General features: G+C 64.8%; 60 protein-coding genes and 1 pseudogene (1 of these 61 running past the window's edge). 28 read left to right on the forward strand and 33 right to left on the reverse strand.

The window, feature by feature from the left end; all coding sequences use genetic code 11:
• Positions 1 to 203 (reverse strand): annotated as a pseudogene (locus SE91_RS37670) (DUF2155 domain-containing protein); the annotation flags it as partial.
• A gap of 192 nt (positions 204 to 395) precedes the next feature.
• Here SE91_RS37670 and lipP1 point away from each other — a divergent pair.
• Complete coding sequence (gene lipP1, locus SE91_RS16190) at positions 396 to 1,343, forward strand: LipP1 family hormone-sensitive lipase (protein ID WP_061848270.1); 948 nt, start codon at positions 396 to 398, stop codon at positions 1,341 to 1,343.
• An 11-nt stretch (positions 1,344 to 1,354) separates the two neighbouring features.
• On the forward strand, positions 1,355 to 2,362 hold the full coding sequence (locus SE91_RS16195) for a hypothetical protein (protein WP_061848271.1): 1,008 nt from the start codon (positions 1,355 to 1,357) through the stop codon (positions 2,360 to 2,362).
• A gap of 543 nt (positions 2,363 to 2,905) precedes the next feature.
• Here SE91_RS16195 and SE91_RS16205 read toward each other — a convergent pair.
• On the reverse strand, positions 2,906 to 3,844 hold the full coding sequence (locus SE91_RS16205; protein ID WP_061848272.1) for a GlxA family transcriptional regulator: 939 nt from the start codon (positions 3,842 to 3,844) through the stop codon (positions 2,906 to 2,908).
• Positions 3,845 to 3,954: 110 nt separating this feature from the next.
• Between SE91_RS16205 and SE91_RS16210 the strand changes: the two genes are divergently transcribed.
• On the forward strand, positions 3,955 to 4,641 hold the full coding sequence (locus SE91_RS16210; RefSeq protein ID WP_061848273.1) for a DJ-1/PfpI family protein: 687 nt from the start codon (positions 3,955 to 3,957) through the stop codon (positions 4,639 to 4,641).
• A gap of 490 nt (positions 4,642 to 5,131) precedes the next feature.
• Here the strand turns inward: SE91_RS16210 and SE91_RS16215 are convergent, their stop codons facing one another.
• Complete coding sequence (locus SE91_RS16215) at positions 5,132 to 5,542, reverse strand: NADH:ubiquinone oxidoreductase subunit NDUFA12 (protein WP_061848274.1); 411 nt, start codon at positions 5,540 to 5,542, stop codon at positions 5,132 to 5,134.
• A 244-nt stretch (positions 5,543 to 5,786) separates the two neighbouring features.
• Here SE91_RS16215 and SE91_RS16220 point away from each other — a divergent pair, with 244 nt between their 5' ends.
• Positions 5,787 to 6,539, forward strand: coding sequence for a BA14K family protein (locus tag SE91_RS16220; RefSeq protein ID WP_061848275.1), 753 nt, complete (start codon positions 5,787 to 5,789; stop codon positions 6,537 to 6,539).
• A gap of 252 nt (positions 6,540 to 6,791) precedes the next feature.
• Here SE91_RS16220 and SE91_RS16225 read toward each other — a convergent pair whose 3' ends face one another.
• Complete coding sequence (locus tag SE91_RS16225; RefSeq protein ID WP_197489473.1) at positions 6,792 to 7,070, reverse strand: helix-turn-helix transcriptional regulator; 279 nt, start codon at positions 7,068 to 7,070, stop codon at positions 6,792 to 6,794.
• Positions 7,071 to 7,441: 371 nt separating this feature from the next.
• On the opposite strand from SE91_RS16225, the gene SE91_RS16230 reads away from it, so the two are divergent.
• Positions 7,442 to 7,864, forward strand: coding sequence for a response regulator (locus tag SE91_RS16230; RefSeq protein WP_061848277.1), 423 nt, complete (start codon positions 7,442 to 7,444; stop codon positions 7,862 to 7,864).
• Complete coding sequence (locus SE91_RS16235; RefSeq protein ID WP_061848278.1) at positions 7,861 to 10,101, forward strand: CHASE3 domain-containing protein; 2,241 nt, start codon at positions 7,861 to 7,863, stop codon at positions 10,099 to 10,101. Before SE91_RS16230 ends, SE91_RS16235 begins: the two co-directional genes overlap by 4 nt.
• Here the strand turns inward: SE91_RS16235 and SE91_RS16240 are convergent.
• Positions 10,098 to 10,997 carry a DMT family transporter gene (locus SE91_RS16240; RefSeq protein WP_061848279.1) on the reverse strand — a complete coding sequence of 300 codons (900 nt, stop codon included), beginning with the start codon at positions 10,995 to 10,997 and terminating at the stop codon, positions 10,098 to 10,100. The genes SE91_RS16235 and SE91_RS16240 overlap by 4 nt on opposite strands.
• A gap of 770 nt (positions 10,998 to 11,767) precedes the next feature.
• Between SE91_RS16240 and SE91_RS16245 the strand changes: the two genes are divergently transcribed.
• The 4 genes from SE91_RS16245 (at position 11,768) to SE91_RS16265 (ending at position 18,071) form a co-directional block, all read left to right on the forward strand.
• Positions 11,768 to 15,538 (forward strand): vitamin B12-dependent ribonucleotide reductase, encoded by a 3,771-nt coding sequence (locus SE91_RS16245; protein WP_061848280.1) that lies wholly within the window; start codon positions 11,768 to 11,770, stop codon positions 15,536 to 15,538.
• Between the two features lie 81 nt (positions 15,539 to 15,619).
• The gene (locus tag SE91_RS16250) at positions 15,620 to 16,306 is read left to right on the forward strand and encodes a hypothetical protein (RefSeq protein WP_061848281.1); all 687 of its coding nucleotides are present in this window, start codon (positions 15,620 to 15,622) and stop codon (positions 16,304 to 16,306) included.
• 490 nt (positions 16,307 to 16,796) lie between these two features.
• Positions 16,797 to 17,312, forward strand: coding sequence for a ParB N-terminal domain-containing protein (locus SE91_RS16260; protein WP_061848283.1), 516 nt, complete (start codon positions 16,797 to 16,799; stop codon positions 17,310 to 17,312).
• Positions 17,313 to 17,414: 102 nt separating this feature from the next.
• A complete protein-coding gene (locus SE91_RS16265) occupies positions 17,415 to 18,071 on the forward strand; it encodes a phasin family protein (protein ID WP_082813737.1) in 657 nt (218 codons plus the stop codon).
• Between the two features lie 119 nt (positions 18,072 to 18,190).
• Here the strand turns inward: SE91_RS16265 and SE91_RS16270 are convergent, their stop codons facing one another.
• Positions 18,191 to 18,478 (reverse strand): hypothetical protein, encoded by a 288-nt coding sequence (locus tag SE91_RS16270; protein ID WP_063921353.1) that lies wholly within the window; start codon positions 18,476 to 18,478, stop codon positions 18,191 to 18,193.
• 240 nt (positions 18,479 to 18,718) lie between these two features.
• Positions 18,719 to 18,985: a DUF2312 domain-containing protein gene (locus tag SE91_RS16275; protein WP_061848285.1), complete on the reverse strand. Its 267-nt coding sequence runs from the start codon at positions 18,983 to 18,985 to the stop codon at positions 18,719 to 18,721.
• A 405-nt stretch (positions 18,986 to 19,390) separates the two neighbouring features.
• Between SE91_RS16275 and SE91_RS16280 the strand changes: the two genes are divergently transcribed.
• Entirely contained in the window at positions 19,391 to 20,410 is a 1,020-nt protein-coding gene (locus tag SE91_RS16280; protein ID WP_061848286.1) for a hypothetical protein, read from the forward strand.
• 103 nt (positions 20,411 to 20,513) lie between these two features.
• Here the strand turns inward: SE91_RS16280 and SE91_RS16285 are convergent, their stop codons facing one another.
• On the reverse strand, positions 20,514 to 21,536 hold the full coding sequence (locus tag SE91_RS16285; RefSeq protein WP_061848287.1) for an acyl-CoA desaturase: 1,023 nt from the start codon (positions 21,534 to 21,536) through the stop codon (positions 20,514 to 20,516).
• A 204-nt stretch (positions 21,537 to 21,740) separates the two neighbouring features.
• On the opposite strand from SE91_RS16285, the gene SE91_RS16290 reads away from it, so the two are divergent.
• Positions 21,741 to 22,538 carry a transglycosylase SLT domain-containing protein gene (locus tag SE91_RS16290; protein ID WP_061848288.1) on the forward strand — a complete coding sequence of 266 codons (798 nt, stop codon included), beginning with the start codon at positions 21,741 to 21,743 and terminating at the stop codon, positions 22,536 to 22,538.
• A 148-nt stretch (positions 22,539 to 22,686) separates the two neighbouring features.
• Here SE91_RS16290 and SE91_RS16295 read toward each other — a convergent pair whose 3' ends face one another.
• The 8 genes from SE91_RS16295 to SE91_RS16330 form a co-directional block, all read right to left on the reverse strand.
• Complete coding sequence (locus SE91_RS16295; RefSeq protein WP_008563144.1) at positions 22,687 to 23,193, reverse strand: hypothetical protein; 507 nt, start codon at positions 23,191 to 23,193, stop codon at positions 22,687 to 22,689.
• A 340-nt stretch (positions 23,194 to 23,533) separates the two neighbouring features.
• Positions 23,534 to 23,812: a hypothetical protein gene (locus tag SE91_RS16300; RefSeq protein WP_060737711.1), complete on the reverse strand. Its 279-nt coding sequence runs from the start codon at positions 23,810 to 23,812 to the stop codon at positions 23,534 to 23,536.
• 283 nt (positions 23,813 to 24,095) lie between these two features.
• Positions 24,096 to 24,389: a hypothetical protein gene (locus SE91_RS16305; protein ID WP_245318467.1), complete on the reverse strand. Its 294-nt coding sequence runs from the start codon at positions 24,387 to 24,389 to the stop codon at positions 24,096 to 24,098.
• Positions 24,390 to 24,534: 145 nt separating this feature from the next.
• Positions 24,535 to 25,179, reverse strand: coding sequence for a hypothetical protein (locus tag SE91_RS16310; protein WP_061848290.1), 645 nt, complete (start codon positions 25,177 to 25,179; stop codon positions 24,535 to 24,537).
• 225 nt (positions 25,180 to 25,404) lie between these two features.
• On the reverse strand, positions 25,405 to 25,815 hold the full coding sequence (locus SE91_RS16315; protein ID WP_061848291.1) for a VOC family protein: 411 nt from the start codon (positions 25,813 to 25,815) through the stop codon (positions 25,405 to 25,407).
• Between the two features lie 294 nt (positions 25,816 to 26,109).
• Complete coding sequence (locus tag SE91_RS16320; RefSeq protein ID WP_061848292.1) at positions 26,110 to 27,030, reverse strand: DMT family transporter; 921 nt, start codon at positions 27,028 to 27,030, stop codon at positions 26,110 to 26,112.
• 205 nt (positions 27,031 to 27,235) lie between these two features.
• Positions 27,236 to 27,490, reverse strand: a complete 255-nt coding sequence (locus SE91_RS16325) for a hypothetical protein (protein WP_061848293.1) — start codon at positions 27,488 to 27,490, stop codon at positions 27,236 to 27,238.
• Between the two features lie 169 nt (positions 27,491 to 27,659).
• Positions 27,660 to 27,866: a hypothetical protein gene (locus SE91_RS16330; RefSeq protein WP_061848294.1), complete on the reverse strand. Its 207-nt coding sequence runs from the start codon at positions 27,864 to 27,866 to the stop codon at positions 27,660 to 27,662.
• Positions 27,867 to 28,094: 228 nt separating this feature from the next.
• On the opposite strand from SE91_RS16330, the gene SE91_RS16335 reads away from it, so the two are divergent.
• Positions 28,095 to 29,396, forward strand: a complete 1,302-nt coding sequence (locus SE91_RS16335) for a hypothetical protein (protein ID WP_061848295.1) — start codon at positions 28,095 to 28,097, stop codon at positions 29,394 to 29,396.
• Between the two features lie 5 nt (positions 29,397 to 29,401).
• Here the strand turns inward: SE91_RS16335 and pdxY are convergent, their stop codons facing one another.
• Positions 29,402 to 30,214, reverse strand: coding sequence for a pyridoxal kinase (gene pdxY, locus SE91_RS16340; RefSeq protein ID WP_061848296.1), 813 nt, complete (start codon positions 30,212 to 30,214; stop codon positions 29,402 to 29,404).
• A gap of 40 nt (positions 30,215 to 30,254) precedes the next feature.
• Positions 30,255 to 30,896 carry an FMN-binding negative transcriptional regulator gene (locus SE91_RS16345; protein WP_061848297.1) on the reverse strand — a complete coding sequence of 214 codons (642 nt, stop codon included), beginning with the start codon at positions 30,894 to 30,896 and terminating at the stop codon, positions 30,255 to 30,257.
• A 299-nt stretch (positions 30,897 to 31,195) separates the two neighbouring features.
• Between SE91_RS16345 and SE91_RS16350 the strand changes: the two genes are divergently transcribed.
• Together SE91_RS16350 and SE91_RS16355 are read left to right on the forward strand one after the other, a co-directional pair.
• Positions 31,196 to 31,540 carry a DMT family transporter gene (locus tag SE91_RS16350; protein WP_061851156.1) on the forward strand — a complete coding sequence of 115 codons (345 nt, stop codon included), beginning with the start codon at positions 31,196 to 31,198 and terminating at the stop codon, positions 31,538 to 31,540.
• A complete protein-coding gene (locus SE91_RS16355) occupies positions 31,540 to 32,109 on the forward strand; it encodes a TetR/AcrR family transcriptional regulator (protein ID WP_061848298.1) in 570 nt (189 codons plus the stop codon). Before SE91_RS16350 ends, SE91_RS16355 begins: the two co-directional genes overlap by 1 nt.
• A gap of 105 nt (positions 32,110 to 32,214) precedes the next feature.
• Here the strand turns inward: SE91_RS16355 and SE91_RS36320 are convergent, their stop codons facing one another.
• The 4 genes from SE91_RS36320 to SE91_RS16370 form a co-directional block, all read right to left on the reverse strand.
• A complete protein-coding gene (locus SE91_RS36320; RefSeq protein ID WP_060735919.1) occupies positions 32,215 to 32,394 on the reverse strand; it encodes a hypothetical protein in 180 nt (59 codons plus the stop codon).
• Between the two features lie 210 nt (positions 32,395 to 32,604).
• Positions 32,605 to 32,832 carry a hypothetical protein gene (locus SE91_RS16360; RefSeq protein WP_231088380.1) on the reverse strand — a complete coding sequence of 76 codons (228 nt, stop codon included), beginning with the start codon at positions 32,830 to 32,832 and terminating at the stop codon, positions 32,605 to 32,607.
• Between the two features lie 208 nt (positions 32,833 to 33,040).
• The gene (locus SE91_RS16365) at positions 33,041 to 34,012 is read right to left on the reverse strand and encodes an SH3 domain-containing protein (RefSeq protein WP_061848299.1); all 972 of its coding nucleotides are present in this window, start codon (positions 34,010 to 34,012) and stop codon (positions 33,041 to 33,043) included.
• A 150-nt stretch (positions 34,013 to 34,162) separates the two neighbouring features.
• Positions 34,163 to 36,085, reverse strand: coding sequence for an FAD-binding monooxygenase (locus SE91_RS16370; protein WP_061848300.1), 1,923 nt, complete (start codon positions 36,083 to 36,085; stop codon positions 34,163 to 34,165).
• Positions 36,086 to 36,187: 102 nt separating this feature from the next.
• Here SE91_RS16370 and SE91_RS16375 point away from each other — a divergent pair, with 102 nt between their 5' ends.
• Positions 36,188 to 36,652: a MarR family winged helix-turn-helix transcriptional regulator gene (locus SE91_RS16375; protein WP_061851157.1), complete on the forward strand. Its 465-nt coding sequence runs from the start codon at positions 36,188 to 36,190 to the stop codon at positions 36,650 to 36,652.
• 116 nt (positions 36,653 to 36,768) lie between these two features.
• Positions 36,769 to 37,200 carry a COG4315 family predicted lipoprotein gene (locus tag SE91_RS16380; protein ID WP_061848301.1) on the forward strand — a complete coding sequence of 144 codons (432 nt, stop codon included), beginning with the start codon at positions 36,769 to 36,771 and terminating at the stop codon, positions 37,198 to 37,200.
• A 37-nt stretch (positions 37,201 to 37,237) separates the two neighbouring features.
• Here SE91_RS16380 and SE91_RS16385 read toward each other — a convergent pair whose 3' ends face one another.
• On the reverse strand, positions 37,238 to 37,834 hold the full coding sequence (locus SE91_RS16385; RefSeq protein ID WP_060737707.1) for a L,D-transpeptidase: 597 nt from the start codon (positions 37,832 to 37,834) through the stop codon (positions 37,238 to 37,240).
• A gap of 338 nt (positions 37,835 to 38,172) precedes the next feature.
• Between SE91_RS16385 and SE91_RS16390 the strand changes: the two genes are divergently transcribed.
• Together SE91_RS16390 and SE91_RS16395 are read left to right on the forward strand one after the other, a co-directional pair.
• Positions 38,173 to 39,192 carry a hypothetical protein gene (locus SE91_RS16390; protein WP_061848302.1) on the forward strand — a complete coding sequence of 340 codons (1,020 nt, stop codon included), beginning with the start codon at positions 38,173 to 38,175 and terminating at the stop codon, positions 39,190 to 39,192.
• A gap of 383 nt (positions 39,193 to 39,575) precedes the next feature.
• Positions 39,576 to 39,806 carry a DUF6894 family protein gene (locus SE91_RS16395; RefSeq protein WP_008563227.1) on the forward strand — a complete coding sequence of 77 codons (231 nt, stop codon included), beginning with the start codon at positions 39,576 to 39,578 and terminating at the stop codon, positions 39,804 to 39,806.
• Here the strand turns inward: SE91_RS16395 and SE91_RS16400 are convergent, their stop codons facing one another.
• The gene (locus SE91_RS16400; protein WP_061848303.1) at positions 39,807 to 40,592 is read right to left on the reverse strand and encodes an SDR family NAD(P)-dependent oxidoreductase; all 786 of its coding nucleotides are present in this window, start codon (positions 40,590 to 40,592) and stop codon (positions 39,807 to 39,809) included.
• Positions 40,593 to 40,723: 131 nt separating this feature from the next.
• Here SE91_RS16400 and SE91_RS16405 point away from each other — a divergent pair, with 131 nt between their 5' ends.
• A complete protein-coding gene (locus tag SE91_RS16405; protein ID WP_061848304.1) occupies positions 40,724 to 41,116 on the forward strand; it encodes a hypothetical protein in 393 nt (130 codons plus the stop codon).
• Positions 41,117 to 41,222: 106 nt separating this feature from the next.
• Positions 41,223 to 41,471: a hypothetical protein gene (locus SE91_RS16410; RefSeq protein WP_061848305.1), complete on the forward strand. Its 249-nt coding sequence runs from the start codon at positions 41,223 to 41,225 to the stop codon at positions 41,469 to 41,471.
• 21 nt (positions 41,472 to 41,492) lie between these two features.
• Here the strand turns inward: SE91_RS16410 and SE91_RS16415 are convergent, their stop codons facing one another.
• The 5 genes from SE91_RS16415 to SE91_RS16435 form a co-directional block, all read right to left on the reverse strand.
• A complete protein-coding gene (locus tag SE91_RS16415; protein ID WP_060735911.1) occupies positions 41,493 to 41,678 on the reverse strand; it encodes a hypothetical protein in 186 nt (61 codons plus the stop codon).
• A 211-nt stretch (positions 41,679 to 41,889) separates the two neighbouring features.
• The gene (gene minE, locus SE91_RS16420; RefSeq protein ID WP_060735910.1) at positions 41,890 to 42,171 is read right to left on the reverse strand and encodes a cell division topological specificity factor MinE; all 282 of its coding nucleotides are present in this window, start codon (positions 42,169 to 42,171) and stop codon (positions 41,890 to 41,892) included.
• Positions 42,168 to 42,983, reverse strand: a complete 816-nt coding sequence (gene minD / locus SE91_RS16425) for a septum site-determining protein MinD (RefSeq protein WP_061848306.1) — start codon at positions 42,981 to 42,983, stop codon at positions 42,168 to 42,170. The genes minE and minD overlap by 4 nt, the downstream gene beginning before the upstream one ends.
• A gap of 21 nt (positions 42,984 to 43,004) precedes the next feature.
• Positions 43,005 to 43,703: a septum site-determining protein MinC gene (gene minC / locus SE91_RS16430; RefSeq protein ID WP_061848307.1), complete on the reverse strand. Its 699-nt coding sequence runs from the start codon at positions 43,701 to 43,703 to the stop codon at positions 43,005 to 43,007.
• Positions 43,704 to 44,015: 312 nt separating this feature from the next.
• A complete protein-coding gene (locus SE91_RS16435; RefSeq protein WP_008563244.1) occupies positions 44,016 to 45,020 on the reverse strand; it encodes an ABC transporter substrate-binding protein in 1,005 nt (334 codons plus the stop codon).
• A gap of 100 nt (positions 45,021 to 45,120) precedes the next feature.
• Here SE91_RS16435 and SE91_RS16440 point away from each other — a divergent pair, with 100 nt between their 5' ends.
• From SE91_RS16440 to SE91_RS16465, 6 genes are all read left to right on the forward strand, one after another.
• Positions 45,121 to 45,768, forward strand: a complete 648-nt coding sequence (locus SE91_RS16440) for a TetR/AcrR family transcriptional regulator (RefSeq protein ID WP_061848308.1) — start codon at positions 45,121 to 45,123, stop codon at positions 45,766 to 45,768.
• Positions 45,769 to 45,850: 82 nt separating this feature from the next.
• A complete protein-coding gene (locus SE91_RS16445) occupies positions 45,851 to 46,621 on the forward strand; it encodes an ABC transporter permease (protein WP_060735907.1) in 771 nt (256 codons plus the stop codon).
• 17 nt (positions 46,622 to 46,638) lie between these two features.
• Entirely contained in the window at positions 46,639 to 47,676 is a 1,038-nt protein-coding gene (locus SE91_RS16450) for an NAD-dependent epimerase/dehydratase family protein (RefSeq protein ID WP_061848309.1), read from the forward strand.
• Complete coding sequence (locus tag SE91_RS16455; RefSeq protein WP_061848310.1) at positions 47,663 to 48,484, forward strand: GNAT family N-acetyltransferase; 822 nt, start codon at positions 47,663 to 47,665, stop codon at positions 48,482 to 48,484. The genes SE91_RS16450 and SE91_RS16455 overlap by 14 nt, the downstream gene beginning before the upstream one ends.
• A gap of 6 nt (positions 48,485 to 48,490) precedes the next feature.
• Entirely contained in the window at positions 48,491 to 49,546 is a 1,056-nt protein-coding gene (locus SE91_RS16460; protein WP_061848311.1) for a dihydrodipicolinate synthase family protein, read from the forward strand.
• A complete protein-coding gene (locus SE91_RS16465) occupies positions 49,534 to 50,316 on the forward strand; it encodes an ABC transporter ATP-binding protein (RefSeq protein ID WP_061848312.1) in 783 nt (260 codons plus the stop codon). Before SE91_RS16460 ends, SE91_RS16465 begins: the two co-directional genes overlap by 13 nt.
• Before the next feature lie 147 nt (positions 50,317 to 50,463).
• Here SE91_RS16465 and SE91_RS16470 read toward each other — a convergent pair whose 3' ends face one another.
• The 4 genes from SE91_RS16470 to SE91_RS16485 all read right to left on the reverse strand — a co-directional run bounded on the left by SE91_RS16470 (position 50,464) and on the right by SE91_RS16485 (position 53,597).
• On the reverse strand, positions 50,464 to 51,555 hold the full coding sequence (locus tag SE91_RS16470) for a TRAP transporter substrate-binding protein (protein ID WP_061848313.1): 1,092 nt from the start codon (positions 51,553 to 51,555) through the stop codon (positions 50,464 to 50,466).
• Between the two features lie 174 nt (positions 51,556 to 51,729).
• Entirely contained in the window at positions 51,730 to 52,227 is a 498-nt protein-coding gene (locus tag SE91_RS16475; protein WP_061848314.1) for an SMI1/KNR4 family protein, read from the reverse strand.
• A gap of 95 nt (positions 52,228 to 52,322) precedes the next feature.
• The gene (locus SE91_RS16480; protein ID WP_008563293.1) at positions 52,323 to 52,580 is read right to left on the reverse strand and encodes a hypothetical protein; all 258 of its coding nucleotides are present in this window, start codon (positions 52,578 to 52,580) and stop codon (positions 52,323 to 52,325) included.
• 66 nt (positions 52,581 to 52,646) lie between these two features.
• Positions 52,647 to 53,597, reverse strand: coding sequence for a DUF2778 domain-containing protein (locus tag SE91_RS16485; protein WP_060737706.1), 951 nt, complete (start codon positions 53,595 to 53,597; stop codon positions 52,647 to 52,649).
• 201 nt (positions 53,598 to 53,798) lie between these two features.
• On the opposite strand from SE91_RS16485, the gene SE91_RS16490 reads away from it, so the two are divergent.
• A protein-coding gene (locus SE91_RS16490) for a DUF1810 domain-containing protein (protein ID WP_061848315.1) crosses the window boundary here: on the forward strand, positions 53,799 to 54,201 show its 5' portion. 35 nt of this gene lie beyond the right edge of the window; the window shows 403 of its 438 coding nt (coding positions 1-403); its start codon is at positions 53,799 to 53,801; its stop codon lies off the right edge, out of view.

The following is a 54,201-nucleotide window of genomic DNA, read 5'->3' on the forward strand; positions in this document are numbered from 1 at the left end:
ATCTGCTGCGGCTGCGGCTGACCGCGTGGAATGTTTCCGGGCGGCCGCAGCGGTGGCGGATCGGAGAAGATCGTGCCGATCTGCGCCCGGGCCGGCGTCGCAACCGTCAGCGCGGTGGCGGCCAGCAATGCCGCAAGGCCTGTCAGGGAAAAGGTTTTGAACATCTCGCGCGGCTTCAACAGCGAATCGGGCTCGTTGGACATTCTATAGAGGATACCGCCGCTCGCAGGCCCTCCGGTTAACACGCCGAATACGGCGGGGGAAGGGCGGCATCCCTGCCCCGCCCGGCGCCGGCTGGCCAGACCGGCGCCCGGATGGGATAGTCCCAATGCCCTCCCGCGCCGAGTGGGCCTCGCCCGCAAACGACGTTCCAACCACCCCGGAATCCCCGCCTCATGCCCGTTGTGCTCGATCCCGATGCCGCCGCCGTCTACAAGGCCTTCCAGGAGGCTGGCCGCCCCGCCTACGAGACCCTGACCGCGCCGGAGGCGCGCGCCTATTATGCGCAGGCGCGCTTCGCCACCAATCCTGAGGCGCCGGAGCTCGCCCGCGTCGAAGAACTCGCCATCCCGGCGCCGCACGGGACGATCCCCGCCCGCCTCTGCGTTCCCAGGCAGCCGCGCCAGCACGACGGCCTGTCGCCGGCGCTGGTGTTCTTTCATGGCGGCGGCTGGGTGATCGGCGATCTCGACAGCCACGACGTCGTCTGCCGCCAGCTCGCGGTCGAAGGCGCGCTGATCGTGATCTCGGTCGATTATCGCCTCGCGCCCGAGCACAAATTTCCCGCCGCGACCGAGGACGCCATCGCCGCGACCAAATGGATCGCTGCGAACGCAAGCGAGCTCGGCATCGATGCCGCTCGCCTTGCCATCGGCGGTGACAGTGCCGGCGGCAATCTCGCGGCGGTCGTGGCTCTCGCCGCGCGCGACGCCGGCGGACCCGCGATCGCGGGTCAGCTGTTGATTTATCCCGCCACTGATTTCGCCATGACGCACGGCTCGCACAGCGAGCCTGAGACCAGCGTGCTCTTGACCCATTCGGTGATCCGCTGGTTCCGCGACCATTATCTCAATGGCACCACCGACATCCACGACTGGCGCGCCTCGCCGGCGCGCGCGACAAACTTCGTCGGGCTGCCCCCGGCCTATGTGCTCACCGCTGGCGCCGATCCGCTGCGCGACGAAGGCAACGAATATGCCGAGCGTTTGAAGCAGGCCGGTGTCCCCGTGACGACCAGGCACTATCCCGGCCAATTCCACGGTTTCTTCACGATGGGCAAGCTGTTGCAACAGGCCAATGTCGCCGTGGGCGAGATCGGCGCGTGGTTGAAGGGGCTGGGCTGACGGCGATCCGCATGTCGTCCGTTCTTCGAAACGCCCTTGCCCTCCTCCTGCGCGGACTGACATGGCTCGGCGGTCAGGGCACCCGCGCGGTGGCGGCCATCGCCTTCGTCGCGGTCGCGGTGCCGCCGCTCGGCGCGTTGCTGCGCCCCTATGTCACCGAGGCGATCTTCCTTCTGCTCTGCATCTCCTTCATGCGCGTCGATCTCGTGGCGCTTTACGGGCACTTGCGCCGGCCGCGGCTGATCGCGGCCGCCACGGCCTGGACCACGATCGGCGTGCCGCTGATCGTCGCCCTCGCCGCCTACGCGACGGGGCTGACCACGAGCTCACCGGGCCTTGCGCTTGCGCTGATGCTCCAGGGCATGGCCTCGCCGATGATGGCCACACCGACCCTTGCCGCGCTGATGGGCCTCGATGCAACGCTCGTGCTGGTCACGCTGGTCACCTCGACCGCGCTGGTGCCCTTCACGGCCTCGCTGTTCGCGAGCCTGTTTCTCGGCGGCATGCTCAGCATCTCGCCGGCCACGCTCGGCCTCAAGCTGCTCGGCATCCTCGCCGCGTCGCTGCTGACCGCGACCGTCATCCGCCGCATGTTCGGCACTGCGGCGATCCAGCGCCACAAGCAGCCGATCGACGGCCTCAACATCATCATCCTTCTGGTGTTCGCCTCCGCGGTGATGGGCGACGTCGCAACCAACTTCATCGCCGCTCCCCTGTTCGCGATCGCCGTCGCATTGCTCGCCTTTGCGGTCTACTTCGTGCTGCTCGCGGTCACGACGCTGCTGTTCCGCCGCATCGGCACCGAGCGCGCCTTCGCGCTCGGCCTGATGGTGTCACAGCGCAATCTGGGCCTGATGCTGGCGGCAACCGCGGGCGCGTTGCCTCAGGCGACCTGGCTCTATTTCGCGCTGACGCAGTTCCCGATTCACCTCGCGCCCTATCTGCTGATGCCGATCGCGCGGCGGCTGATTGCGCAGGCGGATACGTCGCGCGGGGCGGCGGCAAATAGCACCACCTGAGCTAGTCCTGATGAACCGGATATCTCGTTTGGAAGGAAAATCGGACAGGCGGTCCCCTAGCAATGCCGCTGACCGCCAATTTCGTGTCTGCCCCGCCTAAAAAGGGTAGAGTGCCCCAGTTCTCGGCGCAGCAACCTATCGGCGTTCGCGGCTAGAGGAGGTCAGCATGGCTCTCATATGGCTAGGTGTGCTCCTTGTTTTTGTCGGCGTACTCCAAATGGCGTTCCAGCCCATCTGGCGAAGCCGATTCAGCGGTGGAAAGTGGCTTCGCTCCGGGCGTGACACTCTGGAGCCTGAAAGGCCAGGCAGCGGCTTCGACATCAAATCGAACTGGCCTGGTCTTGTGATGGTCGCGCTCGGGGGCGCTTTCTTGCTGGCCGGAGCTGCCATCTGAGTTGAAACGCATGTCTCGGGCGTTGCCCGTTATCTGCGGCGCGCCTCCTTTGTCTGCTGCGCAATTTGTCTGCGCCAATGTACCAGGGCCCTGTCCCTTCCAGTGGCAACGCGGCTTGCTCTCGCGCTCCGGATTGACGAGCACACGCCCTACCCCGCCCGCGCCGCGCGCCGTAGCGCCTGCGGCGGCTGGCCGAAGGCGCGGATGAAGGCGCGCCGCATTCGCTCGGGATCGCCGAAGCCCGTCACCTCCGCAACGCGCTCGATTGCCTCGCGCGAGGACTGCACACGCTCGCGCGCGACCTCGATCCGCAGGCGCTCGATCGCCTTGGACGGCGTCGTGCCGGTCTCGGCGGCAAAGGCGCGGGCAAAGTGCCGAGCGCTCATGCCGGCGCGATCGGCGAGGTCCTCCACCGTCAGCGGTGCATCGAGATGTTCGCGTGCCCAGGACAACAGCGCGCCGAAGCGCCCGTTCGGCGTCTTCAGCTCCAGCAGCGAGGAGAATTGCGACTGGCCACCGCTGCGGCGGTGATAGAGCACGAGATGGCGCGCGGTCTGTCGCGCGATCTCCTCACCGTGATCCTCGGTGACCATCGCGAGCGCGAGATCGATGCCAGCCGTGATGCCCGCCGAGGTCCAGACATTGCCGTCGCGGGTGAAGATCTGGTCCGGCTCGAACCTCACCTTCGGATAGCGCGCGACGAAATCGCGCGTGCGGCCCCAATGCGTGGTGGCGCGGCGGCCGTCGAGCAGGCCGGCTTCAGCCAGCACATAGGCGCCCGAGCAGACGCTCGCGACCCGCACGCCCCGCTTTGCCAGCCGCTGCACGAAGGCGCGCGTGACCTCGCAGCGCGCCGCATCCGCGACCCCCGCGCCGCCGGCCACGACCAGCGTCGTGATCGCGTTCGCCGACTTGAAATCGCGCGCCATCATCTCGACGCCAGACGAGCTGCGAACCGATCCCGCCTTCGCCGCAAGCACGCGGATGTTGGGCGGTTTGCCGAGGCAGCGGGCCGCGACCTCGAACGCCGAGATCGGCCCCGCCGCGTCGAGCAATTGAAAATCCGGGAAGATCAGGATGCCGATCATGGGTCATGTCCGAAAGGTGACTTATGTCCGAAAGTGAGGGAATTATGCCATTTCTGACAGAAGGCCACCATGCCATCCTGCTCCCGTCAAGCTCATTCTCGGAGGCTCCCATGTCGTCACCGCTCCAGATCGGAATCCTGGTGTTTCCGCGCGTCACCCAGCTCGACTTCACCGGCCCCTTGCAGGTGTTCGCCATGCTTCCGGGCGCGAAGCTGCACCTGATCTGGAAGCGGATCGAACCGGTGCCGAGCGATTCCGTGATGACGCTGACGCCGACCACGACCTTTGCGGATTGCCCCCAGCTCGACGTGATCTGCGTGCCCGGCGGCCAAGGCACCAACGACCTGCTCAACGACGCGGAGGTGCTCGATTTCCTGCGCAGGCAGGCCGAAGGCGCCAGATATGTCACGTCGGTCTGCACGGGATCGCTGGCGCTCGGCGCCGCCGGACTCTTGAAGGGCTACCGTGCTGCCACGCACTGGAGCGCGATGGAGATGCTCGCCCAGTTCGGCGCGATGCCGACCAAGACGCGCGTCTGCGTCGACCGCAACCGCATCACCGGCGGCGGCGTCACCGCCGGCATCGACTTCGCGCTGACGCTGGTGTCGATCATGGCCGATCGCACCACGGCGGAAGCGATCCAGCTCCAGATGGAATACAACCCCGCCCCGCCGTTCAATTCGGGCTCACCCGACACGGCGCCCGCTGAGGTGTTGGCCCTGCTGAAGGAGCGCGGCGCGCAGAACCACGCCCGCCGCCTCGAGGCGGTGAAGCGCGCAGCGGCGCGAGTGACGTAGGTCCGCTCTCGTGTCCCGGACGCGCGGCAGCGCGTAGCGCTGCTGCGCAGAGCCGGGACCCGGGAAGCCAAACGGGTCGCTACGAATTTTTGGGCCCCGGCTCTGCAGCGCACCGTCGAAGAGACGCTGCGCCGCGTCCGGGGCACGCGACCTTCCCAAAGAAAAAGGCCGCTCGGTTCCCAAGCGGCCTTTCCTGTCTTACGGCGGCTGCACATTCCATCGGGCGATTTCGGAGCTTTCAGACCGGGGGCCTATCTCCCGATCGAGTCCTTCCTCGGCAGCTGCTGCATTTCGGGACAGTCGCGAACTGTTGCCCGAACCGAACGCGATGGTCTCCCATCTCCGTAAGATGGGATGATTGAGCCGCATCGCTCGTGTGAGCGCAACGGCCGCGCAGGCGGCATCCCCGCTGTTCCCGTTGTCCACAGCGTTACGAGACGGATGCGCGTGCATCCAGTGGCGCGACGACGATTCGCGTCCGGGCAGATGCTTAGTTGGCGGGAGTCCAGGGCTGATAATCGCCGGTCGCCTTCGGCCGTCGGCCACTGGCGAGCGTCGAACCGGAAGGACGGTAGGCCTTCGCCGTGCCGGTGAGATTCGGCTGGTGCGGCTTTTCCCACTCGCGCGGCTGGTAGTTGGCCTCGGTCGGCGGCACGTCGACGACGTGGTGGATCCAACCGTGCCAGGACGGCGGGATGCGGCTCGCTTCGGCATAGCCGTTATAGACCACCCAGCGCCGCTCGAAGCCGAGCGTCGGATCGATCGCCCCGCCGCGGGTGCGATAGTAGAGGTTGCCCTGCTCGTCCTGACCAACCAGCTCCCCGTACCGCCTGGTCCAGAGTTGCGTGCCAAACGTCTGGCCATTCCACCAGGTGAAGAACTTGAGGAAGAACTGTTTCATGCGGCAAGGGCCCTGCTTCGTGGGGTCCTGATGCCATCCGGGGACCGAAATGTCCAGTTCGGCGGCGCGGCCTTTCCGTTCGCAAATCGGGCATCTGGGCACGGAAAGCTGCCGCAAAACCGGCGCGATCCGTTCATGCAAGATACAGCGGTCGGGTGCGACGTTCCTGTTGTACGCAAACTGGCGTGATCCAAGGAACCACCGGCTTTTCGTAGGGTTGGCTTGCGGGAAAAGGAGTTTGATCATGAACAGTCTGAAAGTTTTGAGTGCCGTCGCGGCCGTGGCGCTGGTCCTTCCGCTGGCGAGCCAGAGCTTTGCTCAAGGTCGTCCTGGCATTGGCGGCGGCGCCCATGTCGGCGGCGGAGGCGGCGGTGCTAATTTCGGCGGAGGCGGCGCCCGCATGGGCGGCGGCGGTTTCGGTGGCGGGATGGGCGGCGGCGCCGCGTTCCGTGGAGGTGGTGGCAATTTCGGAGGCGGCGCAGCGGTTCGTCCGAGCGGCGGTGGTTTTGCAGCCGGCGCTGCAGTCCGTCCGAGCGGCGGTGGATTCGCAGCGGCGTCGGCCCGTCCGGGCGTCGGCAGTTTCGCAGCACGCCCGACCGGTGGCAGTTTCGTAGGAGCAGCGGCTGCCCGTCCTGGCATTTCGCCGTCCTTCAGCGGGACGCGCGGCGTCGCAACCGCGGGCAACTGGCAGACCGGCAGCAACTGGGGCGGCCGCCACTGGCATCACCATCATCGTCGCGGCGGCTTCTGGCCTGGTTTCGCAACGGGTGTGGCATTCGGGGGTCTCGGCTCGTACGCCTATTACGGCGGCGGCTATGGCTATGGCGGCTATTACGACGATCCCTACTACTACGGCAGCTACTATGACGAGCCGTCGGTGGCGGTGGTGCAGGACGGCGGCGGTGACTCCGCCTATTGCGCGCAGCGCTACAAGTCCTACGACCCGGCTTCGGGCACCTATCTTGGCTACGACGGCCGGCGTCATCCCTGCCCGTAGCGCGGTCTGACGGATTGATGCACAAACAATTCGTGAGCGGCGCCGGCGACTCCCGGCGCCGCTCACGCGTTTTGGCGAACCGCGAGCGATTTTGCAGCTTGCGAGAACTCCAGCCTAAAATGCTCGCACGCCGTCAGCGGCCTCCCCTCGACGAGCATGCCGGACACCTTCTTTGAGCGGTGCAATAGCCTCCAACCTGTCGAACTCCACGAGTTCGTCCCGCGTCCCGCATGATCGCTGTCTCGTGATGCATTAGTCTCGCGGACCCGCGTCTCCGATCCGAACGCTGCCGAGGGCGGCGATGAGCCCGGCGAGTTCGGCTTGGCGTCCGGTCGCTGTCTTCGCGAAGACGCGGCGCGGATGAGTCTTGATGGTGTTGGGCGAGAGTCCGAGCGACTGCGCCGTCTCAATGATCGTGTTGCCGGGCGACGAGGCGAGCGCGACTCGCGCCTCGGCGTGGGTCAGACCGTAGGCATCCATGATCTGCTCGAGCGGGATCGATCGCTGGTTGGAGGGATCGACGACGAACAACAGCACCGCCGCAACCTTCACGCCGGCATCAGTCGGGTGAGACCGTGCGCATTGATCACGGACTCAGATCTCACGCCTGAGCGCGTTCTGGACGCGCGCCGAGCGACATGGAGGCCGTGAGTTTTCACCGGGCGCCGGACCGCAGCGGGTTCGCCCCGGTCGGCGACTTCGGAGCGCGGATCGCTCGGTCTGCCTCGATTTTTCATCGAAATGTCGCGATTGATGGGCGTTCGTACCAGGCTCGAGGAACCCGCAGGTCGGCCTCCTATGCACCACGCCGTGCATATCCTCATTGATCCAATCCAAAATTGACCGGGCATGCGATTCGCGGATATCACCCTTTCGGGGACTTCGATTTGCTGGGAAGAGTCATGCCGCGTATCCTCGTGGTTGATGACGATCCGATGGTCGGCGCGACCATCGAGGTCCTCCTCCAACGTCAGGGCTTCGACGTCACGTTGACCGACGGCGGAGAAACGGGACTGGCTGCGCTCGAAACACAGGTTTTCGACGTGTTGCTGGTCGACATCTTCATGCCGCACATGCGCGGCTTCGAATCCATCCGCATCTTTCACGAGCGCGCGCCGGCCACGCCACTGATCGCGATGTCCGGCTACGCCTTCGCTTCGTCGGCATCGCCCTCGCCCGACTTTCTCCGCATGGCGCTGGAGCTCGGCGCGACCCGGTGCTTGCGCAAGCCGTTCACCCCGGACGCGCTGCTGACCACGATCCGAGAATGCCTCACCGGTATGGGCGAGAGCGCACAGCCGAAGGACAAGAAAGAAGCCCCTTGATCCCCACGCAGCGCGTCATTCTCGGAGCTGGACTCGCCATCCTCCTGATCATCACCGCAGCCTCGATCGCCCTCGACGTGAAGTCGCGGTCCGATGCGGCATGGGTCAATCACGCCGTGCAGGTGCAGAAGAAGATCTCCGACCTGCGGGTGCTGATGCGCCGCGCCGAGAGCGCCGCGCGCGGCTATGAGCTCTATCGCAGCGCAGGCTTCAACGATGAGTTTCAGGCGGTGCGTGCCCAGATCGCGCCGGCGCTCGCCGATCTCAAGCGGAGCGTTCGCGACATTCCCGATCAGGTCGCTCTGATGGAGGGCACCGAGCCGCTGGCGCTGCGCCGGATCGAGATCGCCGCAGAAGCCATGCGCATGCGCGCCGAGAACGACCTCGCCGGCATCGCCGCGCTCCAAGGCAGGGCCGAGGGCCGCGGCCTGATGGACACGGTGATGGGCAATCTGGATAAATTGAGCGCCGCTGAGGAACGCCTGCTCAGCGAGCGCTCTCAAGATTCGCGCCGCACCGGCATCGTGCTGCTGGGCATCGACGTGGCTGGCGCGCTGGTGATCCTGCTGCTGGTCGTGATGGTGATGCGCGAAAGCCGGCGCACCGAAGTCGCGCTCAAGAGCACGCTGATGGAGACCACGGCCGCCAAGGAGGCACTTGCCGCGGCGGTGGCCGAGCGCACCGAGCATCTGGTCACCGCGCATGACGAGCTGCGCCTCTCCGTCAACGTGCTGCAAAGCACATTCCACAGCATGGCGGAGGCCGTGCTGGTCATCGATGCCGAGGGCAATGTTCTTTTGTCCAATCCGGCCGCCGAGCGCATGCTGCTGCATCGCGCCGGCATGAACTTGAAGAATCTGCGTGCGCTGTCCGACGTCTTCCATGGCGACGGCGTCACGCCGCTGGCGGCCGACGAGCTGCCGTCGACGCGCGTGCTGCGCGGCGAGCAGTTCGAAGAACTCGAGATGATCGTCCGCCCGCACGGCGGCAATCCTCCGCGGCATCTGATGATCAGCGGCCGGCCGATGCTGGACGCACAAGGCAATGTCTCCGGCGCCGTGCTGGTCTATCACGACGCAACGACCTCGCGCGAAACCGAACGGCAGCTGTATCAGTCGCAGAAGCTCGATGCGATCGGCAAGCTGACCGGGGGAGTCGCGCATGACTTCAACAACATGCTGACGGTCATCTCCGGCAACACCGAGACGCTGGTGGAGAGCCTGAGGGGCCAGCCCGAGCTCCAGCGCACCGCACGCCTGATCGACGATGCCGCCGAGCGCTGCGCCGAGCTGATCCAGCATTTGCTCGCCTTTGCGCGCCGGCAGCCGCTCCAGCCGCGCAACGTCGAGATCAACGCCGCCGTCGCCGACATCGCAAAACTCCTGCGCCCCACCCTCGGCGAGCAGATCCAGATCGAGACCGTGCTCGAACAGGGACGGATGACCAGCCACATCGATCCGTCCCGGCTCACCAATGCCGTGCTCAACATGGCCATCAACGCCCGCGACGCCATGCCGAACGGCGGCAAGCTGCTGCTGGAGACCCACCGCGTCGTGCTGGACGAAGCCTATGCGCAGGCCAATGCGGACGTGACGCCTGGTCCCTACGTGATGCTCGCGGTCAGCGACACCGGCACCGGCATGTCGACGGAAACCCAGCAGAAGGCGTTCGAGCCGTTCTTCACCACCAAGGAGGTCGGCAAGGGGTCGGGCCTCGGCCTGTCCATGGTCTACGGCTTCGTCAAGCAATCCGGCGGCCACATCAAGATCTACAGCGAGGAAGACCACGGCACCACGATCAAGCTCTATCTGCCGCCGGGCGAAGCCACGGCGGACGTGGCCGCTCCTGTCGCGCCGCAGGCCGAAGGGGGCGCCGAGACCATCTTCGTCGTCGAAGACGATAGCCTGGTGCGCAACTTCGTCACCGCACAGCTCCAGAGTCTCGGCTACAAGACGGTGGCCGCTTCCGACGGCCGAAGCGCGCTGGAGTTGATCGACGCCGGTCAGAAGTTCGACCTGCTCTTCACCGACGTCGTCATCCCTGGCGGCATGAGCGGACGCGACCTCGCGGACGAGGTGGCCAGGCGCCGGCCGGGGCTGAAGGTGCTCTACACCTCCGGCTACACCGACAACGCCATCGTCCATCACGGCAAGCTGGACGACGGCGTGATGCTGCTGACGAAGCCCTACCGGCGAAACCAGCTCGCCGAGATGATCCGGAAGGCGCTGGGCACCTAACCCCGCGTCGCCAGCACCACCGCGGCCAGCGTGAAGATCAGCGCTGCGATCTGCCCTGCCCCGAGCGGCTCACCGAGCGCGATCGCGGACGTGACGACGCCGATCACCGGCACCGCCATGGTACCGATCGCGGCGACCGAAGCCGGCAGGCGCGCGAGCGCTGCGAACCAGCTGACATAGGCGATACAGAATTGCACCACGGTGGAATAGACCAAGAGCCACCAGCCGAGCGGCGTCACTCTGTCCAGATGCGTGGTCTCGACCAGGAGGCCGATGATCGAGATCGGCAGGCAGCCGATGCCGATCTGCCAGGCCGCGGCCGTGAGCGGCGGCAAGTGGATCGGGTACTTCTTCGAGAACACCGTGCCGACGGCGAAGCCGAACGCGCCGCACAGCGCCATGATGATCCCAGGCGCCTTCTCGACGCTGGCGGCAATGCCGTTGCCGCCCATGATCGAGGCAAGGCCGGCAAAGGCCATCACCAGCCCCAGCGTGCGCAGCACCGTCGGCCGCTCCCCCAGCACGGGCCAGGCGATGATCGAGGCCCAGACCGGCATGGTGTAGGCGATCAGCGCCGCCTCGCTCGCCGGCAGCCAGAGCAGCGCCAGCCCCATCAGCACCATCCATCCGGTGACGTTGAGCACGGCAGCGGTGAGGAGGCGCGGCCAGATCGCTCGCTCCACCTTCAGGCTCTGCCGGCGGATGATTGCAAGCAGCGCCAGCAGCACGGCCCCGAGCACGCCGGTGACCCCGCGCAGGGTCAGCGGCGGCAGCTCGGCGAGCAGGAATTTGGTCACCGGCCAATTGAAGCCCCAGCCGATCGAGGTGATCGCGAGGAACATCAGGCCGGCCGGGGCGATGCGCGCGCGCGCATCCCGGCGGGTCGAATCAAGCATTGGGGCAGTCCGGCAAAAATCTTGCGGTCAGCTTGGCGCGGATTCGCCGCGCAAACCACCACCCCGGCGGGCATGCCTGCCCTCACCTTCCGTAGGGCTACGTGAGTCCTGCTGACGCAATCCCATGGCTCAAAAATATAGATGCCCTGTGAACAGCGGGATGAAGGCTCCGCATCATCGCGGGGCGCAAATTTTTTCGGTTGGGAATCTCTGAGGACTCACTGATACTTGCCTCCACAACAGGCGCGGCCCGGACCCCTGTTATCCCCCGCAATCCACCATATTTAGTATTTGATTCAGGAACTCGCACTAGTTCTTGACGGGCGCAACGGAGAGTCCTAGCTTTCGGTCCGTTCGGCGCGAGTGAGTTTGCGTCCCGCCGGCACTCCCCCAAAGGGTCTCGCAAATTTCAGCTCCGCCCAGCCAGCCAAAGGCAGCGGATGAGGGCTTGTCTGCCCTCGGAAAAGCGGACTTTTCGGGCGCCAAACGGGCCGGCAACAGGCTCGCATGGCATCGGTAGAAGTTGTGACGTTGTGGGGCGTTGAACGCATGTCGGACCCATCCCCTTGGGGGCGGACGGGTCTGGACATGCCGGCGGATGCAAGGTGCTCGCACCGGGCCTTCGCCGGGAGAAAGTGAGCCGGATCCACCGGCCAGAACTGCGAAACCTCTGGGGGCTATGAGCCCTTCAAGGGCTCGCCAAACGAAATGTCGACCGGACGCCTGAACGGAGGCGGTTCGGTCAAGAGATCAAAGGACGGGGCAAGACCATGCGGATTGAGCGGCGCCACACCACGGTAGGACAGTCACCTTACGCGGGAATCGATTTCCGCCTGACCACGTCGGAGATTCGCAATCCCGACGGCTCGGTCGTGTTCAAGCTCGACGGCGTCGAGGTCCCGACCGAGTGGTCGCAGGTCGCCTCCGACGTGCTCGCCCAGAAATACTTCCGCAAAGCGGGTGTTGCCGCGCGCCTGAAGAAGGTCGAGGAGGAATCCGTCCCCTCCTTCCTGTGGCGCTCCGTGCCCGATACCGACGCCCTCGCTGCTCTCCCTGAGAAGGAGCGCTATGTCAGCGAGCTCTCGGCCAAGCAGGTGTTCGACCGCCTCGCCGGCTGCTGGACCTATTGGGGCTGGAAGGGCGGCTATTTCTCCACCGACGAGGACGCGCAGGCCTTCTACGACGAGCTCCGCTACATGCTCGCCATGCAGATGGTCGCGCCGAACTCGCCGCAATGGTTCAACACCGGCCTGCACTGGGCCTATGGCATCGACGGCCCCGGCCAGGGCCACTATTACGTCGACCCCTTCACCGGCAAGCTGACCAAGTCCAAGTCGGCCTATGAGCATCCGCAGCCGCACGCCTGCTTCATCCAGGGCGTCGGCGACGATCTCGTCAACGAGGGCGGCATCATGGACCTCTGGGTCCGCGAAGCGCGCCTGTTCAAATACGGCTCCGGCACCGGCTCCAACTTCTCGCGCCTGCGCGGCGAAGGCGAGAAGCTCTCCGGCGGCGGCCGCTCGTCGGGCCTGATGAGCTTCCTCAAGATCGGCGACCGCGCAGCGGGCGCGATCAAGTCGGGCGGCACCACGCGCCGCGCCGCCAAGATGGTCGTCGTCGACGTCGATCACCCCGACATCGAAACCTATATCGACTGGAAGGTGAAGGAGGAGCAGAAGGTCGCCGCCCTCGTCACGGGATCCAAGATCAACCAGAAGCACCTCAAGGCGGTGCTGAAGGCCTGCGTGAACTGCGAAGGCTCGGGCGACGATTGCTTCGACCCCGAGAAGAACCCGGCGCTCCGCCGCGAGATCAAGCTCGCGCGCCGCAGCCTTGTGCCTGACAATTACATCAAGCGCGTCATCCAGTTCGCCAAGCAGGGCTACAAGGACATCGCGTTCGACACCTACGACACCGACTGGGACTCTGAAGCCTATCTCACGGTGTCCGGCCAGAACTCCAACAACTCGGTCTCGCTGAAGGACGACTTCCTGCGCGCGGTCGAGACCGACGGCGACTGGAATCTGAACGCCCGCACCTCCAAGAAGGTGACGAAGACGCTGAAGGCGCGCGACCTCTGGGAAAAGATCGGCTACGCCGCCTGGGCCTCGGCCGACCCCGGCCTGCACTTCAACACCACGATGAACGACTGGCACACCTGCAAGGCGTCCGGCGACATCCGCGCGTCCAATCCGTGCTCGGAATACATGTTCCTGGATGACACGGCGTGCAACCTCGCCTCCGCCAATCTGCTGACGTTCTACAACACCACGACGAAGCTGTTCGACGTCGAGGGCTATGAGCATCTCTGCCGCTTGTGGACCCTCGTGCTCGAAATCTCCGTGATGATGGCGCAGTTCCCGTCCAAGGCGATCGCCGAGCTCTCCTACGAGTTCCGCACGCTCGGCCTCGGCTACGCCAATATCGGCGGCCTCCTGATGACCATGGGCCTGCCCTATGACAGCAAGGAAGGCCGCGCGCTCTGCGGTGCCCTCACCGCCGTCATGACCGGCATCACCTACAAGACCTCCGCCGAGATCGCCGCCGAGCTCGGCACCTTCCCCGGCTATAAGAAGAACGCCGCGCACATGCTGCGCGTCATCCGCAACCACCGCCGCGCCGCGCATGGCGAGGCATCCGGCTACGAGGCGCTCTCCGTCAACCCGGTGCCGCTCGACCATGCCTCCTGCCCGCAACAAGACATCGTCACCCATGCCCAGGCGGCCTGGGATGCGGCGCTCGAGCTCGGCGAGAAGCACGGCTATCGCAACGCCCAGACCACCGTCATCGCGCCCACCGGCACGATCGGCCTCGTCATGGATTGCGACACCACCGGCATCGAGCCCGACTTCGCGCTGGTGAAGTTCAAGAAGCTCGCCGGCGGCGGCTACTTCAAGATCATCAACCGCGCGGTCCCCGCAGCGCTGCGCGCGCTCGGCTATCGCGAGAGCGAGATCGCGGAGATCGAAGCCTATGCCGTCGGCCACGGCTCGCTCTCCAACGCGCCGGGCATCAACGCCTCAACGCTGAAGGCAAAAGGCTTCACCGATGAAGCCATCGCCAAGGTCGAGAAGGCCCTGCCGACCGCCTTCGACATCAAGTTCGCCTTCAACAAGTGGACCTTCGGCGAGGACTTCATCCGCGACCAGCTCGGCATCGGCGCTGAGGCGATCGCAGCCCCCGGCTTCGACCTGCTCCAGGCCGTCGGCTTCACCCGGCGCGAGATCGAGGCGGCCAACGTCCACATCTGCGGCGCGATGACGGTGGAAGGTGCCCCGCACCTCAAGGCCGAGCACTATCCGGTGTTCGACTGCGCCAATCCCTGCGGCAAGATCGGCAAGCGCTATCTGTCGGTCGAAAGCCACATCCGCATGATGGCGGCGGCGCAGCCCTTCATCTCGGGCGCGATCTCCAAGACCATCAACATGCCGAACGACGCCACGGTGGAGGACTGCAAGTCCGCCTACATGCTGTCGTGGAAGCTCGCGCTGAAGGCCAACGCGCTCTATCGCGACGGCTCCAAGCTCTCCCAGCCGCTCAACTCGCAGCTCATCAGCGACGATGAGGACGAGGACGATGCGGTCGAGACCCTCTACGAGAAGCCGATGGCGGCGCGTGCCGCCCAGGTCTCGGAGAAGATCGTCGAGAAGCTGGTCGAGCGCATCATCGTGATGCGCGAGCGCGAGAAGATGCCGGACCGACGCAAGGGCTACACCCAGAAGGCGGTCGTCGGCGGCCACAAGGTCTATCTTCGCACTGGCGAGTATGACGACGGCCGTCTCGGCGAGATCTTCATCGACATGCACAAGGAAGGCGCCGCGCTCCGCTCCTTCATCAACAACTTCGCCATCGCGGTGTCGCTCGGCCTGCAATACGGCGTGCCGCTGGACGAATATGTCGACGCCTTCACCTTCACCCGCTTCGAGCCGGCGGGCCCCGTGCAGGGCAACGACAGCATCAAGTACGCGACCTCGATCCTCGACTACGTCTTCCGTGAGCTCGCGGTGAGCTACCTCTCCCGCTTCGACCTCGCCCATGTCGATCCCAACGAGACGGGCTTCGACGCGCTCGGCAAGGGCGTCGAGGAAGGCAAGGAGCCCGACGAGGACGGCGGCCACCACGCCACCAAGCTGGTCTCGCGCGGCCTCACCCGCTCGCGCACCGACAACCTCGTCGTGATGCGCGGCGGCACCACCGCCATCAGCCAAGGCAACGACAGCGCGCCCTCTGGCGGCAGCAAGGTCACGGCCCTGGCGCACGGCGCGTCAGCCCGCGCCGGCGACGCCATCGAAGGCGCCGTCGCCCTGAAGCAGGAGGTCCAGCACGACCTCTCCCCCACGGAGAAGCTGGAGCAGCTGCAATGGAGCAAGGCTGGCAGCGCCGCCACCGTCGCCACCCCCACCAAGGCCGAGCGCCGCGCGGAGGCGAAGGCCAAGGGCTACGAAGGCGAGATGTGCTCGGAGTGCGGCAACTTCACGCTGGTGCGGAATGGCACGTGCATGAAGTGCGATACGTGCGGCAGCACGACGGGGTGTTCTTAACTGTTGAGAACCGGCCAAACTAGCGAACGCGTGGGAAGGCCGCTCTGGTGAGCGGCCTTTTCCTTAACAAAGGGCCAGCCCTTGAGCGACAACATCCAGATTGCGATTTCCAAGAGAGCGGAAATCTCACCTCGCATTCGTATTCCTAAAGACACTCTCAACTCTTGGAAATCCGACCTCTCGAAATGGTCTCTGCCGGGCATCTTCCGCGCTCGTGTCGATCGGATAACTCAAGCCATTCCCCGAAGGACATTTTTCGGCCAGGGCGGCCTCGCGTTCTTGCGCGACGCCTGGATTGGGAGCCGCCTCGCATCTGCGTTGCAGCCAGACATGGTTCGGCTGGTCTCGGCCGACCGACCCGATTTCGAGATTCAGACCAATGAAAGGATTGAGCAATTCGAAGCCACCGAGGCAGATATGGAAGGTCGGCGGCGGGGCGACGAGCCGGATGATCTGCTTCCTCGGCCGGACCCCGTCGAGAGTTGGCGTGCCCGATTTGAGGCTATTCCAGCAGCGATCGATCGGGTGATCGCGAAGAAGCTAGAAAAGAACTACTCACCCGAAATCAACTTGGCGATCTACGTCAACCTCGGTTGCTACGGCACCTACGTGGAAGAAGGTTTGCCCATTCTTCGCAATCGCACAGCCCCTGCTGGAACCAAGTTCAAGCGCGTTTTTGTGCTGTGGGAGGGCTGTCTCTACGAGCTTTGGGAAGACGGGAAGCCGAAGTTCGAGAATTGGTCGTATACTCATCCCGAAGATTTGTAAGATTGATCTCCGCATCATGGGTCGAGCGGATCGATCCTCATCGATCTCAGTAGACTGATGGCTCGCGGAGTTACCATTACACTCAGGGAATCCATTTCAATACCGCCCTCCGACAAAAATGAGCGCACCATAAGCATGGAACGCCGATACGTCTGGGCCGTCGACGACAGTGCACGAGAGTCGTACGCAAGTATATCGGCACACTGCCCGAGCGGCAGTTGATCTCCGATCGCGCCCGACAGCTCGCAATACAGCAGGCTCGCGGCGCCCACTACGGTGACAGTGCAGTAATTCACTCGCTCCGCCGTGCCAATCTGCGGCTCGCGTTCGGTAACCGGCGTGAACTACCCTGCAATTGCAGATTGGTTCCGGCGTCGACGCTCATCAATACCCTCCGCCGAAATTGCCTTTGCAGTCGAGCCCTTCCCTCCTAAACTCACAATCCCACCGGCATGGGTTCCGACGGGCCCGGTAGAAGCGGAATAAACTTATGCCCAAACCGGAAAGCTTCCCGATCGAGAAGATCTTCGTTTCCACGAAGCAGAAGAAAGCCATCAAGCCCGACACCGTCGCGGAGATCGCGGAAAGTATTCTGGACATCGGACAACAGACCCCGATTTCCGTTTGGCGCGACGGAGACCGCCTCGTTCTGGTCGAGGGACTGCATCGGCTGGAAGCCTGCAAGGCGCTCGGCGAGACGACGATTCTCGGCGTGCTGGTCCCGGCCGAGGCTGCTCAGCACAAGCCACAGCTCGCCGAGCGACCCGAAGTCGAGGCGGAGCGCCTCAAGATGGCGCGGTTGAAACAGTTGCGCCTCGAGAAGGAAGCCGCAGAGGCTGCGAATGCTGGCTTGAAGGGCGCTGGCGCAACGGACGTGTCGCGCACGCGTCCGACGAAAGGCGGCCGCGATAATGCGAAGGCAACACCGGGCCGGATTGTGAAATCGAAACCGCAATCATTGTCGGCCTGGATCACGCAGCAGAAGGGCAGCGGCGGCCGCTATTGATTGTCGGCGCCAGAATTCTGTTCCGGTGCGCCACGGCGATCCCGCAGCGATCAGGATCGGCAACTTCTTGCCGGATGTATCGCAGCGGCAAAATCTCACCACATGGCCGCCACGCAAGCGACAGCCCACAATCGCGATTTCAGCGCAAACGCGACGGAGGCTCGCGGCTTCATCGATATTCAGGAGCCATTTGCAATGTTGAGTGCGGTGGGAAACAAGCCAACGGGAAAATCCGGCCGGCGCGGCGGCAAGAAGAAGGCGGGACAACGCGCCGTGGCCGGCGAGCAACCCGCAAGTGCAGCGCATCGATTGCCGGATGCCTCGGCGGAGAACAGGCAAGAGACCGAGCAAAAGATCGAGCAAGAGCCGAGCCCACAGATCAGTGCGGAGATACCTTCGGCTGCAGCCTTGCCGGACGAGGCTTCCGGGATGGAGATCGCTGCAAGCCCGCCCGTCGCACCGGTCGAACCCTTGGAGGCCAGCACGCAGGCGATTGCCGACGCCTATAGCGACTACATCAGGACGTCGCTCGAGCAAGCCTGGAGCTTCCTTGGAAAGCTCGCGATGGCGCGTTCACCCGTCGAAGCCTTTGAGCTTCAGATGGAGTACGCGAAACAGGCGTGCGACTCGTTTGTCGCCGAATCCCAGAAGATCGCCGAGTTGCACGAGCAATTGACCAGACAAAGGGTCATGCATCTTGAGGGGTTCGTGGCCAGGCTCACCCAGACGACGCTCGAAATCCGCGCGCTACGTCACTAACGGCAGCGGCCTATTCCGGCACCAGGGGCCGGAAGCCCCTGGGATGGGCAATATCCTTGCGAAGCCCATCATTCGTTGATGAGCTTCGCTCCGCTCGACCATCCTACGAACGCTGGAGTTCAGTACCCTGACTTCGAGCCGTTGGTCGGCCTCGTGCTCGCGCCGGTGGTTTGTCCTGTGGTTTGTCCTGGAGCGTAGCTCGACGCGCCGGGGCTGGTGCTCTTCGAGGACTTGGCCTGCTTCTTCCTATGCCCAGGAGCATAGCTGGAAGCGCCCGGCTCGCCCTTCTTGGAACCCATTTGCTGCATCTCATGACCTGGCGTCTTGCTCGATACACCCTGAGCAAACACGGCTGGGGCTGTAGCCATGACAACGGCAGCCGAAAGCGCGATGATCATTGCTTTCATGTTGTCCTCCTCGAACAAGCCCCTAAAAGAAAACGGAATGAACGGGCGCCTGTTCCCCTTCGGCGAACGCTCATGGGGACACCAGCGCTGCTCGACTGGCTCCTTTGGGTTTCGCTTCGCTTGACCCATCCTACGAGCTACTCGCTTGGTGCGACGGCTGGAGCGATCGCAAGGATCAAGGCGAGGTAGCCGCAATCCCTCGATCGCGGCCGCCTCTCCTCACCGATCAACCCGATCGCTTTACGCCGCCTTCGCCTGCTCCGGCGAGGCCGTCTCCATCGCGCGCATGTAGAGGTCGAGCAGGCTTTCGCGCTCGTCGCGCTCGTTCTTGTCTTCCTTGCGCAGCTTGATGATCTCCTTGAGGATCTTCACGTCGAAGCCCTCGCCCTTGGCTTCCGCGAAGACTTCCTTCTTCTGTTCGCTCAACTCCTGCATTTCCGTGTCGAGGTTCTCGATCCGCTCGACGAAGGAACGGATCTTGCCGCCGGGAATGGTGATGTCGGACATGGTGCCTCTTTGCTGACTGAGGTCGCGAAAATGACCGCAAAGAAATGACCAATGTCTTAACCTCGCAAGCCGCGTGTTGCCCGTCGATGAACGGGGAGAGAGCCGTTCCATCCCCGAGCTTCGCTTCGATGACGGTGCCGCCTCCAAGCAAGTGAGCGAGTCTCAATCCGTTCGCTCGGCGAAGTCTTCCTCGACTGGCTCTCGCCTGCACACGGGTTGCGCTGCATCGATTTCGGCTGCGGCAACGGCGCGGCGAGAGATTGCGCCTCGTCCAGTCGCGCCACTAACGCCCCGCCGCTCCACCCTCGCCCGCCATAATTTTTCCTCGCCACACGCGTTGTGTCTGACAGCGGCGAGACCTATCCTTCCCAAAGATCGGACTGCCTCCCATTGACGCCCGACCGGATGGAGAGCGCATCGGTGCCTGACACGAACGACCCCAAACCTGATACCGGCAAGCCTGAGACGGACAAGGCCGATACTGCCAAGCCGGATGCCGCCAAGCCGGATGCCGCGCGCGCCGATAGCGGGCTGACGCGGGCCTATGACCGGATCAAGAGCGCAGAGGAGGACCTTGCGCGGCTGGACCGGCTGGTTTCCGGAATGGAACGCAGCAGCGAAGCTCCGCGGACCTCGTACGCCAGCGCCGCCGCGACGGCAGCTTCCGGAGACAAGACGCCGCCGCCGGACGCCAAGGTTCTAAACACCAAGCCTCGCGAGCAAGGCCTGAGGGGAGACCGGGCCATGATGCGCGCTTTGATCATTCTCGTGCTGGCCATCGGCCTGCTCGGTGCCGCCGTCGCTTCGCAATATGGCGACGAGGCCACATCGATCGGCAAGTCGATCATGGCGCTATGGGCTCCGCCGGCCGCGAGCGTGCCCCCGCGCGCGTCAGCGCCGGACAATCCGGCGCAGCCGCCGGTCGTGCTGCTGGCTGCTGCAGGCGACTCGAGCCCGGTGCCCGCCCCGCCTGATGCCAAGGACATCGAAAGCGCGCCAAAGCCTGCCGCCGCGGCGCCCGAGGCGTCATCATCCGAGCTCGCACAATCGCTCAAGGCCATCACGAGCGAGCTTGGAAGCATCAGCGGCAAGCTCGAGCAGCTGAAGAGCAGCAACGAGCAGACCCTGCGCGAGCAGGCGGCCACCATCCAACAGCTCAAGGCGGCGCAGGAGAAGGACGCGGCGGACAATGCGCGCCTCGCCGCGCAGGTCCAGGCGCTGCAATCGCAACTGGGCGCGTCATCGGCGGCATCCGCCCCTGCAGCCCCCAAGCCCGTCGTGCGCAGCGCGGTGAACAATGATGCGGCTGCGCATCCCCGCCCGCGCGTACCGGCGGCCGAACCCCGACGGCCCAGACCGCCGCCGCGAGGCCCTTGGATGCCGCCCTATATGGCCGATCCCTATTACGGCGATCCGGATTGGTGAGCCGACAAGGCGCCGGCTAGTTTTCCCAACGCACGATTGATCGAAGTCCGAGGCGCTGCGGCTACGGCTCGCCTGCGTTAATCGCGCAAGTCTACCGTCCGGCCTAGCGAAGGTCTTCTGCAGCGCCGTCGAATGCGTTCTGGCTCTCGGCGGCCCCGCCCTGCTCCGCATCCGCAGCCAGCTGTCGCTTGCCGACACCGACGATGTCGTGCACCAGGCCGAGCTTCCCCAGCCCAAGAATGATCAGCCCGTTAATGTCGATCTCGTACCAGGCGTGCGAGAGATAGGCGTCGCGCGGAAAGCGGTGATGGTTGTTGTGCAGGCCTTCGCCGAAGGTGAGCAGCGAGGTCACGAGCTCGTTGGTGGTGCCGTCATGGGTCTCGAAGCGACGGTAGCCCCAGCGGCCATCGCTGTGGCAGACCGAGTTCACCAGCGAGGTCGCCATGGTCATGAGGTAGCTGCGGAACAGGCCGGAGAACAGCACGCAGCCGATCATCGTGTGCACACCACCGAAGGCATAGCCGATGCCGCCGGGAATGATCACGGCCGACAGCGCGACCCAGTACCAGCGCGTCCTGGTGAAGAACATCGCGATCGGGTCGGCCAGGATGTCCCTGGCGTAATAGGCGCCGTCGGTGGTCTCGCGGTCCCACACCCAGCCGCCATGCGCATGCATCATGCCCTTGCGGAAGCTGACATGGCTGTTGCCGCTGCCGTCATAGTAAGGACTGTGGACGTCGCCAGGCTTGTCGGAGTGAAGATGGTGGCGGCGGTGGTTGCTCACCCATTTCAGGATCGAGCCCTGCACGGTCATCGTGGCGATGGCGGCGAGGATCGTCCGCATCACCGGCCCGCAGCGAAAGCTCCGGTGCACGAAATAGCGATGCATGAAGCCGATGCCGACGGTGGTCAGCGCGAACATGCCGAGAAAGACCGAAATCTCCACCCAGCCGATGCCTTGCGTGAACACCCAGATCAGCGCCGCGATCGAGCCGCCGACCAGGAAGCCGAACCCGATATAGGAATCGAGAAACTTGGCATCGACCAGCGGTCCCTCGACAACCACGCCCGGTGGCAGTTTCGCCGCCGCAGCCTGCTCCGGCGCGACGCTTTCGATGACGGTCATTCCAGCCAGTCCATTGACGCAAAATTAACGCTTCTGCAGCGCAGCGTACAGCTACGGGTTGTCACTCGCAAGGACGCGATCGGCCGTAGAAGTGCGGAGCTGCGGGCTGGACGCGGGCAGTCAAAGCGAAAGAGCCTGATTTCCAGGCGTCGCTGATCGCGTTAACCAAGGCCAACTCTGCGTGGATCGCACGTTCGAAACGGCATGGCAAAGACAAGCAGACGCCTCCGCTCTCGCCTTCGCAAGCTCCGGCGCGGCGTCCGGTGGATGCGCAAGATCGTCAAACGATCACCGCGGATGGTCCGGATCGCGGGCGGCATCGCCATGCTGCTTGCGGCCGTCATGCTCGTGAACATCGTCACTCAGATCATCCGCAAGCCGACCGAGCTGTTCGCCGTCGTCGGCCACGCGCTCGACAAGGAGCCGGAGGAGACCTGGGCGAGATACGGGCCGCTGTTCCGCAAGCATTCGACCGCTGCGATCGCGCCGGAATTGCTGGCCGCGCTGGCGCAGGTCGAGAGCTCGGGCAATCCGGTGGCGCGCACCTATTGGCGCTGGCGCTGGAGCCTCAATCCGCTCGCGATCTACCGCCCCGCCTCGAGCGCCGTCGGCCTCTTCCAGATGACCAATCCGGCCTTCACCGAGGCCGCGCGGTTCTGCATCCGGGGCAACATCGTCACGAATACCGGATGCGGCTTCACGGGATTCTATATTCGCACGATCCCGAGCCATGCCATCGAGCTGGCATCGGTGTATCTCGACCGGCAAGCGGCCATGGTTTTCGCTCTCGCCGGCGATGCCAAGCCAAATCAGCAGCAGAAGCAGGATCTGGCCGCCTTCATCCATCTCTGCGGCGCCGGCCCCGCCACAGCGTACGCCCGCCGCAAGTTCCAGATGATATCAGGCGAGCGCTGCGGCGATCATCTGGTTGCGGGCTACATCGCGCGCGTCAACGCGATGAAGCGGCAGTTTCAACGGCTTGCTGCGGATGACAGCGATTAGGCCATGGGTGTCGTAGGGCGTAGGATGAGTGGAGCGACCTTCCGCCCTGGCTCACCGAGCAAAGGCGGAAGCGAACCCATCGACGCTGCGCGCGACGACGGGTTTCGCAGGCGCTCTACCCATCCTACGAACTCCCCCTACGCCCACTTCACCGTATTTCGTTCAACGACACGTGGGCTGCGATCCCGCTCAACTTGGGCTCTTCGGGCTCGCGCTCGTCATCTGAAAACGGGCCTACCGAGCCTTCAGTCATTCTGCGCTTGACCTGTTCGCATGTCTTGCGGACGTCTTCGGTGAACATCGCGCATTCTTCGATGCGCTTGAAGATCTTGCGTCCCTCTTCACGATAGCCCGCCGCCGTTTCCCGCATGAAGGCGATGGCGTCATGGACCTGGGCTGTCAGCGCCTCGCACTTCCGCGCGGCGTCGATCAACTCCGCGCCCATGGCCTCGATCTCTTTCGCTGCGAACTCATAGTCGCGAATGACTGCCTCTGCGCTGAGCGCGCCGACGCGAGACACCCCCTCGGTATGTTCGACATAATCGGGCAGAGAAAGGGAAGCGATCGGGTTTTCCGTACGTCCCGAAGCAATGTCCGCCTCCAGTTGAAGGAGGTTCACGCCTTCGCGTCTGTGCAATACTTCAACACTTGCCATGGATTGATCCTCTCAATACGCGCCCCGGACCCCCAAACACTTTTGTTTATTACGGGGACAACCGACGTTCTACTCCGATCTATCCTTGACAGTCTTAGGTTTGCCATTTTCTCCCGCCGCCGAGCGACGCACGCAAAGATGGTTGAATGGCTGGTTTCAACCTGCGCGGAGACTGGCGCTTTTCGCAAGAAATCCACCCGGCAAGCGAGGCACAAGCCCGATCGATCGGGGGCGCGAGGGGGCCCAGATCGAGCCAACGGTCGGAGCTTGACGCCGCGTGCGAGCTCAACTCGGCGTCCGTCGCCGGCCGATCACCATTTGCCGCAGAACGCGATGCTATTCACCACCAATACGGCCAACGCCATCCCTCATAGCGAACATAAGACGGCACCAGCGGCGGGCCGTAGGGATCGACCTTGTCGTCTTCCGGGCGATAACGATAGCGCGGAACGATGTTGTAATCCCACGGCGTCGGCCGCAGGACGGGCGCCGTGACGATCAGCCTCTCCTGCGGTGCGCGAACCACTTGCTTCCGAGGCTTTGCCTCGACAGCCGATGTCGCAAGGCTCCCCGCCACCAGAGCCGTCCCGAGCGCATAGGCGATGGTCATTTTCTTCATTGCATTGGTCTCCTTGCCGCCAGAGTGCAAAACGACGCAAGCCAAGGCAAGCGGATTTGCGCGCGAACTTTGCGGAAACGACCGATGCCGGCCCTTGACCTCTCCACAGTCATTGCGAGGAGCGAAGCGACGACGCAATCCAGAATCCCTCCCGGCCGGACGCTGGATAGCTCCGCGTCGCCCGTCATCGGGCCGCACTTCGCGCGGACCCGCTGGCCTGCAATGCCGAGGAAGCGCTTCGCTGCATCCGGGGCACGGGACCGTTTGCTCGCCTGCTGCGCCCTCACTCGCAGCGCTTGCCGCCGAGCAGCGCGAGCGCCCGCGGCACCTCCCCGCGGCCCGTAACCAGCACATATTCCTGCCGTGCCAGGCTGGCGCCGCTCGCGATCACGATGGCCTTTTTCGGACATAGGCCGAAGCATCCGGTCACGATCAGCTTGGCCGGCTTGATGCCGTCGCGCTTATTCGCCTTCAGTTCGGATTTCAGTGCACGCCCGACGTCGCGCCCCTCGTCGCTGCGCTTGAGGCATTTGCGGCACACCAGGACGGGCGGCGCGCGGCGCGCGCGCACGATCATCGGAGTCTTGGATTTCGAGAGCTTTTCAGACATCGCAGACCTATATGGGACTTCAGCTCATATAGGGATGGAACCGCGATCTCGCGCCGACCCGTTGGCTCGTCCGGGCTGCTTGCTGCCTACATCATCCGATCGCCCTGCCCGCCTATGCCCGCGCGCGGCGCACCGCTTCCTCCAGCTTCATTCGCTGCTTGTCCCAGCGGCCCAGCTCGGCCTCCGCACGCTCATCCAGCGCGGCGCGCTCGGCCTCGATCGCCTCCGTCCGCGCGTCGTGCTCCCGCCTCGCCTTGTCCAGCGCGGCTTGCGCACTCGCAACGGCCTTCTCGCGGCGCGCGCGCTCCCTGGCGCGGGCGGCCTCCTCTTTCCTGCGCTCGGCTTCGCGCCGCCGCTCCTCCTTCTCGAATGCCGCGGCGGCCTTGCGGGCGGCCTGATCGTCGCTCTTGCGCGGCGGCGCCTTCGCGGGCGATTTCTTCGGCGCCTTCGCAGCGTGCTTCTTCGGCTTGCGCTTGGGTCGCGCGCCATCCTCGGCGAGATCGGTCGGCAGCTCCGCGCTTTCGGTGAACGCGCCATTCGATCCGACCGGGCGCCTGAGCACGACGCCGGGCTTCTCCATGGTCGCAGCGACGATGTCCGGGTCGTCGGTCTCCTTCGCAACGCCCTGATGGAACAGATTGGAGCTGGCGCCCCAGGCCTCGAGCGCCGCCTTCATCGAGGGCGCGGCGATCGCCTGATCGTAGAAGCCGAGCGAGGTCTGGTAGGTCTTCAGTTTTCGCTTGAATGCTTTCGGCATGTCGCTCCGGGCCCTTCGACGCACAAGCCCGCTGTCGCACCGGCGCCACCATGCCAATATGCCCCATGTTTGCCCGACGAGTCAAACGCGATTCGGGATCACCGAAGTCGATCCGGGCTGCAAAGCGCACTCCTGCATTTCTGAATTTAAGAATCTTGGAATATCAACGAGTTCCCTACTGTGCATGGGGTTGTTTTCGACCCAGCATATTTTTAGCCCGCAGGCTCAAGCACCATCCGGCTCCAGCAACGCGTCATAACCGCGCTCGCTGAACGCCAACAGACAAAACCCGTGGCCGAACGGATCGGCGAGCATGGCGATCCGCCCATAAGGCGCATCGCTTGCGGCGACCTCGAGGATCGCGCCGGCGCGCAGCGCGCGCTCGACGGCGGCGTCGACGTCATCGACGACGATGTCGATATGCACCGGTGTCCAGTGCCGTTCGTAGCGGCGGTGGTCGCCGCCGGCGCCCACCGTGCCGGCCTGCTTGGTCAGGAGATACACCGGCGCCGGCCATCCCTTCAGCTCGACGAAGCCGCTGCCGAAGCGACGGCCGACGGTGAGGCCGAACGCTTCCGTGTAGAACGTCGTGGCAGCAGTGACGTCGGGAACGTCGATGTTGAGCAGGAAGGTCATGGGCGTAGCCTAGTCCGGATGGAGCACAGCGCAATCCGGGATGGTGCCGCACCTCGCGGTCGAGGCTTCGGTAACGCTAACGCCCGTTCCGTTTTCGGAACAAACTATTTTCTTATCACTGTCGCAAATCTGTGTAAGCTGGCGGTTGCCGGGCAGGCGTTTTGAGTGCGCATCGATTTTCTCGCCCCGGGGCTGGCTTGCAGGGTCACCTGTTCGATTGCATCACAGCTTTGAGACTTCAGCGGCCGCCCACGAGGCGGCCCTCTTATTTCAGGCGCCGCGATGCATCGGCGCCTATCGCTGCCGCTGCGCCAAATAGAACCCGCACAGCACCGTCACGAGGCCCGCAGTCTGCAAGGTCGTCGGCGGCTCGCCGAGCAGGATCCAGCCGACCAGCAGCGTCAGCGCCGGCACGATCGCGGGAAACACCGCGGCACGGGCGACGCCGAGGCGCTGCACCGAGACGGCGAACAGATAGAGCGCGGCGGGCCCTGCGAGCACGCCCTGCGCCAGCGCCTGGATCGCGTTCTCGCTGACGCCGATCGCCGCGATGCGGGCGGGCCCCTCGGTTGCGAGATAGATCGGCAGGAGCAGGAGCGACAGCACGTTGATGACGAGCGCGGCCGACACGGCGGAGACACGCCAATGGCGCAGCAACGTGCCGAAGCCGGCGAACATGAATCCGGTGAGCACGAAGATGAGGTCGCCCAGCACGCCGTCGGCGCCGATATGGCCGATCGATTCCGCGCCGATCACGCCGAGGCCGCCGACGATGACGAGCGCGCCGGCAAGGCGCGAGGCGGAGATCTTCTCCTTGAGGAACAGGGCTGCGAGCAGCAGGCCGCCGAGCGTCGCGCTGGAGGGTTGGATCACGCTGCCATGGCCGAGCGGCACGAACAGGAATCCGGTGTAGGAGATCAGCGCCATCACCGGACCGCCCAGCACCATCAGCGCAAGGCCCCTGCCCCAGCCGATGCCGCAGAGATCGGAGATGCCGGCGCGAAAGACCAGCGGCAGGAAGGCGATGCCCGACCAGACATAGCGATGCACGAGCAGATCGACCGGCGTGAAGCCGAGCTTCAGCCCGTGCCGCGTGGCCGCAAAGCCGAGCGCCCAGAACAGCGCCGCCGCCAGGCCGCAGACGACGCCGAGCAGCGCCGGGCTTGCGTCGTTCTTCTCGATGAGAGCGTCAGCGCCGCTCGTCCGCTGATCCATGGAAGAAGCGTTATGTCAGCGCGCGAGAGGCCTCAACCCACATGGCTGCAACGCTGGCACGCAGGCGCAACTTCTGGGACGAGCGCAGCGACATCCGTGCATGACCGGCACTTTCACACGAAGAGATCGAGCGTCGATTTCGAAGATCGCGTGAGGCGGCGGATCACGCGTTGCGCGACCCGCCTGCCCGTCATGCGATGTCAGTTCAGCGGGTGGCGCCCGTCGTGACGTCGGCCGTCTTGACCTTGCGGGAGCCCAGCACCTTCAGCTGGTGCACGGACGCAACCGTCGTGGGCGCAGCGACCTGCTGCTCGATATGGCCAGCTCCGAGGACGTGAACCTGGAGGGGAGAGACCGGAAATCCATTGGCCTCGTAGGTCGGCAGCTCCGCGGCGAAAGCCGAGGTAGCGCCCGCGATCGTCAGGATGGTGGCGGCGATCGTCAAAGTCTTCTTGTTCATTGTGATGCTCCTGATGGAAGATGCGGAGCACATTTAAGCGCGTCTTGCTGCGTTGCGACATGTATTGCTGCATTGCAATAGCGCGCGCGACGCATAGCGATATGCTCAATGCGTACAAAGCCTTGACCGAATCGCGTCGGCCGCGACATGGCGCTTTTACGGGCGGTGGTCAGCCGCCGAGCACATTGCCCCAGCCATCGAAGAGGTACGCCTTCCAAGCCACGGTTCCATCTCCGCGCGGCCGGCTGGCCTGTCGGTAGTCATCGGCCTGATCGGCGGTCCAGGTGATGATCGTGTCGGACACACGATCATGCAGAATGGCGGGCTCGGTGGGGTCGAAGGCGTCCATGGGACGAAGCGAGGGATGCGTGCTCATGGGCCGCTCAACGCTCAGCCCCGTGCAAAGTTGCAGCCGCGGAACTCGCGTTGCAACTTCGCAACACCGCTCCGAAAAGCCCGATTTTGCGAAATTGCGCCATTGCGCCGCCACACCGTCCTCCGAACAATCAACGCACTGCGTGCCTTTCCGTGCAAGTCTTGGTTGTTTGCATCATCACTGTTCGAACCGGACTGGTTTGGACGGTACCGTTTGGAGGCAGGGATCATGAACGATCAGCGGTCTCTTTTGGTGGCAGTTTCCTGCCCCTCGGCCGTTCTCGCCGGCTGGCTGGTGCTCTCATTGTCGGCCTACGCGCCTGCGCTCATCGAAAACAGTGGTGCGAATGCAGCCGCTGCCACGCGCGCGAAGGATCTCAGCCGCCTCGACCTAGCCGACGTCCCCCGCGCCGCGACCATCGAGGACGGTGTCGCCCTGACTGCCGATATCGCTGCTACGGCGGCGATCCCGCCAGCGGTTGAAGCGGCAGCCGCACCGGAGCTGCCCACCCCCACCCTCAAGGTGGCGTCGGCCGATGCCGCGGTGATTTTGCCGGCGGAGCCGCCGCCCGCGCCTCAGATTTCAGTGGAACCAACTCCCATCGTCACCGAGACTCCGTCAGCGCCGGCACCAGAGCCCGTCAAGCTCGCATCCGCCGATCCCACCGAGATCGTGACCACGGACGCATTGTCGCCTGCGACGATCGCGAGCGGATCCGCCCCGGTTGCAGCGAGCAAGCCATCGCCGCCTGCCGACACCGTTGCCGTGCTCGACGAATGCTTCGTGATGGATGCCTGCATCGACCGTTATCTCTGGGCGCTCTATGAGCGCACCGCCAAAGAAGACTCGATGAAGGTGGTGGAGCGCCGCCCCGTCACCGTCAAGCGCAAGGGCAAGACGGTGACCGTGATGCGCAGCTTCACCAAGCTCGTCGACCAGGATTTCACCTGGAAGGACCCGAAGGCGGCCGAGCGCACCGGCATGTCGATGATGGACTACGTCATCGGCGGCATGGACAAGAGCTTCAAGCGAAAGCTGTTTCGCACGCTGCTCGCCGCCGAGGCCGCCGGCCTTTCACCCGGTATCACCAGCGCGTTCCGCGACGACTATCGTCAGTCGATCGCGAGCGGCCTGAAGGCTGCTTCCAACCGCTCCTATCACGGCGGCAGCACGCGCGGCGGCTACGGCCACGGCATGGCCGCCGACATCGTCAGCACCCAGGGCAACAACCGGGCGCAACGCTGGGTCTCGACCGAGATCCTGTGGAAGTGGGTCGACGCCAACGGCAAGGCCTACGGAATCGGCCGGCCCTATCTCGGCCGCGATCCGCCGCATGTCGGCCCGATCGACGGTCAGGAATACGTCTCGCGTCGGGGCACGGCCGACCGCAAGGAAGCCCGCGTCAAGCCGAAGAAGACCCATGCTGTAGCCCATGCAAAGCCGCCCAAAGCGCAGGCCGCGCGCGGCGAGCAGAAGAGCCCGGCAAAACCGCAGAAGGCGGCACAATCGGCCGGCAAGCGCGCGACCTGACGCTGTTAAGGCTTGCGGCCCGGCAGCGGCACGAGGCGCATCTCGGCCGTGCCGGCCTCCTGCGTGCGCACCAGCACGGCAAAGATCGTCTCTACCGCGAGCTGCACCGCCACGTCCGTCGCCACGCCCTTGGCCAGATGCGCTGCGATCAGACCGGTGATAAGGTCGCCGGTGCCGTAGGGCCGGATCGGCAGACGCGGCGTCGCAAAGCGCGACAAATGGCCGTCGGCGCAGAGGATCGTTTCCAGCTGGCCTTCCGCCGTGTCCGCGAGCGTGCAGCCGGTGGCAACGACGTCGATACGACGCCCTTTCGCCAACGCCGCGCAGGCGGCGCGCAGGTCCTGCGCATCGGCGATCGAAAGGCCCGCTAGCAGCTCGAGCTCGAAGCGGTTCGGTGTGGTCAGGTTCGCAGCCGGCAGGAGCCGGTGCCGGACCACGTCCAGAATTCCGTCGGCGACATAGACGTGGCCGTCATCACCGATCACGGGATCGCAGAGATAGATGAGCTTCGGATTGTGCACCACGGCCCGCTCAGCGAAGTCTGCGACGACGGCGGCATTACCGGGCGAGCCGAGATAGCCGGTGACGAGCACGGCAGCTTCGTCGACAAGGCCGCGCTCCTCGACCCCCCTCAGAAGATCGGCGACCAGCTCGGTCTCGAGCACCCGCCCGCGCAGGCTAGGGTAGCGCGGATGGTTCGACAGCAGCGTCGTCGGCACCGCCGCGACGTTCACGCCCTCCGCTTGCACGGCATAAGCCGCCGCGCTGTTGCCGACGTGGCCGTGGACCACCTGGCTTTGAATGGAAATGACGAGCATGAAGGAGGTCCGTAAGGTCAAACGTCAGAGGAGGCAAGCGTTACGGCATCTCGTATTCGAGCCCCGGCCGCAGGGCCTGCATCTGGCGCGCCAGCCGCCGGTGGCCTGTCTCCTCCGACTGTGCCAATCGATTGACGACCGCGACATGGTCCGCATCGCTTTTGTGCTGGTTGAGCTTGGCCTGTCCTTCGATCTGATCCACCACGAGATCGACGACGCGGATCGCAGCCAGCATGCTCTCGCGCTTGCCCGGCTCCATCTGCGCGAGATCCCAGGGCTGTTTCGGCAGCCGCGCCTCGGAAACCGCAAGCAGCGCATCGCCGTGTCCGCGGTTCTCGTCGAGCCCGCGCAGATGCGCCACGCCCGACAGGTGCACCGCTTCATAGAGCCAGGTCGAGACGTTGTCGCGCGAGGCATACCAGTCATTGGAGATATAGGCGTCATCGCCGGAGACGATCAGCAGAAATCGTCTGCTGCCGTCGGCCAGAGGCACAAGCGGATTTTTGGCGGTGAAGTGAATCTGCACGATGGTGCGGTCGCCGCGCTCGGCCAGCACGAACGGCACGTGCGAGGCCCGCGGCCCGCGTTCGTCCGCGACTACGATCACGCCGAAGCCGCGAGATGCGGCAAATTCCAGCGCGCGCTGCTCCTCGATGCGGAATTGGGGGCGGAGGACGTGCATGGTGCGGCTGCTCGATCGGTGGACGGACGAGACGAGACTAACCCATGCCCCCGTGAAATCTGAAGAACAATCGGCCTTGAAGCGGCGACGATGCCCTCGCTCTCGCCGAATGAAGGCGTGCACCAGCGCGCCAGCGGAGGTCTCGCCCGGTCTGCCTTGGCGACCCAGCGGAACCTCTGGGCCTGTCGCAGGCTCGTCACTCACTCGTGATATCTGCTCCTGGCAAAGGCCATGCTCCGCGTGCTAAACAAACCTACCGCGCGGTATCTTTCGACTTCCGCGCCATGCCCGAGTTCGTCATGACATCCGCCTTCCATGCCTATACGGCACTCGCTATCGCTATCGTCTTCGAGGTCACCGCCTCCGCGTTCCTGCAGCAGTCGGCGCAGTTCACCCGGCCGTGGCCGACGCTGGCCATGGTATTGTTCTACGTCGCCTCGTTCTACGCGCTGTCGGTCGCGATCCGCGTCATTCCGCTCAGCATCGCCTATGCGATCTGGGGCGGGGTCGGCATCATCCTGACCGCAACGGTCTCCTTCGTGCTGTTCCGTCAGATGCTGGATGCCGCCGCCTTCGTCGGCATCGCGCTGATCGTATCAGGGGTCGTGGTCATCAACCTGTTCTCGGAGACCGCGGTGCATTGATGCCGGAAAGCCGCTACACCCGCGCCAAGCAGCCTGAGCAGGTGCGGCGCGCTTTGCTCGACCACGCAGCTGCCATCGCACTGGACCATGGCGTTTCCGGCGTGACGGTGCAGGCGGTCGCGGCGGCGGCCGGCGTCACCAAGGGCGGACTGTTTCATCATTTCAGCAGCAAGCAGGCGCTGATCGAAGGCCTGTTCGCCGATCTCCTCGCCCGTGTCGATGCCGAGATCGACGCGACCATCGAAGCCGATCCCAAGCCGCGCGGCAGATTCACGCGCGCCTATGTGAATGCGGTATTCACCGGCAAGGCCTTCGGCTTTGCCTCGCCCTGGGCGGCGCTGAGCATGGTCGTCGTCACCGATCCCTCGCTGCGCCGGCTTTGGAACGACTGGATCAAGGCCCGGCTCAAGCGCCATCGCGCCACCGACAGCGCGCCCGATCTTCACGTCGTGCGCCTCGCCGCCGACGGCGCGTGGCTGTCCTATGTCACGACGGGACAGACGCGCATGAGCGCGGACCTGCGTGCCGTGCACGACCGGCTGATCGCGCAGACCTATCGGCGCGGCTAATGGGACCCGGGACGTCGGCTAGTTTACGCCGGTCGAAGACTCATCGAGGGCGCGATCAAGCCGCGCCCTGTTCAAAACAGAAAAATCAAGCTTGCTCCTCAGCGGTTACGCCGCCGATGGCTGCTCGAATTCGGGCGGCGCGTAGGCCTTGCCGTCCTGGTCGGTGATGACGACCCGCCACCCCTCGCTCGCCCACACCTTCGCCTTGGCCACGATGAGCAACCGGCTCTCGCGGGCGAAACTGTATTTCTCATTGTCGCGTTCTGCGACCATTTTGTAGGCCAATGCGCATCCCCTTGCGTTGCCTGCCCCCGCTCCTCTCGTGGCAGCGGGCTTTGGCGGCAATTCGCCGGGAGCGTGGCAATTTGGTGCCCTCCGCAGGCCGCATGGCGCTGGCCCGCTAACAGCCGGGTGACCCGGGGTGAGCGCGCCGCATCAGGAACGCGCTTCTGATTGCCGTCGGTGCTCGACTGAGACCTGGCCTGCCGGGCTCCGCTAGTGGACGCGGATCACGTGCGGGCGGCCGAGATCAATCAATCCCTGCACTGCCGAGAGGCGGTCGTCGAGGGCCGCAATGGTGAGCAGCAGATTGTTACGGCGCTCGTCGAGCATGCCCATCTCGGCGCCGGTGAGCTTCGTGCCCGACCGCTCCTTGTGGATTTCTTCGAGAGATTTGCGCAGCCCGGCAATCAGGCCGGACAGCTGCTTGGCCTCCTTGGTCATCGACCGCTTCGCAACGTTGTGGCGGCGCGCCTCCGCCTGGCTCTGTCTCATCATCTTCCTCCCGTGCCCCGCTGCCCCGAGTGGAATGCTTACAGCTTTGAGTACACATATTACGATCGATGAAATCTGCCCGCGAAGAACTGACTTAAATTGTAAAGGCCTCTCGCAAGAAAAAGCCCGGCGCAATGGCCGGGCTTTCTCTTGAACGTTACTTCTTTTGATGGCCGCCGCCTGGACCACCGGCCGGCGCGCCGCCGCCACGTGGGCCGGCGCTGATGTGCGGAGCGCCCCCACCGCCCGTATGCGGCGCAGGCGCGGCCGCGCGTGACGTCGGCATCTGCGCACGGGCATTCATCGGCGAGCCATGGCTGACGTTCGGCCGGGCGACCTGCGGCGTTGCGGGCCGTGCAACCGGTGCGGTCGACACGCGCGGTGCTTCATGCGTACGCGTCATCGGTTGCGCGCGCACGGCGGCGCGGCCTGCAGCATTGTCGCGCATTACGCGCGCCTGCGCATCGCGCGGGCCGCGGTTCTGCACGGCAGTGCGCTCATTGAGGACGCGCTCGCTCCGTCCGGCGCGGGTCCGGTCGGCCGTAACCGCATCACGCTTGGTGATGGCGGCATCGGGCCGGGCCGTCGTGCCGGCGTCACGCCGAGAGATTGCAGCCTCTCCTTTGCCACGCACGCCGCTGCGTTCGAGTGCGATCGCTCCGTCACGCGTCGCAGCGCGACCGATGCGAGCCGCCCGTGGATCAAGGGTCATCCGCGTCGCAAAGCGTTGATGCGAGCTCCAGTAATTATTCCAATGAGCGTGGCGGCGATACCAGGGACGTCCGCCATAGTGGCTCGACCAATACGACGTCAGCACGAAGGGAACGATGGGAACGTCAATCACGTCGACATAGTCGGGGAGATAGACGTAATGATTGCGGTAGAGGTACTGGAGATATTGCGACGATACCCAGCCGCGATCGTCGGAGAAGCTTACGTCGCACCAGGCGTTGCCGCGCAGGCAGCCATGGATGTTGACGCGGGCGCCGCCGGGGACGCGATCGACCAGGGGAAAGCCCGTGCCCGGTCCGGCGCGCAGGCCGGTCGAGACGGTGACGATGCCCGGTGCGGCCAGCGCGGCCGTCGGGGCAAGCAGCAATGCGGCAAGTAAAACGCTTTTGAGTCTCATGGCGTGTTCCTCCTCTGCCAGTCGGAACGCGCTGGCGGAACGGGCGTTCCGCCTGAGGTCATCGCATGCGTCGAAAGATCGAGACGTAGCCGCGTGCGGTTCAATATTCACTCGCCGTTCATCAGCACAGCGCGCAAACGTGCCAGGCCGTCAGTTTGCTCGCAGCATGAAGGCGTCGAAGTACGACGCAAGCGCAGCAAAATCATCGAGCGGCAGAACGTTCGCGACATACTGGTCCGGCCGCACCACGATCAGGCAGCCGGCCTTGCGGTCGATGCCGCGCATTGCAAACACGTCGTTGCCGCTCTTGAGATCCGGACAGAACATCTTCTCGTAATCGATCAGACCATAGCGGCCCTTGCGCGGAAGCAGCAGCGGCGGCATCGCTTCCACGGCGAGCTCACGATGATCCTGCTGGAAGACCGCACGCAGGTCGATCACGCTGTCGATGTCGGCCCCCGAAGGCGTATGGCGCCTGATCGGCGACTCCCTGGATTCGCCGAGGAAATTGCAGAGAGCGCGCACGGCCGAGCCGGCGGCGGCAGGATCTTCCGCAGGCGAGAACGCGTAGATGCGGAAGCGACCATCAGCCTGCGCCGCGTGGCCGAGATGCACCGGCTTCGCGTCTGCCAGCCGGATCACCGGCGCGGAATGGAAGCGCTTGCCGATGACGAGGCCTTCTGCGAGATGCTGATGCGAGGCCGCACCCGTGAGAACCGACGGACGGTAATGCGTTGCGGTCCCTGCCGTGTAGCGGCCGTGCCGGACGAAATAGTCCTGCGTCTTCGCCGCATCGGCACCGCCCGCCTTGGCGGCCGAGGCGAGAATCCCGGCCCATTCACGGTCGAAGTCGATCAGCTCCTTGGCAACCGCCTGGCGTTCGGCCGAATAGGAATGCAGCAGAGCCGGTGAGCACTGCTTGCGCAGGACCGCGACGAGCTTCCAGCCGAGATTGAAGGCATCCTGCATCGAGACGTTCATACCCTGCCCCGCTTTCGGGCTATGGGTATGACAGGCATCGCCGGCGATGAAGATGCGCGGCAGTCGCCCATCAACCTCCGCCTCCGGCACGTCGTCGAACTTGTCGGTGAGACGCTGGCCGATCTCGTAGACCGACCACCAGGCGATCTCCTTCACGTCCAGCGTATGCGGCTTCAGGATCCGCTGCGCCTTCGCGATCACGTCGTCGGCGGTGATGTTGCGATTGGCGACGCGCTCACCGATGTCGAGCTTGGCGAGCTCGACATAGATGCGGACCATGTAACCGCCCTCGCGCGGAATGATCAGCAGGCTGCCGTCGTTCGCAGACTGGATCAGAGACTTGAAGCGGATGTCCGGGAAGTCCGTCACCGCCAGCACGTCCATCACGCCCCAGGCATGGTTGGCGGAATCGCCGTGCAGCTCGCGGCCGATCGACTTGCGAACCGTGCTGCGCGCGCCGTCGCAACCGACGACATAGCGCGCCCGGATTGTCTCGACCTTGTTCCCCCCAGCGGCATCGACGCATTCGAGATGCACCGTCACCCCGTGAGCGGCGGCATCAACAGCGGGATCGACCTCGAGATCCAGTACGCGCCGGCTGTAATACGGCGCGAGCTTGGCCGGCGATTTGCGCATGACATCGAGAAATGCGTCGTGGATGCGCGCCTGGTTGAGGATGACATGCGGGAATTCCGACAGCCCGTCCTCGACGTCCTGCACCCGTCCGCTGCGCACGATGGCCTCAGGCCGCCGCGCGTCCGGCTTCCAGAACGTCGTCTCATTGATCCAGCATGCCTCCTTTTGCACGCGCTCGCTGAAGCCGAAAGCGTGAAACATCTCCAAGGTGCGGCAGGCGATGCCGTCGGCCTGCCCGACCAGCAGGCGGCCAGGCTTCTGCTCGACGATGCAGGTCTTGATGTCGGGGAATTGCGCGAGCTGGGCGGCGAGGGTCAGGCCGGCCGGCCCGCAGCCGACGATGAGGACGTCGACCTCTTCGGGCACGGTGCCCGCCGCATCTGGGGCCTGAACGCGTGCTGCAGGATCCGCGATCTCGGGATCGCCCGGCTGAAATCCATTCAGATGGAATTGCATGAGCACCTCCCCGCCAAATCTCCGTTTGGATATTGCTCAGTATGCTGACGATCAGTATACGTGTCAACGATCCGTGCCGTCCCTGCCCCAATGGAGAATTCGGTGAAAGACAACAACGACATGCCTGGACATTTGGCGCGCCGGTTCCAGCAGATCGCGGTCGCGGTGTTCCTGGCCGAGGTCGGAGATGCGGGCTTCGATCTCACGCCGGTGCAATACGCTGCGCTCGCGACCATCAAGGCCAATCCGGGGCTCGACCAGGTGACGCTGGCAGGGTTGATCGCCTATGACCGCACCACCATCACAGGCGTGATCGATCGCCTGGTGCAGAAGGGCCTCATCGAGCGTCGCGCCTCCAGCCGCGACCGCCGCGCACGGGAGCTCGCGGTCACGGACGAAGGACGGCGCGCGCTGCGCAGGATCACGCCGGCTGTCGAATCGGCTCAGCGCGTCCTCTTGCGCGGACTGAGCGCGAAGGAAGGCGAAGAATTGATACGGTTGTTGCGCAAGGCGATCGCCGCCGGCAATGAGCTCAGCCGCGCACCGCTGCGCGAGGTGCAGGCATAGGGCCGTTTCTCCGCAATTGTCGCAGGACTGCGAAACCAGGAACTAACCTTCGGCTGCTAACGTCGACCGCAACGGATGCTTAACGCGCGATTAACTTTGCGGGATGGAGTTTCGGAATGTTCAGGTTCTTCGTTGTGGCCGCAGCCATGACGCTCTCGACCGGTCATGCGCTCGCGGGCGGCCATGGCGGAGGCGACCCTCCTCCGCCAAAGGTCGAGGCGCCGACGGCTCCAGCAAAGGTGATCCTGACCAAGCAGGGCTCCAAGCTGGTCGATCTCAACGGCATGACGCTCTACACTTACGAGCGCGACACCACCGGCAAGACCTCGAACTGCAACGACAAGTGCACCGAGAGCTGGGTTCCGCTCGCCGCCACGGCCGACGCCAGAGCCGTCGGCGACTTCACCGTGATCAGCCGCAACGATGGCACCAGGATGTGGGCCTACCGCTATCGCCCGCTCTACACCTCGCCCGCCGACAAAGCGCCGGGCGATGCCAACGGCAATGCCATGACGCTGCAATGGCGGATCGCGCGGCCCGAAAACTAGGCCATGCAGCTGCCGGAACTAAACTGAGGCGCAGCCCTCACCCGCGCCAGCGCGCGCCGCTCTCGGCTTGCGCGTTCTGCCCCGGCGGCAGCACCACGACCATCGAGTTGAGCTTCACCCGGCTGTAGAGGTCGATGACGTCCTCGTTGCGCATCCGGATGCAGCCCGACGAGATCGCCTGCCCGATATATTCGGGCTGGTTGGTGCCGTGGATGCGGTAGAGCGTGTCCTTGTTGCCGGCATAGAGATAGATGCCACGCGCGCCCAGCGGGTTGGCTGGCCCGCCCGCAACGCGCGGCGGATAGGGCCCGAGCCGCGCCTGGATGTCGGCGGTCGGAACCCAATCCGGCCATTCCGCCAGCCGGCCGACGCGCGCGACGCCCGAGAACGCCATGGCTTCCTCGCCGACCGCGACGCCGTAGCGAATCGCCTTGCCCTCGGGCAGCACGAAATAGAGATAGCGCGCATCGGTATCGACCAGGATCGTGCCCGGCTGCTCCTTGCGCTGGTAATCGACGATGTGACGCAGATACTGCTCAGGCACGTTGGCCTTCGCATAGGGCGCGTGGGCCAACAACTGCCGGTCGCGCGGCGTCATGCTCGCATCGGTCGTTGGCGAAAGTGTCGTCTGCATGCAGCCGCCCAGTGGCAGCAAGGCAACAACGAACAAAGCAAATAAAGATCTTGGCACCGCCGACCCCCGTTAGCGGACAGCAACGCCCCCGCGTCGCCACATACTGTCAAAATCGTGCTGAAAACAAGGCAGCCTGAAACACGTGCGCGTGTTTGGGAAAACGGGTTCCATCACCACAAACGGCAGAAGAGCGTCGCAGCATCTCCTTCCCGTCGCCTTGCTTTGGTCAAACCCGGCTGGACTCGTGGGCCCAAGGCTTGGGGATGGGCCGCCCCCTCTCGGCTCGCGCCAATGCGAACAACCACTTACGTCAAACACCAGGCTTCAAAGGAGTTGCGATGCTCGCGACGCTGAACGCCAAGCAAATCGTCGATGAGATCGTGAAGGACACGGTCAGGGACAACGATCCGCACGATGCGGTTCAGATTTCTCCCGACATCGTGCTGGCCTCGCGCCCGGGGACCACGGCGCCCGCGCTGGCGCCGGAGATCACGCCCCGTCCAGAGCCGAGGTTCGCTCCAGCTGCAGCGCGTGCACCGGAGCCCACGATCAACGTCGTCTACGGAAAACCAGCTGCGGCGGAAGGACCGCAGGCCGACACGGCCGTTCGCATTACGGCCAACGATGGCCCCCGCCAGCCGAAGCGATCCGCGGTCGGCAAGTGGCTGCGCGGTGCGTTCCTCGCGTTCCTGTTCGCCGGCGCCAGCGTCGCGGCCTCGATCGCCTGGGAGCAGCATGGCGACACCGCAAAGAATGCGCTCGCCGAATGGACGCCCGTGGCGGCGTCGTTGATGAATTCGTTCATGCCTTCGGCGTCGCAGACCGCGCCTGTCCCCGCCGCGCAGGCCGCTCCGCCTCCGGCGCAAGCGGCAACAGCCGATCAAGCCGCCGCGCCATCTGCGCCGCCGCCACCGGCCCAAGCCGCCGTCGCGCCGGCTGCAATGCAACCGGACCCGGCGCAAGCGGTACAGGCGATGACCAACGATCTTGCCGCGATGACCCAGCAGATCGAGCAGCTGAAGGCCAACATCGCCGAGCTGAAGGCCGGACAGGAGCAGATGGCGCGCGAGTTGGCGAAGGCGACTGCGCCGAGGCCGGTGGCTGCCGAGACGCGGCCGGTCGATCCACGCGCGCGTGCTGCTGCGCTCCCGGCACCGCCTGCGGCAGCGCCAGTTCGCAAGCCGAAGCCGCCCGTGACGCGGACCTACATGCCGGCCTCTTCGCCCGCGCCGCTCGCACCTCCGCCGCCGCCTTCGCAGACGGCCGCCGTGCCACCATCGCCTGCGCCGGTGACGACCACGCAAGCCGTTGCCGATGACGATGGACCGATCGTGCGTCCGCCGATGCCGCTGCGATAACGCAACGCCAGGCGACTGCGACGTCGCCTACGCTGTCCGAGTCGAAATGATGCGTTGAGTCCGGACAATTACGGGAAACGCTATGCAGCTCATCTTCCGCTCATGAGAAAAGGCCGTCGGGATCTATGCCGGCGGCCTTCTCTTGCAACTGCCGGTTCCCGGAGCCCGGTTCTGTTGCAATTCCATACATTGATGATCGCGCCGCGTATTTAATAAACTCTTAATGACCCCAGATGCTGCACATGATTTCTGCGCCATAAGCACAGAGATTGCGCGGCCTGTTCATTCGATAGATATCGACTCAGTGGTATCATCCCGGACGTGTCGAGACTTTCCATTGAAGACTTGTTTTCAGATTTGGGTCGTCACACCGGGGAATTCGGATGCCTTACTACTCCTTCGATCTCGTGGTTGGTGAAGAGTTCAAGAACCAGGGCGGAATCATCCTCGAAGACATCGAGGTCGCTTCCGATCGCGCCGATCAATTGGCATGCGAGCTGTCGCAGGTGAAGCCGGAGCTCCAGCACAAGGGTTGCGCGGTGCGTGTTACCGATCTCGATCACAACGAGGTCTATCGCACGCCGCTCGACCCCGTGCCGGCCTGGCAGCGCTAGCTACCCATCGAGCACCGGCGGTTCGAACCAGTTCGTCAGCGACAATCCGCCGTCGACGACGAAGGCTGCGCCGGTGACATACGCGGACAGCTTGTTCGACAAGACCGTGAGCGCCATCGGCGCAAGGTCATTGGCGTCGCCGAGGCGCCCGAGCGGAATGTGCCGCGCCAGCGCGGGGTCCGCGACGAACCCGCCGGCCGCGATCGCGCCGGGCACCAGCGCGTTGACCCGGATGCCGTGACGGCCGAACGTCTTGGCGAGCTCCTTCACCAGCATCGCCATGGCCGCCTTCGCCGTCGAATAGTGCGGCAGGTTGCGCGGCGTGCCCGCATGCAGCGAGGTGAGAAACAGGAACGAGCCCGGCTGCTTCGCCGCAATCAGATTCGTGGCGATTGCGCGCGCCAGATGAAAACCGGCATCGAGATTGACGGCGTGCATCTCCTGCCAGGTCCTGCGGTCGACCGCGAGCGCATGGTCTGCCTCCCGCCGTGGCGGCGATGCGCTGTGGACGAAATGCGTGACCTCGCCGAGCGACGCCTGTGCGGCAGCCAGCAGCTCGTCACAGGCATCCAACCTCGCGAGATCGCCGATCCATGGCACCGCCAGCTCAGGCCTCTTGCTCGCGCCGATCGCGGTCTCCAGGCGTTCGGCACTGACATCGGCGAACACGGTCCGCACGCCCTCGCCGACCAGGGCCTGCGCGATGGCCCGGCCGATGCCGTTGCCCGCGCCGGTGACGAGCGCGGTGTCGCGTGCGGGATCGAACGGCGTGCTGAACAGGCTCATGTCGCGCTCCGGGGGCCGGGAAAGGCCTCAGGTTAGCGCACTGCACGGCGGGGCGACAATTGCACTCCGATCCCATTGCGGAGCGGCGCGGCGGACGCTAGCCTCTCAAAAAAACGGAGGAGATACTAAGGATGCGCACCGGTTTTCTGATGGCGGGCCTGCTGCTGCTGACCACGCCGGCCCTGGCGGGCGACGCGCCGCCGCGCTCGACCTATGTGACCATGGTCCTGCAGGCCTTTGCCGCCAAGGTCGAGTGCCCCAACACGGATCTCGCCTATCAGGACCTCGTGCAGAGGGCGCAACAAATGCACCTGCCCGAAGGCACCACCGAGAAGGTACGCAAGGCGATCGCCTGGATGCACACCGGCGGCAAGATGGGCGAGAAGCAGGACGACGACTTGATGAGAGAGGTCGCCGTCGCGACCCAGGCGACCGACATGGACCAACGCCGCCTCGGCATGTCCGGCTGGTGCGAGGCCCAGAAGACCAATCTCGCCGGCCTGATCCGCGCCAAGGGCGGCTGACGGGACAGCGCCGGCCGCGTTAAGCACGCCGCGACGGAACGGCCGCGGCGGCAAATATTCGTCACAATTTTCGCAAGCATGCGGCGTCTTCGAACAGGAGAAGCCCATGCGCATTGTTCATTTCGTCTTGGCCGCTGCGCTGGTGAGCGCAACGCTCGCCGCCCCAGCCTTCGCGAGGAATTCCGACGCCCAGAAGGGCGAGGACAAATCCGCGGCGTCGTCATCCTGTAGCGCCTATCAGCAGACGCCGGACGGATCGTGGGAGCCGCTCCCCTGCAAGGAAACGGGCGAGCGCGGCCAGCCGCAGACGCAGAACCGCACCTCGCAGCAAGGTTCGGAGCGCGGGGAACGTTGAAGTCGCTCGGACTTACGACCGTCAGCTCTGGTGCGGACCGCGCATGATCTTCATGGCGTCGGCGATGTGGCGCCATTCCTTGGCCTCGTCGGCCTCGCCACGTCCCTCGCATGCCTGCGCCTGTTCGGCGGCCTTCGCGATCGCCGCAAAACCATGCTGCTCCAGCATCTGCCGCGCGACGGTGTGGACCTGGACCTCGGACATCATGGACGCTCTCCCGTCATGAGGAAACCGCGGCGCCCGGCTCGGCGCTCCGCGGGTCCGAGACAACGATCTCGCAGCGACCCCCGTTCCGGCCGAGGCCGATCACATCAGCAGACCTGGAACTCGAACCGTCCGAAACGACGAAGGCGGCCCGCCATGCCCGGCGGACCGCCTTCTCACCCACCCCGAAATGGGCCGTCGTCAGTCGCGTCCCCTACGCGACCGCCACGCGCTTGCGCTCGAAATCGTTGGGCACCTCGATATCGACCTCGAGGGTCGATACATCGTCACCCCGTTCGAGCCGCACGATCACCTTGGTCGGGTCCAGCGTGACGTGCTTGGACACGACGGCGAGGATTTCCTCACGCAGCACAGCGAGCAGATCGGGTTGGCCGCGCTGTCCGCGTTCATGGGCAAGCAGTATCTGCAGCCGTTCGCGTGCGACAGGTGCCGAAGCCTTCTTGCCGCGGAGAAGTCGAAGCAAACCCATGCTCATGCAGCCCTCCGTCGCAGCAGGCGGTCCATGAAACCTCTGCGCTCGGCAGGAACATGCATCGTCACGTTCTCGCCGCAGAGGCGCTTGGCCGCATCCATATAGGCCCGCGCCGGCGCTCCATCTGCGTTCGACAGCGTCACCGGCGTGCCGACGTTGGAGGCCTTCAACACGTCCTGGCTCTCGGGAATGATGCCGAGCAAGGGCGTTGCGAGGATTTCGAGGATGTCGTCGATGGTCAGCATCTCGCCGCGCGCGGCGCGCGATGCATCGTAGCGGGTGATGAGAATGTGCTTCTCGACCCGTTCGCCCTTCTCGGCCCGTACGGTCTTGGAATCCAGCATGCCGATGATGCGGTCTGAATCGCGCACCGACGACACTTCCGGATTGGTGACGATCACGGCCTCGTCGGCAAAACGCATCGCCATGGAGGCGCCGCGCTCGATGCCGGCCGGGCTGTCGCAGATCACCCAGTCGAAGCGGCTGCGCAGATCGGCGATGACCTTGCCGACGCCCTCCTCAGTCAGCGCGTCCTTGTCGCGGGTTTGCGAGGCCGGCAGCAGCCAGAGATTCTCCAGCCGCTTGTCCTTGATCAGCGCCTGCGGGAGTTTTGCAACGCCCTGTACCACGTTGATGAGGTCGAACACGACGCGGCGTTCGGCCCCCATGACGAGATCGAGGTTGCGCAGGCCGACGTCGAAATCGACGACGACGACCTTGTCGCCGCGTTGCGCGAGCGCGGCCCCTAGCGCGGCGGTCGTCGTGGTCTTGCCGACCCCGCCCTTGCCTGATGTCACGACCAGTACCTTACTCATCTGAAATGTCTCCTTTGCTGGTCAGTTCAGTGCTGTAATTCGCATGGTATTCCCCTGCAGCCAGGCCTGCGCCGGCTTGCCGCGCAAGGCGGCGTCGATGTCGTCCGCAGTCTGGTAAAACCCATCGATTGCAAGCAGTTCGGCCTCGATCTTCTGGCAGTAGATGCGCGCGCTTGTGTGTCCGTTGACCCCGGCCATGGCGCGACCGCGCAGCGCGCCATAGACGTGGATGGAGCCGCCGGCGACGACTTCGGCGCCGGAGCCGACCGAGCCGAGAATGGTGACGTCGCCCTCCGGAAAGATCACGGTCTGGCCCGAGCGCACTGGGCTATCGAGCAGCAGGGAGGTCGGCTTGCTCTCCGCCTTCGTCTCGGCCTTCTTGGGTGCGTTCGGCTCAACCACACAGCTGCGCCCGCCCGACAACAGCGGCGGCATCATCGGGGTCAGCCTTGCTTCCTCCACGCCCTCGATGCCGAGCACGCGGATGTTGCGGTCCTGAAGGCTGGTGAGCAGATGACCGATGCCGGCCTGGCTGAGATCGACCGAGGACAGGTCGATCACCACGGGCCGGCCAGCGAAGAAGCCGGGCGAACGCGCGATGGTCGCGTCGATCTCCTGGAGCCAGTCCTGGATCGGGACCGTCGGCACGAAGACGAAGGCCACGTAGGAGCGCCCGCGCAGGCGCACCATCTGTCGTTGAGGTTTGGCTACAGCCTCCATGGCGGCCGACTCGTTCCCAGTTATTGAATGGTTAACGATGCGGCCGATATGGTTAACGGCCGGTTAATTTCTCCGCGGGGTGACGTGGGATACTGGCCGGAGGCCGATTGGCGCCGCTCTGGTGTCCTGGACGCGCTGCGGCGTGCAACGCTGCTGCGCGGAGCCGGGACCCAGACCCGCCCGGATCATGCTCTCGGCGAGATGGGCCCCGACCCTGCAGCGCACCGTCAAGGGAAGCTGCGCTGCGTCCGGGGCACGAGCGGAGAAGCACACTCTCTCCACACAGTCAGTGCGAGGACGGAGCGAGCCGACCTACTTCTTCACCTTGCTCGCGTCCATCTTGATGCTCGGATCCAGCATCTTCGTCGTGAACGCGGTCGTCACGTCGAACGGCTTCTCCATGCCGAGATAGGTATGGACCAGTTCGTAGTCCTTCTTCATCCGCTCGCCGTCGATCCAGCCGAGCGATTTGGTCGTTGTGAATTCGTCGGTCATCAGGAACTTGATGCGCTCCCACTGGCGCTCCTGGTTCGCCTTGTCGAGCCCGGAGACCTGGTCGAGCAGCGCCTTCAGGCATGGCGTGACGTCGGCGACGCAGGCCGCAAAGGCCTTCTGCGTGACGCGTACGAAGTCTTCGACGACCTTCGGATTCTTCTGCATGTAGGCGCCGTTGACGATCAGCGAATTGCCGTAGGGGTTGAGTCCGATATCCTTCCAGTTGACGTAGCCGAGATCGCCTCCGAACTCGATTACCTTGAGGTCGTGCTCGTTGTAGAAGTCGCTGATGATGTCCACGGTGTGGCTCTTCAGCGCCGCGATCTTCGCGGTCGGTCCGACATTGACGAAGCCGACGGAGTCGGGCGCGATGCCGGCCGCCTTGGCAAAGGCCGGCCACATCACGCGCGAGGCATCGCCCGGTGGATTGCCGATCTTGTGATTCGGAAAATCCTTTACGCCGTTCACACCGTAGCTCTTCAGCCAGTAGAAGGTCTGGCCGGTATTGGCATAGACGCTCATCACGGCAACGGTGTCCGCGCCCTTGCTCTTGGCGACCAGCATGGTGGCGAGGTCGGCGACGCCGAACGGCGAGCCTCCGGAGCCGACCTTGGCAGCGGAGACGCCGGAGCCCTTGCCCGTCTCGATCGTGAGGTCGATGCCGGCCTTCTCGTACCAGCCCTGCGCCTTGGCGTAGTAGTACGGCGAGTGGTCGGCCGTCGGCGTCCAGTTCAGGATCAGGTTCACCGCCTCGCCCGCGCTCGCGGGCACCGCCGGCAAGCCCAGCGCCAGAGCCACAATAGCCGCCTGCAAATGCTTCATCGCATCTCTCCTCTTTGCCGCGACCCGGCTTGTCGCTTTCCCCTTGTGAGGATACCAATGCAACAAGCCCGCCCTCAACTTGTCAACTGTTTGGTTGGAAATGCCTGCAGAACGATCTGGCGACACCGTGCCGCAGCGCCGCGACCCCGTCGCGACCCGCAAGAAGCTGCTGACCGCGGCCCGCCTGGAATTCGCCCGGCACGGCCTTGCGGGGGCCCGGGTCGACGAGATCGCCGAGCGCGCGGGCGTCAACAAGCAGCTCGTCTATCATTACTTCGGGGACAAGGACACGCTCTACCTCGCCGTGCTCGAATGGGTTTATGAGGACATCCGCGAGCAGGAGCGCAGGCTCAAGCTCGAAGGCCTCCCGCCGGAAAAGGCGATCCGCAGGCTGATCGAAGCCTCGTTCGACCACCTCGCGGCAAACCCTGATTTCATCGTGCTCTTGAACGACGAGAACCGTGGCGGCGCCCGCCACGTCCGCGGCTCGACGCGGCTCGAGGCGATGCATTCTCCCTTGGTCAAAAGCGTGTCCCACATCCTCAACGAAGGGGTGCGCGCGGGCGTGTTCCGCAAAAGGATCGATCCCGTCCAGCTCTATATCTCCATTGCAGGCCTCAGCTATTTCTTCTTCTCCAACACGCCGACGCTGTCGGCCATCTTCGGCAAGGACCTGTCGAGCCGCGCCCAGCGCCGCGCCCGCCGCCGGCATGTCGCCGATCTCGTGCTCCATTCGCTCCGGCCCTAATCAACCAGATGGTTGAAACTTGTCCCGAGGGGAGCTAGGCTGACACCGCGGCAGCGAGGCCGCGGGCAATAGGGAGCGACACTTGGCAGCCGACCGGGCGCGCACTGCACGCAGCTTTGCGATCATCCTGATCGTGCACCTTGCCGTGCTCGTGCTCTGGCAGGTGGCGGTCGACGCCTTCCAGGTGCCGAAATTCATCCTGCCCTCGCCGCTCGCCACCGTGCAGACGCTGGGAACCGCAGGCTACGCCTGGGGTGCCAACACGCTGGTGACGGCGATCGAGATCCTCGGCGGCTTTGCGCTCGGCGCCTTCGTCGGCGTCGCGCTGGCGGTGATCTTCAGCTGGGCGCCGCTGCTCAGCCTTGTGCTGTTGCCGCTGTTCGTGACGCTGAACATGATTCCGAAGGTCGCGCTCGGCCCGCTCTTCATCGTCTGGTTCTCCTACGGCATCGTGCCGAACATCCTGATCGCCTTCAGCATCTGCTTCTTCCCGATCCTGCTCACCACCGCGCGGGGCCTGCGCGAGGTCGAGCCTGATCTGCTCGATCTCGTCAAATCGCTGCGCGGCTCGCGCTGGACGTTGTTTCGCAAGATCCAGCTGCCGGGATCGCTGCCTTACATCTTTTCCGGCATGAAGGTTGGCGCCATCCTCGCAGTCGCTGGCGCCATCGTCGGCGAGTTCATCGCCTCCGAGCGCGGGCTCGGCTACCTCATGATCCAGGTGCAATCCTCGCTCGACACGCCCGCGATGGTCATGGCGGTCGTGCTGCTGACACTGCTCGGGGTCGCCCTCTACGGCCTGGTGCTCGCGCTCGAACGCATGTTCGTGGTTGGCGATGCCAGGCAGAACTAGGACCAGGAACCAAATCCATGCTGCTCACCCGCCAAACGCTGCCAAAGACCATCCCCGACATTCAGGCGCTCGACGAGCTCCTGTGCCGGCCGACGCAGTCCCTGATCGACGACCTCAGGAAGGTCGAGGGGGACATCATGATCCTCGGCGTCGCCGGCAAGATGGGCCCGACGCTGGCGGGACTTGCGAAAGCTGCCGCGCCGGACCGCCGCGTCATCGGCGTCGCGCGCTTCAGCGAACCCGGCGTGAAGGAGTGGCTGCAGGCACGCGGCGTCGAGACCATCAATTGCGACCTGATGGACGAGCGCGCCATTCAAGCGCTGCCCAAAGCGCCGAACATCGTCTTCATGGCCGGGAGAAAATTCGGCGCAGAGGGCGATCTGTCGCTGACCTGGGCGATGAACGCCCATGTGCCGGCGCTGGTCGGGCAGGCCTTCCCCTCCTCACGCATCGTAGCGTTCTCGACCGGCTGCATCTATCCGTTCGTGCCAGTCGACGGCAAAGGCTCGACCGAAGACATGGCGCCGAACCCGCCTGGTGAATACGCGCAGTCCTGCGTCGGCCGCGAGCGCATGTTCGAATATTTCTCGCGCAAGTTCGGCACGCCCGGCCGGCTGTTCCGCCTCAATTACGCGATCGACATGCGCTATGGCGTGCTGCACGACATCGCAACCAAAGTGCTGACGGGCACGCCGATCGACGTCAGTCTCGGCCATGTCAACTTCATCTGGCAGGGCGATGCGTCCGCGCAGGCGCTGCGCTGCCTCGCTCATTGCACGACGCCGACCTCGCCGATCAATGTCAGCGGCCACGAGATTTTGGCCGTGCGCGATCTCGCCCAGAAATTCGGTGCAAGGTTCGGCCGTGCGCCCGTGCTGACGGGCCAGGAGGAACCGACCGCATGGCTGACCGATACATCGAAGGCGGTCGAATTGTTCGGCCCGCCCGTGGTCGACACCGAGCAGTTGATCGCCTGGACCGCAGATTGGGTTTCGCGCGCCATGCCGAGCCTCGGCAAGCCCACCAAATACGAGGTGCGCGATGGACGCTACTGAGGCTCCGCTCGTCCTCAAGCTCGGCGTGCAGGACGCGATCGCGGGGCTGGCGCTTTCGACGGAAGCGCACTGGAATCAGACCGAGGAAGACTGGCGGATCTTCCTGCGCGACGGCATCGTGTTCGGCATCCGCGACGGCGCGCGACTGGTCGCGACCGCGGCGCTGCTGCCCTATTCCGGCAACAACGCCTGGATCAGCATGGTGCTCGTATCAGGCACACACCGCCGCCGCGGTCTAGCAACCCGCCTTGTCGATGCGTGCCTGGAGACCGCGCGCAAGAATGGCCTGACGAGCTGGCTCGACGCCACGCCCGACGGTGCCGCCGTCTACGGGCCGCTCGGCTTCACGCCGACCCTGGAATTGCGCCGGCTGAAACTGACGAGTGCCGAGTCGTCCCTCGGTCCTGCGCCGGCGGCCGCAACGCTCGAGTCGCTTCGTGCCCGCGATCTTCGTGCTACCGGCCTCGACCGAACCGCCCTGCTCGCCGCCTTCGCGCAGCGCTCCGGATCACGTATCCTCGCAGCCAACGACGCCATTGCCCTGGTCCGCAGCGGCAGAACTGCGCGTCATATCGGCCCCTTGTTCGCTGATGATGCCGCCGATGCCCTGGCTTTGGTTGATGCGATCGCGCGGTCCGAGACCCGCCCGCTCCTGCTCGACGCCGTCGCATCGCAACGCACGTTCCTGGATGGATTGCTTGCGGCCGGCTGGACCATCGAGCGGCCGTTCCAGCGCATGCGGTGCGGCCCCGTCACCATCGCCGCCGAAGAAATGCCCTTCGCCGTCGCCGGCCCTGAATTCGGATAGGACATCATGCACCACAGCCAGATCAATGCCGACATCCGCAAGCTGATTGCCGACGGCACCGTGCTGCCGGCGCATCCCCTCGCCCTCACCGCCGGACGTCAGCTCGACAAAAAGCATCAGCGGGCGCTGACGCGCTATTACATCGACGCCGGCTCAGGCGGGCTCGCCGTCGGCGTGCACACCACACAGTTCGCGATCCGCGACGTCGGCCTCTACCGTCCCGTGCTCGAGCTCGCCGCCGAGACCGCAGCAAGCTGGACCAAGCGCCCGCTGGCGATGGTCGCGGGCCTTGCCGGCCCGACCAGCCAGGCCGTCGCTGAGGCCCGCACCGCGCGCGATATCGGCTATCACGCCGGCCTGCTCAGCCTCGCGGCGATGAAGAACGCCTCCGAGGACGAGATCATCGCGCATTGCACATCCGTCGCCGCCGAGATTCCGCTGGTCGGCTTCTATCTCCAGCCGGCTGTCGGCGGCGTCATCCTGTCCAGCCGCTTCTGGCAGCGCTTCGCCGCGATCGACAATGTCATCGCCATCAAGATCGCGCCCTTCAACCGCTACCGTACGCTCGATGTGCTCCGCGGCGTGGCGGCCGCCGGCGCGCTCGACCGCGTGGCGCTCTACACCGGTAATGACGACCACATCCTGCTCGATTTGGTGCTGCCGTTCGACCTGCGTGACAAGGGCGTCACGACGCGGACCTACTTCAAAGGTGGCCTGCTCGGCCATTGGTCGGTCTGGACCGCCAGCGCCATCAAGCAGTTCGAGCGCTGCAAGGCCGCGCGGCACAAGGACAATGTGCCCGCGGACCTGCTCGCGCTCGATGCCCGCGTCACCGACTGCAACAGCGCCTTCTTCGACGTCGCCAACAATTTCCACGGCTGCATCGCCGGCTGCCACGAGGTGCTGCGGCGCCAGGGCCTGCTGCAGGGCCTGTGGTGCCTGGATCCGAACGAGGGCCTCAGCCCCGGCCAGAAGGAAGAGATCGACCGCGTCACGCGCGAGCACGCCGACCTCAGCGACGATGCCTTCGTCGCCGCGAACCTGGACAAATGGCTGGCATGAGCTCGGCCCCCTTCATCAGCCTGCAAGGCGTCCGCAAGGTCTATCGCAGCGGGGGCGCCGACTTTCTCGCGGTGTCCGACGTCACCATGGACGTGCAGGAAGGTGAGCTGGTCTCGCTGGTCGGCCCCTCCGGCTGCGGCAAGACCACGGTGATGAAGATCCTAGCCGGCCTGCACGGCGCCGACGGCGGCACCGTCAAAATTGGCAATGCGAAGAGCCCGTTCGATCCGACCCGCGACATCGGCATGGTGTTCCAGCAGGCACTGCTCCTGAAGTGGCGCACCATCCTGGATAACGTGCTCTTGCCGGCCGAGATCGTCGGCCTGCCTATGAAGGCCACGCGCGAGCGGGCGCGCGATCTGCTCAATCTCGTTGGGCTTGCCGGCTACGAGCAGAAATATCCGCAGCAGCTTTCCGGCGGCATGCAGCAGCGCACCGCGATCGCGCGCGCTTTCATCCACGATCCAAAGCTGATCCTGATGGACGAGCCCTTCGGCGCGCTGGACGCCTTGACGCGCGAGCAGATGAATCTGGAGATGCTGCGGATCTGGCGCGAGAGCGGCAAGACCATCGTCTTCGTCACGCATTCGATCCAGGAAGCCGTGTTCCTGTCATCGCATTGCGCGGTGCTGACCGCGGGACCTGCGAAGATGGCCGACTATTTCGCGATCGACCTGCCCTTCCCGCGCGACCTTCCGCTGAAGACCACGGATGCGTTTGGTGCCTATGCGAGAAGGATTTATGCCAAGCTGGGACTGGCAACGGCGTAAGCCGCCACACGACAGGTCCTGTAGGGCGGGCAAAGCGCAAGCGTGCCCACCATTGCCAATGAAGCGAGAGAACGTGGGCACGGCGCAAGAGCGCCTTGCCCACCCTACGAGAGCCGGGCGCGGCGTGAACACCGCGCCCCCTCACAATCAGCTCCTGTTGCGCGTCTTGCTGAGCAGATAGTTGTCGTAAAAATTCTCCGCGATCTGCGTGTAGAAGAGCAGCTCCTTCATATAGGCGTCGTGGCTCTCCTTGGTGCGCTTGAACAGATCGCTCTTGGCGGCGAGCTCGTTCAGATGCTCCTGGGTCGCGTTGTAGCAGGCCTCGAGCACCGGCTGCGGGAATGCCTTCAGCTCCGCGCCATTGGCGATCAGCCGCTTCAGCGCCGCCGGATTCACGCTGTCGTATTTCTCCAACATCCAGGCCCCGGCCGCCGCGCCGGCCTGGTTGACGATAGCCTGGTAGTGCTTGGGCAGCGATGCCCATTTCTCGTCGTTGACGATCATGTGCAGCATGGCGCCGCCTTCCCACCAGCCGGGGAAGTAATAGTACTTGGCGACCTTTTGGAACCCGAGCTTCTCGTCGTCATAGGGACCGACGAATTCCGCGGCATCGATCGTCCCCTTCTCGAGGGCCGGATACACGTCGCCGCCGGCGATCTGCTGCGGGACGACGCCGAGTCGCGCCAGCACATGGCCGCCCATGCCGGCGATACGGAATTTCAGACCCTTGAGGTCGTCGACCGTCTTTATCTCCTTGCGGAACCAGCCGCCCATCTGAGTGCCGGAATTGCCGCAGAGGATGGCGTGCGCTCTGAAGGGCTTGAGCGCTTCGTTGGTGAGGTCGGCGCCGCCGCCGAAGTGCCACCAGGACTCCTGATGGCGATGGTTCATTCCGAAGGGCGCGCCGGTCGCATAGGCCAGCGCCGGCTCCTTGCCGATGTAGAAATAGAGCGGCGTCTGAGCCATCTCCACCGAGGACGTGCTCACCGCATCGAGCGCCTGGAGGCCGGGAACGAGCTCGCCGGCGGCGAAGGTCTGGATCTGGAATTTGTTGTCGGTGGCCTCGGCAATGTATTTCGCGAAGGTCTGCGCCGTGCCGTAGATGGTATCGAGCGATTTGGGGAAGCTCGACGTCAGGCGCCATTTGATCTCGGGCATGCTCTGCGCGATCGCAGGGGCCGCGATGAGCGTGGACGCGCCGGCGACCGCGCCGCCTTGGAGAAATGCACGGCGTTTCATGATGGTGTCTCCCTTGAACTCAGCGTCGAATGGATGGCCTGGGCCACGGTTTCTTGGCGAACCGTTTGCCCGTTCCTGGAGCGGAGTTCAAGCGACGGAAAAGACAGGTCGGGCTTGCACCGGATACCGCGGACCAGCTGGACCCAGCATGTCCGCGGGGGCCCCGGCCTCGCCTCAGGCCGCTGCTTCCTCGTAGAGTCCGGCGACGAAGTCGCTGAACGTCGGTGCAAGCGGCAGGACATAGCCCCATTGATCGGACATCGCCTGCGCCAGTGTCCACGGCTTGTCGTATTCGGCCATCTCGTGGTCCATGAACCAGATCTTGCCGAGATGGGCCTTGTCGATCGTCATGCAAATCGGATTGCCGCCGTGGTCGCTCATGATCCACAACAACTCATCGACGGTCGGCCATTGCGGCGTCTGGCGCGTCTGCACCAGCGAGCACTCGTCGGATCGCAATCCCAGTACCTCCTGCACTGAACCCGCCCAGTCCCCATGCGGCCAATTGAAGTCTGCGCCCCCCTGATGATAGCCGCCCGCGCAGGCCAGCAGGAAGCGACGATAATCATCCGGCAATCGGCAGCTGATGGAGGTCTCGAAGGCTGTCAGCGCCGCCTCAGTCGGCTGCTCCGCGCCAACGTCGATGCCTGCGATGAATTCTGCTAATTCCATACACCTCTCCCTGGCGCGGACACGCGCAAGGCTTCGTCGCACCCGCCTTGCAGCGGGTTCGAGGGCGACGGATCAGGCCAGAGGGAGAGCTTCTCTCAGAGCAGCTTTGCGCTGACGAACAGCGCGCGCACGGCGTTGGTCGCCTGCACTGCGAGCATGGCGTTCTCGGCGGCGCCTTCCAGGGCGACGACCGCGTCCTCGTGCAGGGAGCGGAATTCCATCCATTCCACCGACTTGAAATTGGTCAGGAACTGATAGGCCTGGCCGACGGTCGCAATCGCCAACGTGTCACCGTTCAGCTTGATCTTGAACGTCGTGCGCAGCGGGGTCTCGGAGCTTGATGGATCACTCATGGGCTGCTTCTGGACGAGGACGACTTAACGAAGGGGAAAGGGCAGCCCTGCCACGGCAGGCAAATATCAGGAATCGGTACTGGCGCGCTGCGAGGCGGTTGCCGATCCGCGCAGGCTCGGCACGACGACCAGACGATTGAACTCGCCATTGTCGTAGGCCTTGAGGAAGCGATCATAGTCCTTGATCGAGACGCAGCCGTTGGAATCGCCGCGCGGCCCAAGCAGGTAGTTGTGCGTCAAGAGACCGACGCGGCCAAGCGCACTGGTGCCTTCGACCGGGGTCATGCGCAGCGCCCGGACGCCGTGGAACAGCTTTTCGCGCGGCTTCAGATCATAGATCGCCGGCGGCGTCGCGCCGACCATCCGCCGGTCGACATGGTCGGGATTGTCCATCAGGGCGCCCAGGCCGGAATGGGCTTCCAGCGCCACGCCGCTCGGCAGATAGACCGCCTTGGCCGAGATGTCATAGACCGCGGTGCGCGAATCGTAGCCGAGCGCGGCGAGATCTGGCCCCCTGCCCAACAGGCCGTCGCCTGGCGTCAGCGAGGCCAGCTTGATCTTGTCGGTGAATTTCTCGAAGAAGTTGCGGTTGTCGACCCTGGGACCGGTATCGGCATAGGCTTGGCTGGAGGCGATCTGTGCAGCCAAATCCGCCTGGACCGGACGCGAGCGCGGCATCGGGATGCCGTCGGCGCGCTGCGAGGGCCTGGTCTCCTCGGCCGCCTGCCGGTCGTCCTCGGTGAGGGTCGAACGCCAATCGTCACCTTGGAGCTTCTGGGCAAGCATCGCCTTGGCATCGCGAAGCTTGAGCTGGACCGCATTCACGGCGGAGCGCTCCAATGTTCGCAGGCCGAGCTCGCGGGCGGGCGGATTGCTGGAGGCCGAAGCGAAACGGTCCTCGAATGACAGGGTATTGGCCGGCGGCAGCGCGGCGGAGACCAGCGGGGTCGAATCGCCCATATCCGTAACCCACGCGGCAGCGCCAACCGCCAGCGCGATCGCTGCCAGAGACAGCAGAACAGTTTCGGCTCGCCTGACACGGCGGCGCGACAACAGCCTCTCGGCATGTGCTGCGTCGGAAACCATCAGATCCCCAAAATCGACCCCCGGGGGCACCCAACCCCACCCGGAGACTCTATACCAGCTACCACATTGGGAGCCAAAAGTTAGGCATAATCGCGGCCGGCAAGGGCTTGGCAAGGCCTCTTAAGGTATCCAATGACCGATCCTTTCGATCTAGATCGCTTTGTCCGGGCGCAGGACCCCGTCTATCGGGACGTCCAGGACGAGCTCGCCCGGGGACGGAAGCAGACTCACTGGATGTGGTTCATCTTCCCGCAGGTCGCCGGCCTCGGCCTCAGCGCCATGTCGCAACGCTACGCCATCGGCTCCCGCGCGGAGGCCCGGGCCTATCTCGCCCACCCTGTCCTCGGGGGGCGCCTGACCGAATGCACCAGGCTCGTGCTCGCCGTTCAGGGGCGGACCATCAACGCGATCCTCGGCGCTCCGGACGATGCCAAATTCCGCTCGTCCATGACGCTGTTCGGCGCAGCCTCCGACGAGCCCCTCTTCGATCAGGCGCTCGCTCGCTATTTCGCCGGCGAGCGCGACGCCGCCACGC

It is taken from the genome of Bradyrhizobium sp. DOA1, from assembly GCF_001593325.1.
GTDB lineage: Bacteria > Pseudomonadota > Alphaproteobacteria > Rhizobiales > Xanthobacteraceae > Bradyrhizobium.

Excerpts from the sequence above, each read along its gene's own strand:
- lipP1 (WP_061848270.1), top strand. The coding sequence starts at position 396 with ATGCCCGTTGTGCTCGATCCCGATGCCGCCGCCGTCTACAAGGCCTTC.
- SE91_RS16195 (WP_061848271.1), top strand. The coding sequence starts at position 1,355 with ATGTCGTCCGTTCTTCGAAACGCCCTTGCCCTCCTCCTGCGCGGACTG.
- SE91_RS16205 (WP_061848272.1), bottom strand. The coding sequence starts at position 3,844 with ATGATCGGCATCCTGATCTTCCCGGATTTTCAATTGCTCGACGCGGCG.
- SE91_RS16210 (WP_061848273.1), top strand. The coding sequence starts at position 3,955 with ATGTCGTCACCGCTCCAGATCGGAATCCTGGTGTTTCCGCGCGTCACC.
- SE91_RS16215 (WP_061848274.1), bottom strand. The coding sequence starts at position 5,542 with ATGAAACAGTTCTTCCTCAAGTTCTTCACCTGGTGGAATGGCCAGACG.
- SE91_RS16220 (WP_061848275.1), top strand. The coding sequence starts at position 5,787 with ATGAACAGTCTGAAAGTTTTGAGTGCCGTCGCGGCCGTGGCGCTGGTC.
- SE91_RS16230 (WP_061848277.1), top strand. The coding sequence starts at position 7,442 with ATGCCGCGTATCCTCGTGGTTGATGACGATCCGATGGTCGGCGCGACC.
- SE91_RS16240 (WP_061848279.1), bottom strand. The coding sequence starts at position 10,997 with ATGCTTGATTCGACCCGCCGGGATGCGCGCGCGCGCATCGCCCCGGCC.
- SE91_RS16245 (WP_061848280.1), top strand. The coding sequence starts at position 11,768 with ATGCGGATTGAGCGGCGCCACACCACGGTAGGACAGTCACCTTACGCG.
- SE91_RS16260 (WP_061848283.1), top strand. The coding sequence starts at position 16,797 with ATGCCCAAACCGGAAAGCTTCCCGATCGAGAAGATCTTCGTTTCCACG.
- SE91_RS16265 (WP_082813737.1), top strand. The coding sequence starts at position 17,415 with ATGGCCGCCACGCAAGCGACAGCCCACAATCGCGATTTCAGCGCAAAC.
- SE91_RS16270 (WP_063921353.1), bottom strand. The coding sequence starts at position 18,478 with ATGAAAGCAATGATCATCGCGCTTTCGGCTGCCGTTGTCATGGCTACA.
- SE91_RS16275 (WP_061848285.1), bottom strand. The coding sequence starts at position 18,985 with ATGTCCGACATCACCATTCCCGGCGGCAAGATCCGTTCCTTCGTCGAG.
- SE91_RS16280 (WP_061848286.1), top strand. The coding sequence starts at position 19,391 with ATGGAGAGCGCATCGGTGCCTGACACGAACGACCCCAAACCTGATACC.
- SE91_RS16285 (WP_061848287.1), bottom strand. The coding sequence starts at position 21,536 with ATGACCGTCATCGAAAGCGTCGCGCCGGAGCAGGCTGCGGCGGCGAAA.
- SE91_RS16290 (WP_061848288.1), top strand. The coding sequence starts at position 21,741 with ATGGCAAAGACAAGCAGACGCCTCCGCTCTCGCCTTCGCAAGCTCCGG.
- SE91_RS16295 (WP_008563144.1), bottom strand. The coding sequence starts at position 23,193 with ATGGCAAGTGTTGAAGTATTGCACAGACGCGAAGGCGTGAACCTCCTT.
- SE91_RS16300 (WP_060737711.1), bottom strand. The coding sequence starts at position 23,812 with ATGAAGAAAATGACCATCGCCTATGCGCTCGGGACGGCTCTGGTGGCG.
- SE91_RS16305 (WP_245318467.1), bottom strand. The coding sequence starts at position 24,389 with ATGATCGTGCGCGCGCGCCGCGCGCCGCCCGTCCTGGTGTGCCGCAAA.
- SE91_RS16310 (WP_061848290.1), bottom strand. The coding sequence starts at position 25,179 with ATGCCGAAAGCATTCAAGCGAAAACTGAAGACCTACCAGACCTCGCTC.
- SE91_RS16315 (WP_061848291.1), bottom strand. The coding sequence starts at position 25,815 with ATGACCTTCCTGCTCAACATCGACGTTCCCGACGTCACTGCTGCCACG.
- SE91_RS16320 (WP_061848292.1), bottom strand. The coding sequence starts at position 27,030 with ATGGATCAGCGGACGAGCGGCGCTGACGCTCTCATCGAGAAGAACGAC.
- SE91_RS16325 (WP_061848293.1), bottom strand. The coding sequence starts at position 27,490 with ATGAACAAGAAGACTTTGACGATCGCCGCCACCATCCTGACGATCGCG.
- SE91_RS16330 (WP_061848294.1), bottom strand. The coding sequence starts at position 27,866 with ATGAGCACGCATCCCTCGCTTCGTCCCATGGACGCCTTCGACCCCACC.
- SE91_RS16335 (WP_061848295.1), top strand. The coding sequence starts at position 28,095 with ATGAACGATCAGCGGTCTCTTTTGGTGGCAGTTTCCTGCCCCTCGGCC.
- pdxY (WP_061848296.1), bottom strand. The coding sequence starts at position 30,214 with ATGCTCGTCATTTCCATTCAAAGCCAGGTGGTCCACGGCCACGTCGGC.
- SE91_RS16345 (WP_061848297.1), bottom strand. The coding sequence starts at position 30,896 with ATGCACGTCCTCCGCCCCCAATTCCGCATCGAGGAGCAGCGCGCGCTG.
- SE91_RS16350 (WP_061851156.1), top strand. The coding sequence starts at position 31,196 with ATGACATCCGCCTTCCATGCCTATACGGCACTCGCTATCGCTATCGTC.
- SE91_RS16355 (WP_061848298.1), top strand. The coding sequence starts at position 31,540 with ATGCCGGAAAGCCGCTACACCCGCGCCAAGCAGCCTGAGCAGGTGCGG.
- SE91_RS16360 (WP_231088380.1), bottom strand. The coding sequence starts at position 32,832 with ATGACCAAGGAGGCCAAGCAGCTGTCCGGCCTGATTGCCGGGCTGCGC.
- SE91_RS16365 (WP_061848299.1), bottom strand. The coding sequence starts at position 34,012 with ATGAGACTCAAAAGCGTTTTACTTGCCGCATTGCTGCTTGCCCCGACG.
- SE91_RS16370 (WP_061848300.1), bottom strand. The coding sequence starts at position 36,085 with ATGCAATTCCATCTGAATGGATTTCAGCCGGGCGATCCCGAGATCGCG.
- SE91_RS16380 (WP_061848301.1), top strand. The coding sequence starts at position 36,769 with ATGTTCAGGTTCTTCGTTGTGGCCGCAGCCATGACGCTCTCGACCGGT.
- SE91_RS16385 (WP_060737707.1), bottom strand. The coding sequence starts at position 37,834 with ATGCAGACGACACTTTCGCCAACGACCGATGCGAGCATGACGCCGCGC.
- SE91_RS16390 (WP_061848302.1), top strand. The coding sequence starts at position 38,173 with ATGCTCGCGACGCTGAACGCCAAGCAAATCGTCGATGAGATCGTGAAG.
- SE91_RS16395 (WP_008563227.1), top strand. The coding sequence starts at position 39,576 with ATGCCTTACTACTCCTTCGATCTCGTGGTTGGTGAAGAGTTCAAGAAC.
- SE91_RS16400 (WP_061848303.1), bottom strand. The coding sequence starts at position 40,592 with ATGAGCCTGTTCAGCACGCCGTTCGATCCCGCACGCGACACCGCGCTC.
- SE91_RS16405 (WP_061848304.1), top strand. The coding sequence starts at position 40,724 with ATGCGCACCGGTTTTCTGATGGCGGGCCTGCTGCTGCTGACCACGCCG.
- SE91_RS16410 (WP_061848305.1), top strand. The coding sequence starts at position 41,223 with ATGCGCATTGTTCATTTCGTCTTGGCCGCTGCGCTGGTGAGCGCAACG.
- SE91_RS16415 (WP_060735911.1), bottom strand. The coding sequence starts at position 41,678 with ATGATGTCCGAGGTCCAGGTCCACACCGTCGCGCGGCAGATGCTGGAG.
- minE (WP_060735910.1), bottom strand. The coding sequence starts at position 42,171 with ATGAGCATGGGTTTGCTTCGACTTCTCCGCGGCAAGAAGGCTTCGGCA.
- minD (WP_061848306.1), bottom strand. The coding sequence starts at position 42,983 with ATGAGTAAGGTACTGGTCGTGACATCAGGCAAGGGCGGGGTCGGCAAG.
- minC (WP_061848307.1), bottom strand. The coding sequence starts at position 43,703 with ATGGAGGCTGTAGCCAAACCTCAACGACAGATGGTGCGCCTGCGCGGG.
- SE91_RS16435 (WP_008563244.1), bottom strand. The coding sequence starts at position 45,020 with ATGAAGCATTTGCAGGCGGCTATTGTGGCTCTGGCGCTGGGCTTGCCG.
- SE91_RS16440 (WP_061848308.1), top strand. The coding sequence starts at position 45,121 with ATGCCTGCAGAACGATCTGGCGACACCGTGCCGCAGCGCCGCGACCCC.
- SE91_RS16450 (WP_061848309.1), top strand. The coding sequence starts at position 46,639 with ATGCTGCTCACCCGCCAAACGCTGCCAAAGACCATCCCCGACATTCAG.
- SE91_RS16455 (WP_061848310.1), top strand. The coding sequence starts at position 47,663 with ATGGACGCTACTGAGGCTCCGCTCGTCCTCAAGCTCGGCGTGCAGGAC.
- SE91_RS16460 (WP_061848311.1), top strand. The coding sequence starts at position 48,491 with ATGCACCACAGCCAGATCAATGCCGACATCCGCAAGCTGATTGCCGAC.
- SE91_RS16465 (WP_061848312.1), top strand. The coding sequence starts at position 49,534 with ATGGCTGGCATGAGCTCGGCCCCCTTCATCAGCCTGCAAGGCGTCCGC.
- SE91_RS16470 (WP_061848313.1), bottom strand. The coding sequence starts at position 51,555 with ATGAAACGCCGTGCATTTCTCCAAGGCGGCGCGGTCGCCGGCGCGTCC.
- SE91_RS16475 (WP_061848314.1), bottom strand. The coding sequence starts at position 52,227 with ATGGAATTAGCAGAATTCATCGCAGGCATCGACGTTGGCGCGGAGCAG.
- SE91_RS16480 (WP_008563293.1), bottom strand. The coding sequence starts at position 52,580 with ATGAGTGATCCATCAAGCTCCGAGACCCCGCTGCGCACGACGTTCAAG.